This is a genomic window from Aliivibrio fischeri ATCC 7744 = JCM 18803 = DSM 507 (assembly GCF_023983475.1).
GTDB lineage: Bacteria > Pseudomonadota > Gammaproteobacteria > Enterobacterales > Vibrionaceae > Aliivibrio > Aliivibrio fischeri.
The window spans coordinates 1,209,209-1,266,879 of sequence record NZ_CP092713.1 but is presented as its reverse complement, the minus strand read 5'-3'; the positions used below and the strand labels follow the sequence as shown (position 1 = coordinate 1,266,879).

The 57,671-nt window shown below is 38.5% G+C and carries 46 protein-coding genes and 2 pseudogenes (1 of these 48 cut by a window edge); 20 read left to right on the top strand and 28 right to left on the bottom strand.

The features are described from left to right. A protein-coding gene (locus AVFI_RS19240; protein ID WP_005422562.1) for a hypothetical protein crosses the window boundary here: on the top strand, positions 1-10 show its 3' end. It extends 392 nt beyond the left edge of the window; only the last 10 of its 402 coding nucleotides appear in the window; its start codon lies beyond the left edge, outside the window; the stop codon is at positions 8-10. 74 nt (positions 11-84) lie between these two features. Here the strand turns inward: AVFI_RS19240 and nagE are convergent, their stop codons facing one another. Both nagE and AVFI_RS19230 read right to left on the bottom strand, forming a co-directional pair. Then, the gene (gene nagE, locus AVFI_RS19235) at positions 85-1,542 is read right to left on the bottom strand and encodes an N-acetylglucosamine-specific PTS transporter subunit IIBC (protein ID WP_188863709.1); all 1,458 of its coding nucleotides are present in this window, start codon (positions 1,540-1,542) and stop codon (positions 85-87) included. Positions 1,543-1,697: 155 nt separating this feature from the next. After that, positions 1,698-2,882, bottom strand: a complete 1,185-nt coding sequence (locus AVFI_RS19230) for an NnrS family protein (RefSeq protein ID WP_188863708.1) — start codon at positions 2,880-2,882, stop codon at positions 1,698-1,700. A gap of 210 nt (positions 2,883-3,092) precedes the next feature. On the opposite strand from AVFI_RS19230, the gene AVFI_RS19225 reads away from it, so the two are divergent. Further along, positions 3,093-3,938 carry an alpha/beta hydrolase gene (locus AVFI_RS19225; RefSeq protein ID WP_188863707.1) on the top strand — a complete coding sequence of 282 codons (846 nt, stop codon included), beginning with the start codon at positions 3,093-3,095 and terminating at the stop codon, positions 3,936-3,938. A 56-nt stretch (positions 3,939-3,994) separates the two neighbouring features. Here the strand turns inward: AVFI_RS19225 and AVFI_RS19220 are convergent, their stop codons facing one another. Continuing rightward, positions 3,995-5,020 carry an acyltransferase gene (locus AVFI_RS19220; protein ID WP_188863706.1) on the bottom strand — a complete coding sequence of 342 codons (1,026 nt, stop codon included), beginning with the start codon at positions 5,018-5,020 and terminating at the stop codon, positions 3,995-3,997. A 222-nt stretch (positions 5,021-5,242) separates the two neighbouring features. On the opposite strand from AVFI_RS19220, the gene AVFI_RS19215 reads away from it, so the two are divergent. From AVFI_RS19215 to copI, 5 genes are all read left to right on the top strand, one after another. Continuing rightward, entirely contained in the window at positions 5,243-5,632 is a 390-nt protein-coding gene (locus AVFI_RS19215; protein ID WP_054775839.1) for a hypothetical protein, read from the top strand. Between the two features lie 112 nt (positions 5,633-5,744). Next, positions 5,745-7,079, top strand: coding sequence for a TolC family protein (locus tag AVFI_RS19210; RefSeq protein WP_188863705.1), 1,335 nt, complete (start codon positions 5,745-5,747; stop codon positions 7,077-7,079). Positions 7,080-7,089: 10 nt separating this feature from the next. Continuing rightward, positions 7,090-8,559, top strand: coding sequence for an efflux RND transporter periplasmic adaptor subunit (locus tag AVFI_RS19205; protein ID WP_188863704.1), 1,470 nt, complete (start codon positions 7,090-7,092; stop codon positions 8,557-8,559). Beyond that, on the top strand, positions 8,556-11,675 hold the full coding sequence (locus tag AVFI_RS19200) for an efflux RND transporter permease subunit (protein ID WP_188863703.1): 3,120 nt from the start codon (positions 8,556-8,558) through the stop codon (positions 11,673-11,675). Before AVFI_RS19205 ends, AVFI_RS19200 begins: the two co-directional genes overlap by 4 nt. 97 nt (positions 11,676-11,772) lie before the next feature. Then, positions 11,773-12,294, top strand: coding sequence for a copper-resistant cuproprotein CopI (copI, locus tag AVFI_RS19195; protein WP_188863702.1), 522 nt, complete (start codon positions 11,773-11,775; stop codon positions 12,292-12,294). Between the two features lie 78 nt (positions 12,295-12,372). Here the strand turns inward: copI and AVFI_RS19190 are convergent, their stop codons facing one another. The 8 genes from AVFI_RS19190 to hutC all read right to left on the bottom strand — a co-directional run bounded on the left by AVFI_RS19190 (position 12,373) and on the right by hutC (position 22,807). Beyond that, positions 12,373-14,001: a methyl-accepting chemotaxis protein gene (locus AVFI_RS19190; RefSeq protein WP_188863701.1), complete on the bottom strand. Its 1,629-nt coding sequence runs from the start codon at positions 13,999-14,001 to the stop codon at positions 12,373-12,375. A 218-nt stretch (positions 14,002-14,219) separates the two neighbouring features. Further along, positions 14,220-15,848: a methyl-accepting chemotaxis protein gene (locus AVFI_RS19185; protein WP_188863700.1), complete on the bottom strand. Its 1,629-nt coding sequence runs from the start codon at positions 15,846-15,848 to the stop codon at positions 14,220-14,222. Between the two features lie 183 nt (positions 15,849-16,031). Then, a complete protein-coding gene (locus AVFI_RS19180) occupies positions 16,032-16,277 on the bottom strand; it encodes a DUF2164 domain-containing protein (RefSeq protein WP_054775833.1) in 246 nt (81 codons plus the stop codon). A 110-nt stretch (positions 16,278-16,387) separates the two neighbouring features. Then, positions 16,388-17,920, bottom strand: coding sequence for a histidine ammonia-lyase (gene hutH / locus AVFI_RS19175; protein ID WP_054775834.1), 1,533 nt, complete (start codon positions 17,918-17,920; stop codon positions 16,388-16,390). A 35-nt stretch (positions 17,921-17,955) separates the two neighbouring features. After that, the gene (hutU, locus tag AVFI_RS19170; protein ID WP_188863699.1) at positions 17,956-19,650 is read right to left on the bottom strand and encodes a urocanate hydratase; all 1,695 of its coding nucleotides are present in this window, start codon (positions 19,648-19,650) and stop codon (positions 17,956-17,958) included. A gap of 18 nt (positions 19,651-19,668) precedes the next feature. Beyond that, on the bottom strand, positions 19,669-20,706 hold the full coding sequence (gene hutG, locus AVFI_RS19165; RefSeq protein WP_188863698.1) for a formimidoylglutamase: 1,038 nt from the start codon (positions 20,704-20,706) through the stop codon (positions 19,669-19,671). Beyond that, positions 20,696-21,922 carry an imidazolonepropionase gene (hutI, locus tag AVFI_RS19160; protein WP_188863697.1) on the bottom strand — a complete coding sequence of 409 codons (1,227 nt, stop codon included), beginning with the start codon at positions 21,920-21,922 and terminating at the stop codon, positions 20,696-20,698. The genes hutG and hutI overlap by 11 nt, the downstream gene beginning before the upstream one ends. A gap of 183 nt (positions 21,923-22,105) precedes the next feature. Beyond that, a complete protein-coding gene (gene hutC, locus AVFI_RS19155) occupies positions 22,106-22,807 on the bottom strand; it encodes a histidine utilization repressor (RefSeq protein WP_012535523.1) in 702 nt (233 codons plus the stop codon). A gap of 160 nt (positions 22,808-22,967) precedes the next feature. On the opposite strand from hutC, the gene AVFI_RS19150 reads away from it, so the two are divergent. Further along, positions 22,968-23,588: a class I SAM-dependent methyltransferase gene (locus tag AVFI_RS19150; protein WP_017018676.1), complete on the top strand. Its 621-nt coding sequence runs from the start codon at positions 22,968-22,970 to the stop codon at positions 23,586-23,588. Positions 23,589-23,655: 67 nt separating this feature from the next. Here AVFI_RS19150 and AVFI_RS19145 read toward each other — a convergent pair whose 3' ends face one another. The 5 genes from AVFI_RS19145 to AVFI_RS19125 form a co-directional block, all read right to left on the bottom strand. After that, complete coding sequence (locus tag AVFI_RS19145; protein WP_005422589.1) at positions 23,656-24,129, bottom strand: FKBP-type peptidyl-prolyl cis-trans isomerase; 474 nt, start codon at positions 24,127-24,129, stop codon at positions 23,656-23,658. A 24-nt stretch (positions 24,130-24,153) separates the two neighbouring features. Continuing rightward, a complete protein-coding gene (locus tag AVFI_RS19140; protein ID WP_005422591.1) occupies positions 24,154-24,777 on the bottom strand; it encodes a thiol:disulfide interchange protein DsbA/DsbL in 624 nt (207 codons plus the stop codon). A gap of 118 nt (positions 24,778-24,895) precedes the next feature. Beyond that, on the bottom strand, positions 24,896-25,786 hold the full coding sequence (locus tag AVFI_RS19135; RefSeq protein WP_054775836.1) for a peptidoglycan binding protein CsiV: 891 nt from the start codon (positions 25,784-25,786) through the stop codon (positions 24,896-24,898). 89 nt (positions 25,787-25,875) lie between these two features. Continuing rightward, a complete protein-coding gene (gene mfd / locus AVFI_RS19130) occupies positions 25,876-29,331 on the bottom strand; it encodes a transcription-repair coupling factor (RefSeq protein ID WP_054775837.1) in 3,456 nt (1,151 codons plus the stop codon). Between the two features lie 15 nt (positions 29,332-29,346). Beyond that, positions 29,347-29,916, bottom strand: a complete 570-nt coding sequence (locus AVFI_RS19125; RefSeq protein WP_012535462.1) for a hypothetical protein — start codon at positions 29,914-29,916, stop codon at positions 29,347-29,349. A 167-nt stretch (positions 29,917-30,083) separates the two neighbouring features. Between AVFI_RS19125 and lolC the strand changes: the two genes are divergently transcribed. The 10 genes from lolC (at position 30,084) to gnd (ending at position 42,277) form a co-directional block, all read left to right on the top strand. After that, positions 30,084-31,292 carry a lipoprotein-releasing ABC transporter permease subunit LolC gene (lolC, locus tag AVFI_RS19120; protein WP_188863696.1) on the top strand — a complete coding sequence of 403 codons (1,209 nt, stop codon included), beginning with the start codon at positions 30,084-30,086 and terminating at the stop codon, positions 31,290-31,292. Next, positions 31,285-32,001: a lipoprotein-releasing ABC transporter ATP-binding protein LolD gene (gene lolD / locus AVFI_RS19115; RefSeq protein ID WP_017018673.1), complete on the top strand. Its 717-nt coding sequence runs from the start codon at positions 31,285-31,287 to the stop codon at positions 31,999-32,001. The genes lolC and lolD overlap by 8 nt, the downstream gene beginning before the upstream one ends. Continuing rightward, positions 32,001-33,245, top strand: a complete 1,245-nt coding sequence (gene lolE, locus AVFI_RS19110; RefSeq protein ID WP_054775838.1) for a lipoprotein-releasing ABC transporter permease subunit LolE — start codon at positions 32,001-32,003, stop codon at positions 33,243-33,245. Before lolD ends, lolE begins: the two co-directional genes overlap by 1 nt. Before the next feature lie 102 nt (positions 33,246-33,347). Beyond that, positions 33,348-34,576, top strand: a protein-coding gene (locus AVFI_RS19105) for an IS3 family transposase (RefSeq protein WP_408580437.1) whose coding sequence is annotated in 2 segments (ribosomal slippage) — positions 33,348-33,711 and positions 33,711-34,576 — 1,230 coding nt in all. Because the reading frame shifts where the segments join, the coding sequence is not laid out codon by codon here. A 146-nt stretch (positions 34,577-34,722) separates the two neighbouring features. Further along, entirely contained in the window at positions 34,723-36,072 is a 1,350-nt protein-coding gene (locus tag AVFI_RS19100) for a TackOD1 domain-containing metal-binding protein (protein ID WP_054776202.1), read from the top strand. Continuing rightward, positions 36,072-37,385 carry a glycosyltransferase family 2 protein gene (locus AVFI_RS19095; RefSeq protein WP_155658920.1) on the top strand — a complete coding sequence of 438 codons (1,314 nt, stop codon included), beginning with the start codon at positions 36,072-36,074 and terminating at the stop codon, positions 37,383-37,385. The genes AVFI_RS19100 and AVFI_RS19095 overlap by 1 nt, the downstream gene beginning before the upstream one ends. Positions 37,386-37,390: 5 nt before the next feature. Next, positions 37,391-38,437 (top strand): HlyD family secretion protein, encoded by a 1,047-nt coding sequence (locus tag AVFI_RS19090; RefSeq protein WP_188863890.1) that lies wholly within the window; start codon positions 37,391-37,393, stop codon positions 38,435-38,437. 133 nt (positions 38,438-38,570) lie between these two features. Continuing rightward, positions 38,571-40,073 carry a glucose-6-phosphate dehydrogenase gene (zwf, locus tag AVFI_RS19085; protein ID WP_155680325.1) on the top strand — a complete coding sequence of 501 codons (1,503 nt, stop codon included), beginning with the start codon at positions 38,571-38,573 and terminating at the stop codon, positions 40,071-40,073. Beyond that, entirely contained in the window at positions 40,070-40,792 is a 723-nt protein-coding gene (gene pgl, locus AVFI_RS19080) for a 6-phosphogluconolactonase (RefSeq protein ID WP_054776201.1), read from the top strand. Before zwf ends, pgl begins: the two co-directional genes overlap by 4 nt. Before the next feature lie 36 nt (positions 40,793-40,828). Further along, positions 40,829-42,277: a decarboxylating NADP(+)-dependent phosphogluconate dehydrogenase gene (gnd, locus tag AVFI_RS19075; protein ID WP_054776200.1), complete on the top strand. Its 1,449-nt coding sequence runs from the start codon at positions 40,829-40,831 to the stop codon at positions 42,275-42,277. A gap of 73 nt (positions 42,278-42,350) precedes the next feature. On the opposite strand, the gene AVFI_RS19070 is transcribed toward gnd, so the two are convergent. The 9 genes from AVFI_RS19070 to AVFI_RS19030 all read right to left on the bottom strand — a co-directional run bounded on the left by AVFI_RS19070 (position 42,351) and on the right by AVFI_RS19030 (position 52,883). After that, positions 42,351-43,016 carry a DedA family protein gene (locus AVFI_RS19070; RefSeq protein WP_011263333.1) on the bottom strand — a complete coding sequence of 222 codons (666 nt, stop codon included), beginning with the start codon at positions 43,014-43,016 and terminating at the stop codon, positions 42,351-42,353. A 171-nt stretch (positions 43,017-43,187) separates the two neighbouring features. Next, entirely contained in the window at positions 43,188-44,411 is a 1,224-nt protein-coding gene (gene gltS, locus AVFI_RS19065) for a sodium/glutamate symporter (protein ID WP_005422625.1), read from the bottom strand. 157 nt (positions 44,412-44,568) lie between these two features. Then, complete coding sequence (rodA, locus tag AVFI_RS19060) at positions 44,569-45,666, bottom strand: rod shape-determining protein RodA (protein ID WP_065604593.1); 1,098 nt, start codon at positions 45,664-45,666, stop codon at positions 44,569-44,571. 186 nt (positions 45,667-45,852) lie between these two features. Next, positions 45,853-47,559 carry an RluA family pseudouridine synthase gene (locus AVFI_RS19055; protein ID WP_188863893.1) on the bottom strand — a complete coding sequence of 569 codons (1,707 nt, stop codon included), beginning with the start codon at positions 47,557-47,559 and terminating at the stop codon, positions 45,853-45,855. Positions 47,560-47,563: 4 nt separating this feature from the next. After that, positions 47,564-49,264, bottom strand: coding sequence for an RluA family pseudouridine synthase (locus AVFI_RS19050; RefSeq protein ID WP_188863891.1), 1,701 nt, complete (start codon positions 49,262-49,264; stop codon positions 47,564-47,566). 135 nt (positions 49,265-49,399) lie between these two features. Continuing rightward, positions 49,400-49,636, bottom strand: a complete 237-nt coding sequence (locus AVFI_RS19045; protein ID WP_005422642.1) for an RNA recognition motif domain-containing protein — start codon at positions 49,634-49,636, stop codon at positions 49,400-49,402. Between the two features lie 145 nt (positions 49,637-49,781). Then, complete coding sequence (locus AVFI_RS19040; RefSeq protein ID WP_005422643.1) at positions 49,782-50,705, bottom strand: porin; 924 nt, start codon at positions 50,703-50,705, stop codon at positions 49,782-49,784. Between the two features lie 173 nt (positions 50,706-50,878). Then, positions 50,879-51,745 carry a (2Fe-2S)-binding protein gene (locus tag AVFI_RS19035; protein WP_188863892.1) on the bottom strand — a complete coding sequence of 289 codons (867 nt, stop codon included), beginning with the start codon at positions 51,743-51,745 and terminating at the stop codon, positions 50,879-50,881. 34 nt (positions 51,746-51,779) lie between these two features. After that, a complete protein-coding gene (locus AVFI_RS19030; RefSeq protein ID WP_054776199.1) occupies positions 51,780-52,883 on the bottom strand; it encodes an anhydro-N-acetylmuramic acid kinase in 1,104 nt (367 codons plus the stop codon). A 172-nt stretch (positions 52,884-53,055) separates the two neighbouring features. On the opposite strand from AVFI_RS19030, the gene nagZ reads away from it, so the two are divergent. Continuing rightward, positions 53,056-54,051, top strand: a complete 996-nt coding sequence (gene nagZ / locus AVFI_RS19025) for a beta-N-acetylhexosaminidase (protein WP_069581264.1) — start codon at positions 53,056-53,058, stop codon at positions 54,049-54,051. Positions 54,052-54,130: 79 nt separating this feature from the next. Here the strand turns inward: nagZ and pyk are convergent. Next, a pseudogene (gene pyk / locus AVFI_RS19020) lies at positions 54,131-55,120 on the bottom strand (pyruvate kinase); the annotation flags it as partial. A gap of 31 nt (positions 55,121-55,151) precedes the next feature. On the opposite strand from pyk, the gene AVFI_RS19015 reads away from it, so the two are divergent. Beyond that, positions 55,152-56,380 (top strand): IS3 family transposase gene (locus tag AVFI_RS19015; protein WP_408580437.1). Its coding sequence is split into 2 segments (ribosomal slippage): positions 55,152-55,515 and positions 55,515-56,380, totalling 1,230 coding nucleotides; the frame shifts between segments, so codons are not numbered across the junction. Between the two features lie 41 nt (positions 56,381-56,421). Here the strand turns inward: AVFI_RS19015 and AVFI_RS19010 are convergent. Together AVFI_RS19010 and queE are read right to left on the bottom strand one after the other, a co-directional pair. Next, a pseudogene (locus AVFI_RS19010) lies at positions 56,422-56,889 on the bottom strand (pyruvate kinase); the annotation flags it as partial. Between the two features lie 101 nt (positions 56,890-56,990). Continuing rightward, positions 56,991-57,671 carry a 7-carboxy-7-deazaguanine synthase QueE gene (gene queE / locus AVFI_RS19005; RefSeq protein ID WP_054775749.1) on the bottom strand — a complete coding sequence of 227 codons (681 nt, stop codon included), beginning with the start codon at positions 57,669-57,671 and terminating at the stop codon, positions 56,991-56,993.

Here is a 57,671-nt window from a genome sequence, read left to right as displayed (position 1 = left end):
TGCATTGTAAAGATAAAGAGCCTTAACGGGGGAACATTAAGGCTCTGAGTTTACAACATAATATCTGGTACGAATATTATGAAGTTAAGCGTTCAAAATTGCCTTCATTTCTGCTGCAACTTTGTCTACTTTTCCTAAGCCAATAATGACTTGTAAACCACCTTTACCCATTGGTACAACACCAGCTGCGCCAAGAGCTTTTAATTTTGCACTGTCAGCAAGACCTGAGTCTTTAACTGTTAGGCGTAAGCGAGTAATACAGTTATCTACTTCAACGATGTTATCTGCACCACCAATCGCTTCGATATACGCATTTGTTACTTCAGTGATGTTCTCTGTTTGCTCATCTTTGTTCATGTCTTCGCCACGACCTGGAGTTAGGAAGTTGAACTTCTTAATCGCAAATCTAAAGATAGTGTAGTAAAGAACAAAGAATACAAGACCTTGTGGGATCAACATGTACCATTTCACTGCTAGTGGGTTTTGGCTTGATAGAACAAAGTCAACTAAACCTGCAGAGAAACCAAAACCTGCCATCCATTCCATGCTTGCTGCAATGAATAGAGAGATACCTGTTAAAATAGCATGAATTAAGTATAACCAAGGTGCAAGGAACATGAAGCTAAACTCTAGAGGTTCAGTGATACCTGTAAAGAATGAAGCCATTGCAGCTGCAAGCATGATAGAGAATACCGCAGCTTTGTTACGTTTTTCAGCACAGTGGTAAATAGCAAGTGCAGCGCCTGGAAGACCAAACATCATGATAGGGAAGAAACCAGCTTGGTACATACCTGTTTGACCTGGAATACCAGTACCATTAGCAATAGATTGTGCGCCACCTAAGAAGTTTGGAATATCGTTAATACCAACAACATCAAACCAGAATACAGGGTAAAGCGCATGGTGCATACCAACAGTTAGCATTAGGCGGTTAAAGAAACCAAATAGGCCAGCGCCAACAGCTCCCATAGATTGAAGTTGTGTACCAAAAGCGATCAATGCATCAAAAATAGCAGGCCATACGTACAGAAGAACGAATGATAAAGCCATACCTGCAATTGAAGTAAGGATCGGAACCAGACGTTTACCACTGAAGAAAGCTAATGCTTTAGGTAGTTCAACTGTCGAGTATTTGTTGTAAATTTCAGCTGAAATAATACCAACGATAATACCAACAAATTGGTTATTGATTTTGCCAAATGCCGCAGGAACTTGATCTAATGGAATGTTTTCAAGTTGAGCTACTACAGCAGGAGAAAGAAGAGTCGTTACTACGGTGAAACAAATGAAACCAGCCAATGCTGCAGAACCGTTTTTATCTTTACTTAAACCAAATGCCACACCAATAGCAAAAAGCATTGGCATTACATCAATAATGGCACCACCTGATTTGATTAAGAAAGCAGCAAAAACACTGTTTGCACCCCAACCAGTTGGATCCATCCAGTAACCAACACCCATTAATATTGCAGCAGCAGGAAGCGTAGCGACGGGAACCATCAACGCTTTACCGACTTTTTGCATGTAACCTAATACACTCATATCGTATTCCTCAAAAATTAATCTGTTATTTTTTAAACTAAGAGAAGAATACAAAAGGGTGGATTAACAAAAGATTGTGCCAACATTAACTTTAGTTAATGTTGGCACTTTAAGAATTAAAATGTGAGTGAGATCTAATTAATTCGAGGGGGAAATTAACCTGGGTGACCATCCACGCGTTTTGAGCATAGCATAGGTGCAAAATGCCAAATGAATAACCCAAATGCAATTGTCCAAAGAACGGCAGTAATGTTGATCATATCAAGCACATATTCTGGAAATGCAATCACTCCAAATGAGCGAATAAATGCCGCTAAAATGATAGAACTATAAGCAACCCACATTGACGGACCTTTATAGATTTCACGCCCAGTATGACCCATAGTAACTCGAGCAATCATTGCGAGAATAACACCGCCTAAGGCACCAATTGCAAATAAATGAATTCCGGTATGAGATGTAAAGTAATCAGTGCTTAATCCACGTAACAATAAACTCAGTGGGATACATAAATAGCCAGCATGAAGAGACCAAACAAGCGGCTCACTTAGTGTTTTATATCCTTTCCAACGAATCATTCTGATTAATTGGGCAACACCTGCAATAATCATCAGATATGGACTTACTTGTTCTGAGGTTAGAGGGAAAAAGCTCAAAATAAAGAGCATAGCTAATGGGATATTACATAACGCATCTAACCAAAGAATTGGTTGTGCCTTTTCAAACTGAAAACGACGAGCGGTAAAAAAAGGAATAACTCGAGCGCCCATTACGGAAAGTAATAGAGTGAACCACCAAAGCATAGACTCCCAAACTGCAGCAGAAGTAAAAGGAGGCATTCCTTTGATCGTTGCATAACTAGCAAAGTTGGCTGCGATAGCGACTACAAATAATGGAATGAAAAAGAAGTTTCTCACACCTTTTGTTTTGATTACACGGAAACCTACTTCATAGGCAATAGCAAGTATAAATAGGGCCTCTATGCTTGATGTTAGCCATAGTGGAGCCGGAGTCCAAAATAGAACTCTTGGCAATAACCATAATAAGACAATGAACCCGAGACGTTTATTGGATGTACCTTTAACCCCAGTCCAGTTTTGAACCGCACTTAAAACAAAGCCGGCAACAATAGCCATAGAAAACCCAAACAACATTTCGTGAACATGCCACCACAGTGCAGGAACTTGTAGGTAAGCCGGTTGACCCGTTTGGAAAGCCCAAACCCAAATGACGACGGTGATAATGGCATAAATGCTACCTAGTAAGAAGAAAGGACGAAAGCCTAAGCGTAGGATCGGTGGGATCTTTTCTTCAATGGCTTTATCAGTAATATTTATCATAATTTGTTCTCAATTTTTAGTGACAAAACAAGTATAACGCAAAGGTAAAATAATAACATGTATTTTTTATACATGTTTAAGGTTGGGGTAGATGCGTCTATTGAGTGCTTTTATGATTGTTGTTTTATTGTTAATAAATTAGAACAATAACTCGACATTAATGAGTCATAAGTTAAGATGAATTCATAAAAACGGTAAATGGATTAATGTATGAGCCAAAAGATTTATTTTGATACAGAGAACAAGTTTAGCTTCAAGCGTAGTACTTTAAATGCAGTAACGCGTTTGCATCATTTATTGATCCCAAGTCACGCGAAGAAAATGGGTCGTAAATTACTATTAACCCCAGTAAGAACCAAACCAAAAAACTCAGAGCCTAAAGGGTTAATAAAGAGTAAGTTGAGTTCATCCGAAGGTGAGCTTAGTCTTTATCAATTTGGTTCTGGTCCTACTTGGGTATTGGCCCACGGTTGGTCGGGAAATTCGAGTCAATTCTATCCATTAATGGAACACATCGCTTCTCAAGGTTTTACCGCCGTTGCTTTTGATCATCCAGCACATGGTGAGAGTGAGGGAAAGCATGCTCACTTACCTGCATTCATTGAAGGTTTAAATACTGTTTTGGATTTTTGTGATGAGGTTGTTGGTGTGGTGGCTCATAGTATGGGAACGGCAGCAGTGCTAGAGTGTCACCATCATAAATTAGACAAAACGCCTTTGCTTTTGATTGCCCCCGTTTTGAACTATACAGAGAATTTGTTTAATAGCATTGAGCGTTCAGGTTACTCAATGAAATTGTTTACAGCCATTGTTGGAGATATTGAGGCTCAATATCAGAGAACCATCGATAGTTTTAATCCGTATCAACGATTACAACAAAGAGAAACTCAAACAATTATCGTACATGATAAAGAAGATCGCTTTACCAGCTTTGAGCTTTCAAAAGCGGCATCGGATCAAATTGAACAAGTCACTTTATATCCAACAACAGGTTTGGGTCATGGGCGTGTAATGGCAAGTGATGAGGCTAAAAAAGCCTTTGATGCGTTAAGGTGATAATAAAGAGATGTGAAGCCGATGCATAGAATTAAAGTTATGCATCGGCTTTTTTATTATCTGAATAAAATTCGTTTAAACGGTGTTTTATCCATGATTAAAACAAATAATGTAGATACGGTTGCTGTACCAAATACAATAACAAAATCTCGCATTGCCAATGTTATTCCCATCATTGCGGTAATATTTAAGAACACAACCACAAATAGCAAATGGCAGACGTAAATGCCAAGAACATGTTTACTTAACGTGAAAGTGATAGGGTGATGGCCAAGTCGTGGTTTAGATAACAAAAGAAAAAACACGCCAATTCCCATTAATGGAGTGCCAATTAAAAAGTCATGCAAGTTAAAAGGCACATCAAACTGAGTTAACGAATACGCCTCACTAAAATGAATAGCAAAACCAACCAGTAATAAAATCAAAGCGTTAGTTGATGAAAGCGTAATCTCTCTTCTTCGTAATTCAAATCCGATGACCACCATTAAGGTACTAAAGAAAGGGCCATTTCGAGTAAAAAATGGAGTCCAAACTTCAGTGAGTGTTTGATAGCTACCGCCTGCGAGGCCGTATACATATAAGATCACAGCGACAGGAACAAGCCATGTCGTTTTTTTAAAGTGAATTAATAATCCAATAATTGAAACGGCGATAATGAGTGCAGGGATAAACCATAAATGCACCATGCCACCTTCAAATAAAGCGTTTAATGGGTTCTGTGTTAACCAATTCCAGTACCCCGTGCGCTCTGCTAGATACCCATTTTCAGCGACTTTTCTCCAATGAAAAGGCAAAGCTAAACTTAACACGCTCCATACTATCCATATTTTAAATAAAGGAGCACAGTAAGATTGGATCGTTTTTAAAGGAGTATGCGTTAATTTAGGTTGAATAAAATAACCAGATAAAATGAAAAAGAAAGGAACCGCAAAACGGGTTAGCTGGTTAAATATATTGCCGAAAACTGGGAAATCATCCATTAGCAGATAAGTCATGAAAACTTGTGAGTGTAAAGCGATGATCGCGAACATAGCAAGAAGGCGTCCTAACTCTAAGCTAGCGATTTTATTTGTATTTTCCATTATGAATACCATTAAATTTTTCGACAATCTACCAATCTGTTTTTTAATAAAATATGAGATAGATTAATTTTGTAGAGGTTGAGCAGAAGATGTTTACGAAATTGAGATTGCTTTCACATATAAGGTTTACTTTTAAAAATGAAATTATTTGATAAACGCATTGACCTTCCCCTAAGTGGAGGCTTTAGTATGGGTTCAATTCTTTAATGTAGAGTGTTATTTGTGATTACTTCTTTTTCTAAATGGTTAGTGACAAGCGTTACGCTGATGGCATTAGTGCTATCAAGTGTTGCTTACAGCTACCCGATGAAAATGGAAGTGATGAAGATGAATATGACACAACATCAAGAGATGATGGCGTCAGATTGTCATTCAACACAAAGTGACACTACAGAGTGTAATATGAACACGATGACAATGAATTCTGATCATCATTGTTCAGATAAAGGGGAAACTTGTTGTAAAACGGTTTGTATTGCTTCCGTTTTCGCTTTACCTTCAAATTTATATGCTTATATAAACTCAACATCATCAGCAGTTCACTATCCTCAATACAATGAGCAACCTCGTTCATTTATTTCTTCTTCTTTATTTCGACCTCCAATTCTTTAATTCCAGTAAAAACTTATTAAATCAATTAGCTAAATAGTTTTTTATCTCTATTTATCGGTTTAATTATGGCGGTGATCTGCTTATTAGATCGCGTCATTATTGGAATAAACTCATGAAAAAATTACGACTTATACGTTTTAAAAAAGCGTGGTTGGTTTCTGCTATTTCAGTGGTGTTATCTCATCAAGTGATGGCGGAAAACCAGTTAACACAACTAATTGAGCAAGCGTTATCCTCTGATGCGAGCAGAGAGCAAATATATGAACAATCTCAAGCGATGCGAGCGACAGGTATTGCGAGCTCAACATTGGCTGATCCAACATTAAAAGTAGGATTTGGCGGTTTACCTGTTGATAGCTTCAAGTTCGATGAAGATCCAATGACGAATATATCTGTTGGATTAATGCAGAAATTTGGTCGTGGCTCAAGTTTGGACTTACAACAAAAGCAAATGGGGCAACAAGCAGATGTATTAGCGATGCAAGTTCAAGTTCGTGAATTAGAGGTTGCCAATGCAATTAGTCAGTTGTGGATTGAACTTGGATTTTTACAAAAAGCAGAAGCGATCTTACATGAAAATCGTCGTTTACTGACTGAAATGGAATCGTATATCAATACTAATTACTCTATTGGTAAAAGTGAAAGCCAAGACTTATTGCAAGCGCAATTACAACTCACTCGTTTAGATGAAAAAGTGCAGACCAATAAGCAATCACAAGAGCGAATTTATGCACAGCTATCAGAGTGGTTACCGAATTTACCTCAGCAGCAATTAGATAAAATCAGGCCACTTAACTGGGATTATTTAGATCAAATTTTGGAGAGAAATGCTCATAGTTCTACTGATTTTTATGAGTTATTAAAAAACAACCCAACAATAAAAATGAGTGAATTGGCCATTGTTGCGACAAAAACAAAAGTTGATATTGCTGATGAATCTTATTCGCCCCAATTTGGTGTAGAAGTGATGTATGCCTATCGTCAAGCTAATGGTATGGGAGGTCAACCTGCATCAGATTTAGTTAGCGCTTATGTCACTATGGACATTCCCTTATTTACAGATAAACGACAAGACCAAAATTATGCAGCTGCTCAATATCAAGTGGGATCAGCGAAATCACAGCGTGATGTGTTATTGCGTCAAATGAATGCGAAAGTGAATGCATTATTAGTGGATAAAAGCAATCTAGAGCAGCGTCTTACTCGCTATGACGAAACGTTACTGCCTCAATCAAAGGAGAGAACAAAAGCGGTTGAGCGTGGCTATGAAAATAATACCGCACAATTTAATGATGTCATTTTAGCCTCTAATGATGAGCTGAGCTTAGAGTTAGAAAAACAACGGTTAATGAGTGATTTAGATAAAACAAACAGTAATTTAGCTTTTTATCTAAACGGTTTTAATTATCACGTATCTGCCCCGCAATTGTCGCCGTCTAAGTATTAAGGAATAAAACATGAAGTCATTAAAAATTGCCGTACTATCAGTGGTTATTGGCGGTGCTATTGGTGCTGGAAGTATGAACTTATATTCAGCACATTCAATGAACATGGTGTCGATGAATTCCGATAGTGCCTCAGTCAATTCGAATAACGAACCTTTGTATTGGGTAGCTCCGATGGATGCAAACTACCGTCGTGATCAACCAGGTAAATCACCAATGGGTATGGATTTGGTTCCTGTATATGCTGATGATGCTAAAGGTGAGAAAGCACCTGTAGGGACAGTGACGATTGACCCAAGTGTGGTTAACAATCTTGGAGTGAAAAGTGCATTTGTAGAAAAAACGATTCTCTCACCAAATATCGATACCGTAGGTTACATTGCTTTCGATGAAAGTAAATTATGGCAAGTGAACGTACGAGTTGCTGGTTGGGTTGAAACACTCAACATAAACGCGATAGGCGAGAGAGTAAATAAAGGCGATGTGCTATTTACAATTTATTCTCCAGAGTTAGTCAAAGCTCAAGAGGAGTTATTGAATGCCTATCGAACAGGGCGTAAAGGTTTGGTAAAAGGTGCGCGAGAACGTTTGTATTCATTAGGTGTTGATAAACCCCAAATTAACTCTATTGTTAGAACAGGTAAAGCTAATAAAAACATAGAGATAAAAGCAACTTCAAATGGTGTAATTGCGAGCCTTAATATTCGTGAAGGAGGGTATTTATCACCTTCACAAATCGTGATAACCGCTGGTCCATTAGAGGACGTATGGGTTGATGCCGAAGTATTTGAACGTCAAGCTCATTGGTTATCTTCGGGTAATAAAGCAGTAATGACACTGGATGCGGTTCCTGGAAAAACATGGGAAGGTGAAGTGGATTATGTTTATCCCATTCTAGATCCAAAAACACGTACTATGCGTATGCGCTTGAAGTTTGATAATCAAGATGGTGCCTTAAAACCAAATATGTTTGCCAATATAACCATACAGCCTAAAACCAAAGAGGAAGTATTAACTATTCCGCGTCAGTCTGTTATTCGTTCTGGCGGTATGACTCGCGTAGTATTAGATGAGGGAAATGGTAAATATCGTTCTGCTCGAATTGTTGTAGGACGAGAAGCAGGGAATAAGACAGAAGTTGTTAAGGGGTTGAAAGAAAACGATAAAGTAGTTAAATCTGCTCAATTCTTATTGGATTCTGAGTCAAGCAAAACCGCAGAATTAAGCCGTATCAATGGCCCTGAAAACAGTATTTGGATATCGGGTGATATCACTATGTTAATGGCTGATTTTGGGATGGTGACTTTTGAACATAAAGCCGTTTCACAATGGGATTGGAAAGCGGGGGAAATGAATTTTTCGGTTGAAAATAACATTGACCTTTCTGCTTTTCATGAAGGTGAAGCCGTTCAGTTTTTAGTGCGAAAAGACAATGATGAATTCAAATTACTAGAAATTGAAAAAGAAGGGGAAGCATTATGATCCCCGCAATTATACGTTGGTCTATTAAAAATCGATTTTTAGTTTTAGTTGCTACTTTTGCTCTTGTTGTTGCAGGAATTTACAGTGTAAAGAATACGCCTGTTGATGCTTTGCCGGATCTTTCAGATGTTCAAGTGATCATCAAAACAAGTTATCCAGGACAAGCACCACAAGTGGTGGAAGATCAGGTTACTTATCCTTTAACGACAGCCATGTTAGCCGTACCTGGAGCTGAGACGGTTCGAGGTTATTCATTTTTTGGCGATTCTTATGTATATATCATTTTTAACGATGATACTGACATGTACTGGGCACGTTCGCGTGTTTTAGAGTATTTAAGTCAAGTTGCGCCTAAGTTACCAGCAGAAGCAAAACCCACATTAGGTCCAGATGCTACTGGTGTTGGTTGGGTGTATAGCTATGTATTACAAGATAAAACCGGTCAGCATGATCTTGCTGAACTACGCAGTTTGCAAGATTGGTTTTTAAAATATGAATTACAAACGGTTGATGGTGTATCGGAAGTTGCTACGGTAGGCGGAATGGTAAAGCAATATCAGGTTGAAATTGACCCTGATAAGTTAAGAGCTTACAACTTAACCTTACAACAGGTTAATAAAGCCATCAAAGAGGGAAATCAAGAAGCTGGCGCGTCTGTTGTTGAGATTGCAGAAGCTGAACATATGGTACGTACATCAGGTTACTTAAGCAGTATTGAAGATATTCAATCCTTACCACTAAAAGTAACAGATAAAGGTACGCCACTGTTATTAGGTGATATTGCTGATATTAATTTGGGCCCACAAATGCGCCGAGGGATCTCTGAGTTTAATGGAGAGGGGGAAGCTGTTGGTGGTGTGATTGTGATGCGATTTGGTGAGAACGCCAGCGAAGTTATTGCTAACGTGAAAGAAAAGTTAACTCAACTTCAAAAAGGGTTGCCAGATGGCGTTGAAATAAAAGCTACTTACGATCGCTCAACATTAATCGATCACGCAGTGAAGAACCTTTGGGAGAAATTAGCTGAAGAGTTCATTGTTGTTGCAATTGTTTGTGCTCTGTTCTTATTCCACATACGGTCTTCATTGGTCATCGCATTAAGTTTACCCGTTGGGATCTTGAGTGCTTTTATCGTAATGCATTGGCAAGGTATTAACGCCAATATTATGTCCTTAGGTGGTATTGCGATAGCCATAGGCGCAATGGTGGATGGCGCGATCGTAATGATCGAAAACGTTCATAAGCATATAGAGAAAACCCCATTAACCGATAAAAACCGTTGGCAAGTGATTGGTAAAGCGGCAGAAGAAGTCGGTCCACCGCTATTTTTCTCATTACTTATCATAACCTTAAGTTTTGTGCCTGTTTTTGCTCTTGAAGGGCAAGAAGGAAAAATGTTTTCTCCATTAGCCTTTACTAAAACCTTTGCGATGGCGGCATCTGCTGGCTTAGCTATTACGTTGGTACCCGTATTAATGGGCTATTTTGTACGAGGAAAGATCTTACCTGAGCATAAGAACCCAATTAATAAAACACTGGTTTCATTATATCGACCGTTACTTAATGTGAGCTTGCGTTTCCCTAAAACGATGTTACTTGTTGCTATGGTGCTAATGGGCTCCGCTTATTATCCAATATCTAAGATGGGGAGTGAGTTTATTCCTCCATTAGATGAAGGAGATTTAATGTATATGCCTACTACATATCCTGGCATATCCATTGGTAAAGCACGAGAACTATTGCAGCAAACCAATAAGCTAATAAAAACAGTACCTGAAGTAGATACGGTATGGGGAAAAATAGGTCGAGCAGAGACGGCGACTGATCCAGCACCATTAACGATGATCGAAACGGTTATTCAGTTCAAACCTAAAGATGAGTGGCGTGACGGCGTCACAACTGAATCAATTAAAAACGAGCTAGACCAACTGATTCAATTTCCCGGAATTACAAACGCATGGGTAATGCCGATTAAAACTCGTATCGATATGCTGGCGACAGGGATTAAAACACCAATCGGAATAAAAGTAGCAGGACCAGATCTTAACGTCATTGAAAAGATAGGTGCTGAGTTAGAACCGATTTTAAACAATATCAAAGGAACGACTTCTGTTTACGCAGAGCGTGTTGCTGGTGGTCGCTATGTCACGATTGATATTAAACGTCGTCAAGCTGCCCGATATGGATTGAATATTAAGGATATTCAGCAGGTTATATCAACAGCCGTTGGTGGAATGAATGTTGGTGAAACCATTGAGGGTCTAGAGCGTTATCCAATTAACGTTCGGTACCCGCAATCGTATCGAGACTCAGTCGTTAAATTACAAAACTTGCCTCTTATCACATCGAGTGGTGCTCGAATTGCTTTGGGTGATGTAGCGGAGATCCGTTATGAAGATGGGCCACCTATGATCAAAACTGAAAATGCACGCCCAAATGGCTGGGTATTTGTTGATATTGATGGAAGGGATCTTGGTTCATATGTTCATGAAGCACAGCAAGCAGTACATGACCAACTGGATCTTCCTGCTGGTTATTCGTTGGGGTGGTCAGGGCAATATGAGTATATGGAACGTGCTAAAGAACGTCTAACCACAGTTGTCCCAATTACGATTGGCATCATTATGTTGCTTTTATATTTGAGCTTTAGACGATTTGGTGAAGTGTTAATTATCATGGGGACATTACCGTTAGCTATGGTTGGTGGCCTCTGGTTAATGCACTTACTTAATTTTAACTTTTCAATAGCAGTCGGTGTTGGGTTTATTGCATTAGCTGGTGTTGCTGTAGAAATTGGTGTGATCATGTTGGTTTATTTAAATCAGGCATGGCATGAAAAACAGCTCATAGCACAAGAGAAAAACAATGTATTAACTCAACAAGATTTAACTCATGCGATTGAAGATGGTGCCGGTTTACGTGTTCGTCCTGTGATGATGACGGTACTAACCGTGATTATAGGTTTAATCCCAATTATGTATGGCTCAGGCACAGGTTCTGAAGTGATGCAACGAATAGCTGCTCCTATGATTGGTGGAATGGCATCAGCTTTATTATTAACGCTACTTGTATTGCCCGCTGTATTTAAATTATGGAAACAATCGCAGTGTAAATAAGGTTTATACCATTTTTATTGGTGTTTAAACCCATTATTAATGGCTTACGAAATAGGTAGTAAGCCATATATCAATTAAGAAATGAAAGGAAAATCAAATGAAAAAAACAGTATTAGCAATTGCATTAACACTTGTTGCAAGTTCAGCAATGGCAGAGATGGACCACAGTAAAATGGATCATGGTTCAATGGATATGGAAGGGATGGACATGAGTAAAATGGACGGCATGTCGATGAAAGATATGAACGCAGTAGGTATGCCTGCAACAGGTATGAAACCAGATAAAGTTGTGCATGTGATTTTGTCAGATGATATGAAAATTACATTTAAAAAAGAAGTCGATATACAACCTAATGATATTGTCCAATTTGTTATTATGAATACAGGGAAAATTGATCATGAATTTGCAATTGGTAATGAAAAAGAGCAATTAGAACATCGTGAAATGATGAAGAAAATGCCTTCTGGTCATCAGCATGACAGTGGCAGTGCAGTAACTGTAAAACCGGGTAAAGCAAAACAAATTATTTGGCATTTTCATGGTGATAAGAATGTGGAGTTTGCCTGTAATATTCCAGGACACGCAGAAGCGGGCATGGTAAAGAAAATTACATTGTAATACCAACGTAACTAATTAGATGATATGAAAAAGCGGTAAGGAGGGTGGCCTTACCGCTTTCTTTCATTAAGATAACAACTATAACTTAAAGAATGACAGTTGTTGTTTCTGCTCTTCAGCTAATCGAGACAGTTCTGAACTTGCAATGGCACTTTGACTGATGCCTGTTACGTTTTGGTTCACTAATTCAGACATATTAACGACGTTACGGTTAATGTCTTGAGTTACTTGCGATTGTTCTTCTGCAGCCGTAGCAACTTGAGTGTTCATGTCGTTAATGGCATTGATTGATTCAGTAATACCAATTAATGCATCGCCTGCTTTTGCCGTTAGCTCTTTATTTAACTCCAGCATATCAAGGCTAGTTTGCATACTTTCATTAGCCAAACCTGATTGTTCTTGAAGGGCTTCAATAATGGTTTGGATCTCTTGAGTTGAAGATTGCGTACGTGCAGCAAGTAAACGAACTTCATCCGCTACCACAGCAAAACCACGACCAGATTCACCAGCACGTGCCGCTTCGATGGCCGCGTTTAAAGCAAGTAGGTTAGTTTGCTCTGAGACGCTACGGATCACTTCAATAACGTTATTAATTTGTTCAGATTGCTCTTTTAGACGATTAACAACTACCGCAGCATCCGTTAGTGCAACGGCCATTTTTTCGCTTGCATCCGTACTTTGAGTAAATACATCTAAACCAGCTTTAGCTAAATCACTGGTGTTTTGAGCGGTTTTATCTGCCGCTAATGCATTATCACTTACGTTGTTAGCGGTACTAGATAGCTCGTTTACCGCAGAAGCCACTTGTTCAATTTCACACAGCTCTTTTTGAGAGTTAAGCTCAGCTTCATTCATTACGGCTGCAAGTTCAGTCGATGCTGAAGCCACGCTTTGGTTGATGTTGTGAAGTTCTTCAATGGTCGCTTGAAGTTGAATAGCGGTGGTGTTGATGTCTTGGCTTAATTGAGCAATTTCGTTTTCGCCATCAATATCAGTACGAACCGTTAAGTTACCTTCTGCTAATTTACGGATAACCAATTGAAGTTTTTGGATAGGGTGAACGATCAAGCCTGATAACCACCAAGATGTTACTAATGAAATAACAAAAACAATAAGAACAGTGATAATTGCATTATGCTGAACTTGCGTGTTTCTTTCTGTGCTTTTGTTTATTTCATTGGTAGAGGTATCATTAATTTTTGCGGATAGCGTATTAATTGATTCCGCCATAATATTCCCTAACTTGCTATATTGAGCAATTAGAGAATTATAATTATCGTTTGTTGTAATGCCTTGTTCTTTTTGCTCTTGAAAGTTAAGGATCTTTTTAGAAAAATCTAAATAGTCATGAACGGCTTTTTTAACTATTGCAGCGTCTGAACTGAAGGTTTTATGAGCAGAGATTTCAACAAGAAGTTCGTTTAGGATCTTCTCATTTTGGCTTAAATTCTTTAAGAAATCGATTCTACGCTCGTGATCATAGATAGCATAAACAGCGCTAATACGCATTGGGTACATATGATCATCAATTTTTGCTAATTGATCTTTGTAGAAAATAAATGAAGTCGTATTACTATTTAGAATATCTTGCTCTTTATCAAGGCTTACTGACGTATACCAAAGAGAAAAGAATAGGGCTAACGCTGTAAATAAAACAGGCAGTAAAACTTGGACGCGAATAGACGTATTTTTAAGTGAAAATTGCATTTTCAGCCTCTGTAATTCGAAAAAATATCGTTAGATATGTCTCATTGTTAGAATTTTCTCGAAATATAGACCTTTGTCACATTATTGTCGATTGAATTTGTAACTAAATGTGTATTTTTAATTGATCTAGATTAATTGAATGCAAATTCACTTTCTATAGATACAAAAAAGCAGCAAGAGATTAACCTTGCTGCTTTAATTCATTATGGATGCTTACATTACAACTTAAAGAATGATAACTGTTCTTTTTGTTGTTCTGCTAGCTTTGATAGCTCATTACTTGCACTAGCGCTTTGGCTGATGCCCGTAACATTTTGATTGACTAATTCAGACATGTTTACCACGTTGCGGTTAATATCTTGAGTTACTTGAGATTGCTCTTCAGCAGCCGTTGCCACTTGCGTATTCATATCATTGATCGATGCTATCGAATTGGTAATTTGAAGTAGGGCATCACTAGCTTTTGCTGTCAGCTCTTTATTTAATTCTAGCTTGTCTAAGCTCGATTCCATGCTTGCATTCGCAAGGGTAGATTGCTCTTGAAGTGATTCAATAATCGTTTGAATCTCTTGAGTTGAATCTTGCGTGCGAGCTGCAAGCATACGAACTTCATCAGCAACAACCGCAAAACCACGACCAGATTCACCTGCACGTGCCGCTTCAATTGCCGCATTCAAAGCGAGTAGGTTCGTTTGATCAGATACGCCACGAATAACTTCAACGACATTGTTGATCTGCTCAGATTGTTCTTTTAATCGATTAACAACCACTGCCGCGTCTGTTAGTGCTGAACCCATTTCTTCACTTGCTTTGTTACTTTGAGTAAAGATATCTAATCCATTATGAGCTAATTCATTTGTATCACGTGCTGTTTTATCTGCCGCTAATGCATTGTCACTCACGTTATTTGCTGTGCTTGATAGCTCATTAACAGCAGAAGCGACTTGTTCGATTTCACTTAGCTCTTTCTGTGAGTTGTTTTCCGCTTCAGTCATCACAGCCGCTAGTTCTGTTGATGCTGCCGCAACGTCTTCACTGATGCGTGATAATGCTTCTACTGTGGTTTGCAGTTGAGATGCTGTGGTATTGATGTCATTGCTTAATGTTGCAATCTCATTATCACCATCGGCATTAGCTCGTACCGTTAAATCACCTTCAGCTAAGCGGCGGATAATTAATTGAATTTGTTGAATTGGATTAACAATTAAGCCTGAAAGCCACCATGCTGTGATCATCGAAATAATAAACACCGCTAAAATAGTTAGACCTGCTGTGGTTTTCACTTGAGTGTTTTTCTCATAGCTTTCTTTCATTGCGATATCAGAAAACTCATTTACACGTTGAGAAAGAGCATTGATAGAAGAAACCATGCTATTACCAATATTACGGTATTGCGAGATAAGCGCATCGTAACTTTGAGAAACGGCCTGACCACTTTCTTTTTTATTTAGGTATTCAATAACCTTATGAGAAAACTGAACGTAGTTATTGATATTTGTGCGAACGAGGTTAACTTCTTTAGCGAAAGTTTTTCTTGCTTCTAGTTCATCCAGTAATACATTGATGTCATCTACTTTATTTCGTAATTCAGCCGTGAAGTTTGCACGACGATCCGTATCATAAATGGCATAAACAGCACTGATACGTAGGGGATAGACTTCATCATCAACTTTTGCAAGTTGGTCTTTATAGAAGACGAAAGAATCAGTATTGCTAGCAATAATATCTTGTTCTTCCTCAAGTGTAGAGGCGGTGAAACCTAAAGAAATGAACAGAGCTAGTGCGGTGAGTACAACGGGTAGTAAAACTTGAATACGTATAGACGTATTTTTTAATGAAAATCGCATTAAAGCCTCTTAAATTTGAGAAAATGATTGTAAATTTACATTTATTTTGCATTTTCTCGAATTTTAGACTTTTGTCACACTTTTGTCGATGGAAAATGTAACAATTTATGGGTTTTTTTGTCTTTAGGTTAGCTTTTACTGGTTAACCTGCTGTTTAAATAAGAGTTCTTTATTTATATTTATTTAGTTTTCCGCCATTTCAATTTCATATATTTCATCAGCAATATCTTGAGTTTTACGTTCAATAATAGCTTGAGCATCGGCTAATCCCTGATTATAAAAGACAGGTCCTGTTTGCTTAATAATGAAATCTAATAAGAACTCCCCATCAAATTGACCTAATTCATGATCAAGTTCTTGTTCAAAATAGCGCTGAAATTGTTGGATTAATTCGTCACGTTTGTTCTTAGGAATATCAATCGTTGGCATTGTACTTCCTTGATTTATTGAATGTATTGATATTGTACTGATAAAAAGTGAAGACTCAAATTGGGAAAGAATACCTTTAGAGATAGTATTATCTCCAAGGGTATGAGTTTTTATATACTCGGAAGTAAGGTTTCGGGCATTAAATGATTATATACGGCTTCTTTTAATAACGAGTTGGCTTTTGCGATATCTGGTGCGAAGTAACGATCTTTATCATAAAAATCAACACGTTCACGTAGCAGTTCTTTTGCTTTTTCTATTCTATTTGAGCTTTTGTTTGGCGCTCTAAAATCGAGACCTTGAGCTGAGGCTAATAGTTCAACGGCCAAAATACCACGTGTGTTTTCTGCCATATCGCCTAATCGACGTCCTGCAAATGTCGCCATAGAGACATGATCTTCTTGGTTTGCGGAAGTTGGTAAACTATCAATTGAGGCGGGGTGTGCTAGCGTCTTGTTTTCACTAGCTAATGCTGCAGCGGTTACTTGTGCAATCATAAAGCCAGAGTTTACACCACCATTATCCACCAAAAATGGAGGTAATTTGCTTAATCCACTGTCAATTAAAAGCGCCATTCTACGCTCTGATAAACTGCCTATTTCTGAAATGGCTAAAGCAAGATTATCTGCGGCCATGGCGACTGGCTCTGCATGAAAATTACCACCAGAAATAATGTCTCCATCATCCGCAAAGACAAGCGGATTGTCAGAGACTGAATTGGCTTCAATCTCTAATATATCAGCAGAGTTTCGGATCTGCTGTAAACAAGCTCCCATTACCTGTGGTTGGCATCGAAGTGAATAGGGGTCTTGTACTCGTTCACAACATTGGTGAGACAGGCCTATGTCACTGCTTTGACCTAAAAGGTGTCGATAAGCAAGTGCGGCATCCATTTGGCTGCGATGACCACGTACACGATGAATTCGTGGATCAAATGGTTTACGACTACCAAGAGCGGCTTCTACAGACATGGCACCACAGACAGTGGCTGAACCGTAAAGGTCTTCAGCCGCAAATAAACCTTCAAGTGCAAATGCTGTAGAGGCTTGGGTGCCATTAAGTAGGGCTAGTCCTTCTTTTGGTGCCAGTGTTATTGGAGTTAATCCAGCTATTTTTAATGCTGTTTTTCCTGAGATTACTTCACCTCGATAGCGAGCCTCACCTTCTCCTAATAGAACGGTACTCATGTGAGCTAATGGGGCAAGATCCCCAGAAGCCCCAACAGACCCTTTTTTGGGTATGCACGGATAGACTTCTGAATTGACTAATTGTATTAAAGCGTCAATAACTAAAGGACGAATACCTGAATAACCTCTAGCAAGACTATTTATTTTGAGTACCATCATCAAGCGAACAGTCGCATCATCCATAAACTCACCAATACCAGCTGCATGAGAAAGTACGATACTTCGCTGTAGTGTTTCTAAATCTTTTTCAGCAATACGCGTATTAGCGAGTAAACCAAATCCTGTATTAATACCGTAAACGGTTTTACCTTCTTCTATGACTTGAGCGACAACATCTGCACTGATGAGCATATCTGGCAGAGCGTTAGGGTCTAACGACAATTTTGTAGGGTGACGGCTAACTTCACGTAATTGTTTTAGTGATAATTTACCTGGAATAATGTCTAATGAATACATAGTTTTCTTCTCATTATAGTTTTATTAGTATTAATTTATTTGTTAGGTATGGATAACATAGGTAAATCTAGGTTTTGTTCTTTTGCACAATTGATCGCTATATCATAACCCGCATCAGCATGTCGCATTACGCCCGTTGCTGGGTCATTATGTAATACTCGACTGACACGTTCAGTTGCCTCATCAGTTCCATCACATACGATGACCATTCCTGAATGTTGTGAGAAACCCATGCCGACGCCTCCACCATGGTGTAAGGATACCCACGTTGCTCCAGAGGCTGTATTGAGTAGGGCGTTTAATAGCGGCCAGTCAGACACGGCATCTGAACCATCCATCATGTCTTCGGTCTCACGGTTTGGGCTGGCGACAGAGCCGGAGTCAAGATGATCACGACCAATGACGATAGGAGCTTTTAACTCTCCATTTTTTACCATCTCATTGAATGCTTTACCGAGACGAGCACGATCTTTTAGTCCAACCCAGCAGATACGTGCAGGTAACCCTTGAAATTGAATGCGTTCACGTGCCATGTCTAACCAATTGTGAAGGTGTGGATTATCAGGGATCAGTTCTTTTACTTTTTGGTCGGTTTTGTAAATATCTTCAGGATCACCAGATAGAGCTGCCCAGCGAAATGGCCCTATACCTTCACAAAATAGAGGACGAATATAAGCTGGGACGAATCCAGGGAAATCAAAGGCATTAGTGATGCCTTCTTCAAAAGCCATTTGTCGAATATTGTTGCCATAATCTACCGTTGCTGAGCCTGATTTTTGAAGAGATAGCATTGCCTCTACTTGAACAGCCATTGATTGTTTTGCTGCATTCACTACATTGATTTCATCTTTTAAGCGCATTTTTGCTGCGTGATCCATTGACCATCCTTGAGGTAAATAACCATTAAGAGGGTCGTGAGCAGATGTTTGGTCAGTGGTAATGTCAGGAACAATTCCACGTTTTACAATTTCAGCATAGACATCAGCAGCATTACCTAATAAACCAACAGAAATAGGAGAGCCAGAACGTTTTGCTTCTTCAATGATAGAGAGGGCTTCATTGAGTGTTGTCGCTTTACGGTCTACATAGCCTGTACGGAGACGGTAATCGATACGAGATTCATCACACTCAACTGCTAGCATTGAGAAGCCAGCCATGGTTGCAGCAAGAGGTTGAGCGCCTCCCATACCGCCAAGCCCACCAGTTAGGATCCAGCGACCTTGTGTATCACCATTAAAATGCTGCTTTGCCATTGCAACAAAGGTTTCGTAAGTTCCTTGAACAATACCTTGTGAACCAATGTAGATCCAACTGCCAGCCGTCATTTGACCGTACATCATTAAACCTTGTTTATCGAGTTCATTAAAATGCGCCCAGTTAGCCCAATGTGGAACTAAATTTGAGTTCGCAATTAATACTCGTGGTGCATTAGCATGAGTTTTAAAAACTCCGACGGGTTTTCCTGATTGCACCATTAAGGTTTCATCATCTTCTAGACGAGTTAATACTTCGATGATTTTATCGTAGCATTGCCAGTTTCGTGCAGCACGGCCAATCCCCCCATATACCACCAAAGCGTGGGGGTGCTCTGCAACGTCAGGGTGTAAATTATTCATTAGCATTCGAAGTGGGGCTTCTGTTAACCATGATTTAGCCGTTAACTCGACTCCTGTCGGTGCAATGATAGTACGAGATTCATCCAGTCTAGGGTTAGATGATGTTTGTGTCATTATTGCTTCTCCTTGCTATTACATATTTGATTTCATGCCGTGAGCGATGGTCGAAACGAGCCGAGCAACTAAACGTGCCGTTTGATTATCAATATCAAAGGTAGGATTAAACTCAGCGAGATCCGCCAGTAGTAATTTGGATTCGCCGTGTTGGTTTTTAGCTTTTAAAATATCAGGTAACAGTGATTCTATAATCTCTAATGAAACACCACGCACTGCAGGAGCGCTAACCCCCGGTGCGCATGACGCTGGAAATACGTCGATATCGATAGTGAGATAAAGAAAATCGTTTTGTTCAATGAATTCGGAAAGAGCTTGTTTAATTTGAGGTAAATTTAATAGGTTCATTTCAATATCATCAAAATGAAGCACACCTAACTGTTTTGCTTTGTGATAAAGAGCTTGAGTATTACTGCCTTTATTTAGACCTAAACAGGCATAGTTGAAAGGCCAATGTTGAACATGACAAAATTCTGATATTTGATGGAATGGGGTTCCAGAACTACCGTATTGTTTACTTGATTGAGACGCTGAACTTGATGGTGATTGCGGTAAGTTCCTCAAATCAAAATGTGCATCGAAATTAATGATACCAATACGTGGTGGAGTAATAGGTGATGTTAAAAAAGCTCTGTTTTGTAAATAACGAGCAATGCCTTGAAATGATCCCCATGCCATTTCATGACCACCCCCGAGAACAATAACTTGATGCTTATTGGCTAAGGCTGATTTTATTTTGATCCCGAGTTGCTTTTGAGCTAATTCAAGGTCGCCATCATTACACTGAATATCTCCTCCATCATAAACATCGCTTTGATGGTGCCAAGCTAAATTAGCTAATGCACGGCGAATGACCTGAGGAGCGGCATAAGCTCCTTTACGTCCTTTATTACGAATAACGCCTTCATCACAGGCAAAGCCCAATAGCATTATGCCATCTTGATTTGTACTTTTTGCCTCTTTTACTTTTTGATGCCATCGTAAACCAAGTTCCCCATCTTCATGATCCACTCTTCCGATCCAGTTTGTCATGTTGCTCGATGTATTATTTTTCATGAAAAATCTCTCCATCGACAACTCTAGCTATTAGGTCAGGTACCCCTAATCGATAGGAAAGTTCAGCCGGTGACTCCAACTGCCAAATGGCAAAATCTGCTTCCATACCAACCGCTATTTTTCCTCTGAAATTTTGTAACCCAAGCGCTTGTGCTGCATGACAAGTGACGCCACGTAGTGACTCTTCTGGCGTTAATTTAAATAAGGTACAGGCCATGTTCATTATTGTTCGCAATGATGCAATAGGAGAGGTTCCGGGGTTAAAATCTGTCGCAATGGCCATTGGGACCTCGTATTGCCTTAATAAAGCGATAGGAGGAAGTTTGGTTTCTTTTAGAAAATAGAAGGCTCCGGGAAGTAGCGTTGCTACGGTATTATTCTTTGCTAACGCTTTAACACCATTTTCATCAAGGTATTCGATGTGATCAACAGAGTCTGCTCCCATGGAGGCGGCTAAAGCACTCCCTCCAAGGTTGGAGAGTTGTTCTGTATGCCCCTTAATTCTTAATCCATGCTTGAGTGCCGTACGAAAAACGCGTTCACATTGTTTGGTTGAAAATCCAATACCTTCGCAAAATACATCGACATGATTGGCAAGATTCAATTTAACCACTTGAGGAATGATGCTATCGCAAATTAAATCAATATATTCATCGGAGCGGTTTTTGTATTCAGGAGGGACTGCATGTGCAGCAAGAAGTGTAGAGGATACTTTCATGTCAGGTAGTTCAGATATACGTTTCACTACCTTAAGCATTTTGATTTCATCATCAAGAGTTAGACCATAGCCAGATTTAATCTCAATTGTAGTTACGCCGTCACGTTTGAGTCCTTCTAAGCGATGAACCGCTAGGTGATAAAGTTCGTCTTCACTTGCTTCACGTGTTGCTTGTACGGTAGATAAAATGCCGCCACCTTGTTTTGCTATCTCTTCATAAGGTATGCCTTGCAAACGTTGTTCGAATTCGTTTGCACGATTTCCTGCAAAAATAAGATGTGTATGGCAGTCAATAAAACCGGGAGTGACTAATGCGTGCGCACAATCAATAATATCAGGATGGCCATGTAAAATAGAGGGACAGGGCTCACCAACGTATTCAACTTTCCCGTTTCTTACTCCAATCATGACATCTTTCACCACTTGGTAGCCATCAGAACCCGTCTGCTGTTTATTCACCATAGAAACAAGATGTAAATTAATAAAAACTCTGTCCATACGTCATGTCCATTTTTATCTGGTTATCGTGATAAAAAACTATATGTATATACAAATAAATAGTCTGTTTTTGATGAAAAGACAAGATGGGATGTAACGAAGTTGTGATCAAAAGTACAATTATTAATCATTGCACTTTTATAATTGTGAAGAGGGGAAGCGATGAAGTACGAGCTGGGAAAATTAAACTTTACTGCGAGACGTTAACTTATATCTATCACCGGGATGATACAAAAGTGCAATGCTAACTAATTTGTCTTCACTCCAAGTTCGACGGTTCAGTAATAAGCAGGGCGTTTTATTATCCATATGCAAAAGTTCGGAGACGTGTTCATTTGGAATGATTGCTTCCACAGAATGTTCTATATCACTTAAAGGGCAAATCTGAACCAAATATTCATTCGGTGTTTGCAATGTAAAATCTTGTTTTAGATAATCTTTTACAAATGAAGGATTAACCCATCGGTCTTCTAACTGAATGGGAATATCATTTTCGTAATGAACAATTTGAGTAAAATAAATCGAAGTATCATTACGAACCCCAATCTTTAAAGCAATATCATCTTTAGCTATTACTTCTTCTTTTTTAATTACTTTGCTACTGTAATGGTGGCCACGTTGGTGTACTTCTGTTGCTATATTACGAATTTCCATCAGAGGTGATTCAGCTTTTTTATGACAAACAAAGGTGCCTAAGCGTGGTGTTCGCTCTAATAAGCCTTCATTTACAAGCTCTTTAATGGCTTTGTTTGCTGTCATACGACTGACAGAAAATTCATTAGCAAGGTCTATCTCTGTTGGTATTTTATAGCCAATAGGCCAAGTTCTTGTTTGAATTTTTTCATTAAGATATTGCTTTATCAGTAAGTAACGAGGTTGGCTCATAGTGTTCTACTTTTAAATTGACTATACAAATAAAAGCAATTTTTTGAATAACTTTCAAGTTAAATTGTTATTTATTAGATCAGAGTAAGTTAGATGAAATCATTTCATACTCAGAGTAAACTGTGCCTGAAACCAATTCAAAATGATTAGAGCATTATCAATGCATTTATTAGACAGATTAACCATTCGTCTTTTTCATGATGAAAGACAGAAGCAGTTTTCAGGTGATCATGCGAGAAGTTTGGGATGGAGTTCTACTGAATCTCAATTTTTGCGTTTTAAAACGATGACGCAAGCAATTAACTTTGAGCAAAAAACGGTGTTGGATTTGGGCTGTGGTTACGGTGATTTTAAAACATTTTTAGATATGAGTTGTTGTATTAAGAGCTATACCGGTGTTGATCAACAGAGCAGTTTTATCAAGCAGGCGAAATCACTATTTAAACACCATACAAATTGTGAGTTTATTAAAGCCGATTTTTCTGCAACGACATTACCAAAAGCCGATATCGTTATTGCAAGTGGGTCTTTAAATTATCGAGCTAGAAATAAAACCTATCATGCAAAAGTGATTAAAGACATGTATGAGAGAGCGGAAGAGGCCGTTATTTTTAACTTATTGAATAGTGAACATTTTACATCGTCGAGTCTATTAGAAGCGCATGACCCACAGCAGGTGTTGAAATACTGTTTAAGCTTTTGTCCAGACAGTGAATTAATAACTGGTTATGCAGATGAAGATTTCACAATCGTAATGCGTCATACCAATAGCAGTAAATAACCAATACAAAAATGGCTAATCGAAGTGATTAGCCATTTTATTTTTATCTTATTGAGATGAGTTTGGATTATTTAAAATCAAGTAACTCAACATCGAAAATAAGTACTGAACCCGGTTGGATAGAGCCAGCTGAACGGTTACCGTAAGCTAAGTCGCTAGGGATAAAGAAACGCATCTTTTGGCCTACAACCATTAATTGAACACCTTCAGTCCAACCTTTGATCACTTGATTTAAACCGAATTCAATTGGCTCGCCACGCTCAACAGAGCTATCAAACACTTTTCCGTCGATGGTTGTACCATGGTAATGCACTTTCACTTTGCTTTTTGCTGTAGGGTGCTCAGTACCTGTCCCTTCTTCAAGAACAAGATATTGAAGGCCAGAAGCCGTAGTTTGAACACCTTCTTTTGTTGCGTTTTCAGCAAGAAAAGCATTACCAAGCTCAATATTTGCTTTCGCTGCTTTTGGATTATTCACAAAGTGTTGAAATAGCATATAACCCAATACGATTACTGCTAGTGTGATAATGATTTTAGACACATTATTTCCTTATATTTAAATCAATTATTTTTCTAATAGGTAACGGATTGTATCAGCGATTTTCTTAGGATCATCATGACCACCGATTAATACGTTGTATTTTCCGTTAACAACAAATGTTGGTACAGAGCTGATACCTGATTTTTCAGATAACATTTTCGCGTTATCTACTTTTTTGATCAGAATATCGCGTTGCTCTTCATTGAAATCGTATGGACTTACTAGGCCACGTGAAGTAAAGGCTTTAGAGTAAGCTTCTTGTTGTTCTGTTAATGTTGTACCTTCGCCCATTTGGGTTGCTGCGAATAAATCTTCCATGAATGCGTGATCTGGTGCGCCATCTACTTGCATTTCAGCAGCATAGTAAAACATTGATGCGATGTGTGCTGATTGGTTAAAAGTAATGTGCATTTTACCAATATCGGTTCCAGCTTCTTGGCTGATTACTGGTAAAAAGTTTTCCATATTACGGCAATGACCACAAGAAAGAGCGAATACTTCAGTAACTGGAGCCATACCATCATTTTCTAATGATGTTGATAAAACTTCGTATTGTACGCCTTCTTTTGGATCGTTATTGTCGCTACACGCTGTTAAGAAAAGAGCAGAAGAAAGGATCAGTAACAGTGGTTTGATAAAGGATTTCATAAGAATTCTCATAGTTTATGATTTCGAATGAAAATAGCATGAAATGAAGAAAGTAGAAATGAAATAGGACAACAAATGTTGTCCTATTTTGGTAAATATGTGTAAAGATTTTATATAATTAGACTTTACGCACTTGGATAATCATGCCCATAAGAGGGTGGTCGATATAGTGAGTTTCTCCACTACGCATCTGACGCTTCTCTTTCATACGGTAAGATTTAAGAAATTCTTTAATCTCTGTATCTGGGGTTACATCTTCAAGATGACCAAGTTGAATGTTCTCATTCATTGGTTGAGCTGGTTCTAATTCTGCTGCAGTAACTTCAACGGCTTCTTCGTTGTTTTTTTCATTTGCAACAACATCAGTCGATTCTTCAACTAGTGCCTCTTTTTCTTCAGGCGTATTTACAATAAATTCATGCTTACCTGGAACTTTAAGATCTAGCTCTGTTTTTACGTATAAATAATGTTGTACGTAAACTTGCATTGTTCCATCAAGCTCTAGAATTGGACCAGATTGAACCGTTGGTGTTTCTGGTGCTAGATTTTCATCACCCTCAACAAGAGCTGGTGTCGGTGCTGGAGCATCTAAAGGCACTAAAGATAAGTCTGCTTTAGCATCAGCAATGGTTCGGCCATCCGCAACAAAACGATCTGAGAAATCTTGACCTGCTTGGATATGGAAAATAGGAGAACGAGAAGAGCCTGAATCGCCTTGACGCCAAGCTACATGCACTAATGGTTTGAAGCCAGCATGGTTTTGAAGTTTTTGATAAACGTCATTTAGCTTGTATTGCGAAATTAAAAAAGCACCATTTTTGCTCATCATAGCTTTGTCGCGATATGAGAAAGCACGATCCAAATTAATTGGATCCAAAACATCAGGCCAAGCCTCTTGATAAGATGATGGTTCTACGTTGCGTTTAAAAATAATAACTTCAATATCAAATTGGCGAGCAAAAGAAGGCCAACTTGCTAGTAAAATCAACGCGTAAATTATTTTTTTCATTCATACTCCGGTGAAAAAGGGCTCTAAAGCTTCAATCATCCATAAGTGAAGCTATAAATTTGGTTTTTCTTATAATTTAAACCTAATAACTAGATTCTATTTTCGTTGAACAGTTTGAGCAAGTCCATTACGTATTTAATTCGTGTTTGTCTCTCTGTTAAGTCTTTTATAAATTTGACTTTGGTTGGGCCATCTAGAGCAAAACCCGTAGGATCTTTCTGTAATAATGACACAAGGAACATAGGGTTTATGTCAGCAGTAGGTTCAAATTCAATGTAACCACCGTTACCGTGTGCTTCTAATTTCTTCACTTTTAATGAAGCGGCTAACATTTTCACTTCTGAGCTGATCAACAATGTTTGCGTTGCTTCTGGTAGAGTGCCGAATCGGTCAATGATTTCTACTTTCAGTTCATCTAATTCACCGTTGCTTGATACACTTGCAATACGTTTATATAAAGATAGGCGAGTATTAACATCTGGTATGTAATCTTCTGGAATTAACGATGGTAAACGCAGTTCAACTTCGGTTTGTTCACGCAGTAGATCATCTAAAGAGGGTTCTTTACCTTCTTTTAATGCTTCAACGGCTTGCTCTAACATTTCCATATAAAGCGTAAAGCCAACAGATTGAATTTGACCACTTTGACCATCACCCAACAATTCACCTGCACCACGAATTTCTAAATCGTGTGTTGCTAAGGTAAAGCCTGCACCTAGATCTTCAAGTGAAGCAATCGCGTCTAAACGCTTTCTTGCATCTTTGCTTAACGCTTTAGGATGCGGTGTTAATAAATACGCATACGCTTGGTGATGCGAACGCCCAACACGGCCTCGTAACTGGTGTAGTTGTGCTAAACCTAGCTTGTCAGCTCTATCCATAATAATGGTGTTGGCTGTTGGTACATCAATACCGGTTTCAATAATGGTGGTACAAACAAGCACATTAAAGCGTTGGTGGTAAAAATCCCCCATGATTTTTTCTAGCTCGCGCTCTCGCATTTGACCATGAGCCAAAGTAACACGAGCTTCAGGGATTAGTTTTTCAATCTCTTCTGCTGCATTTTGAATCGTATCAACGTTGTTGTGCAGTACATAAACTTGGCCACCACGCTTAATTTCACGCAGGATGGCTTCTTTAATCACATCATCTGCTTTTTCACGAACAAAAGTCTTGATAGCTAAGCGTCGAGCTGGTGGTGTAGCAATGATAGAGAGATCACGCATACCACTCATTGCCATATTCAATGTACGTGGGATAGGTGTTGCTGTTAGCGTTAAAATATCAACGTCGGCACGCATGGCTTTTACTTTCTCTTTTTGACGCACACCAAAGCGGTGTTCTTCATCAACAATAAGTAAGCCTAAATCATCAAATTTGATGCTATCTTGCAGTAATTTGTGTGTGCCGATCAGAATATCTACTTTACCTTCAGCGGTTGCTGCTAGGATTTCTTTTTGCTCTTTGGCCGATTTAAAGCGAGAAAGTACTTCAACACGAATAGGGAAGTTTGCAAAACGGTCTCGGAAGTTTTCAAAGTGTTGTTGAGCAAGTAAGGTTGTAGGAACCAATACCGCCACTTGTTTTTCATTGTGTGTAGCTAAGAAAGCAGCACGCATGGCAACTTCTGTTTTACCAAAACCAACATCACCACATACAAGGCGATCCATGGCTTTGGCTTGGCACATATCAGATAACACCGCATTAATAGCCATGTCTTGATCGTGCGTCTCTTCAAATGGGAAACTCGCTTTAAAATCAGCATAGGCTTCGCGATCTTGTTTGAAGGCAAAACCGGGTTTAATGGCGCGTTTTGCGTATACATCTAACAGCTCAGCAGCGACATCACGCACTTTTTCTGCGGCTTTACGACGCGCTTTAGTCCACGCTTCACCACCTAATTTATGAATAGGAGCGGTTTCATCAGCACCGGCTGAATAGCGACTGATGAGGTTTAACGAAGACACAGGAACGTACAATTTGGCTTGATCTTGGTACTCAAGCATCATGTATTCTGCTGGCATATCACCAACATCTAAGGTTTGAAGCCCCATGTATCGACCAATACCGTGGTCTAAGTGAACAACAGGTTGCCCAATTTTTAGCTCAGCTAGGTTGCGAATAATTGTATCACTACTTGCTGACTGCTTATCACCACGGCGGCGACGCTGTATGACACGCTCACCCAATAAATCACTTTCACAGATGAAAGCAACGCACGGGTCTTGAAGAATAAAACCACGTTCGGCAGAGCCGATAACCAAGGTCGCTTTGTTTTTATGCGACATGGCTTCTTTCATGGTTTCACAAATAGCGGGTTTGAGCTTAATGCGAGCTAAAAGTTCCAATAACGCTTCACGGCGACCTTCTGATTCAACAGAGAAGATAACTTGTCCACTGAATTTCTCGTAAAATTGACGAAATTGAGCAAAAGGTTCTTTGTTTTGATGCTGAATTGCAATTTCAGGTAACTCAAGCAGATCAGGATTAAAACGACCTGCTTTTTCTTTTTCTGGCTCTTTAGAGAGTTTTACGCGCGGATACTGCTTAAATAAAGCAAACATATCGGCGGTATTTAGCCAAAGTTCATTAACAGGAAGAAGAGGGCGAAGCGGGTCAACTCGACGCTGCTCGTATCGATACTCTGCATCGGCTAAGAAATCGTCTGCTGCCTTCTCAATATCACCAATAGTAACCAATAATGTGTTGTCAGGTAGGTAATCAAACAAGGTCTCTGTTTCATCAAAAAACAGTGGTTGCCAATATTCGACACCAGCAGGCCATGTACCTTTACTGATCTGCTGATATACAGATTCTGGTTCACGTCGAGCATCAAAGCGTTGACGCCAGCGAATACGAAAATCTTCAATTGCCTCATCATCGGTTGGAAATTCATGAGCTGGCAATAGGTTGATTGATTTAACTTCTTCAATCGTACGTTGATTTTCAGGATCAAATTGACGAATTGAATCAATTTCATCATCAAAAAAATCGATTCTAAATGGGTGACCATTGCCCATAGGGAAAAGATCAATAATGGAACCACGGCTTGCATATTCACCATGACTCATTACTTGATCAACATGTAGGTACCCAGATTTTTCTAATTGCAGCTTTAATTTGTCAAACGACAGTCGATCACCCACATTCACCACTAATGCGTGTTTGTGAAGAAACGATTGAGGAGACTGACGTTGTAATAATGTACTTATTGGAACGATCAGAGTCCCATTCTTCTGTTGTGGAAGATGGTACAGGCGCGATAGACGATCTGAAATGATATCCTGATGCGGTGAAAAACTGTCATAAGGTAAGGTTTCCCAATCAGGAAAAACATCTACTGCATTTTGAGAAAACTGGTTAATTTCATTTTGTAGACGAAATGCCAATTGAGGCTCAGTAACAGCAACGATGATAGGTCCTTGGTGCTGCTGCTCGATCTCAGCAATCGCGAGAGCAAGAGAAGAACCAGTAAGATTACCAACAGAGCGAGTATCATTCGCTTTAGTTGGTAACGAGAGAGACAGTAAATTTTTAATAGGCATCAGGATATTCAATTATTAAGTTAAGTTTCTTTCTTGTGCGCGAAGTTTTAATATTTTTTGTTGCTGGAAAAGAGCCGCTTTGATCAATAAGTCTTGATCGATATCACGGAGCAATTCATAAGCCATTTCGATGTTAAAACCGTTGTCAGTTTCAGTGCACTGCGTCACCGTAGCGTAACAATAAATAGCTGAAGGCGGATGTTCTAAAAACAACTTAACTTTGGCTTTTTGACCAATAGTTAATGCAGAGTCTGTTTGGTAAGTAAACTTACTTGCGCCAAAGCTTAACGTTTTATGACGATAATCTGCGTCATCTTGTTGAATTAATAAGTAAGAAAGAAGTAGGTTAAGTTTTTGATTTTGATTGTTTAAATAGTTAGCTAGACGCTTTCCATCATCTTGTTTTAAAAAAGATAATTCGCTTTCAGACACATCGTCTAAGGCGCTGCACTCTTGCGCAACACGAAATGGAGCGGGGATTTCTCGCTCAAACGTTTCCATGTTTGGTAGTGAAGTATCAACAGCAAGTGGCTCTACATTGATAGTTAAATCATAGTGAACCGAAAAATATTCATCGTGCGACATAAGCGTCCCTCTATTTATTATTCATTAATTATGGCGAAGTCACTGAGTATCAGCAAGTGTTTAATCTTTTTGAATGAGAGGAAGAAGTGTAAAAAAGGAATAAATACCAGTATTTTACGTGATAGACTATAGGATTATAGCTTGTATATGCGCGATTGAGAGAATTTATGTTTCATCCAGTATCAGTATTTATAGGATTACGATATTTAAGAGGTCGTTCTGGCGATAGATTTAGTCGCTTTATCTCTTATATGTCCACAGCCGGTATCACCATAGGCGTGCTTTCTTTGGTGACAGTATTGTCTGTGATGAATGGCTTTGAAGGTCAATTAAAAGACCGTATTTTGGGGGTGTTACCTCAAGCGGTTATCTCTAGTACCGATAATCAAATTACACCATTAGATAATGAGCGTGACTATGTAGCAAGTTTGCCTCATGTGACCCAAGTTACGCCTGTTGTACGTGGTGAAGCCATCATTCAAAGTGCTCGTGGGTTAAGCGCGGGAATGCTGGTTGGTATTGATCCGAATGAATACGATCCTATTGCTTATGAATTAATTTCAGGAAATGTTCGTCAACTTGCAACCGGTGAATACGGTATTTTCTTAGGGTCGAAATTAGCACGAGAATTAAGCGTTCGATATGGTGATACGGTTCGTATTATGGTGACCAATGCGAGTCAATATACACCGTTAGGGCGTATTCCTAGCCAACGCAATTTTAAAGTTGTTGGGGTATTTAATACTGGTTCTGATGTTGATGGTCAGTTAATGGTTGCTAATATTCAAGATACCGCTCGTTTAATGAAGCTGAAAAAAGGCAATATAACGGGTTGGCGTTTGTTTTTTGAAGACCCATTTCAAGTGACCGAATTAGCGAAAATGCCATTAGAACACGATATGACATGGAGCGATTGGCGTGATCAACGTGGTGAATTATTCCAAGCGGTAAAAATGGAAAAAAACATGATGGGATTGATGCTAGGGTTAATCGTCGCTATCGCGGCCTTTAATATTATCTCAGCACTGATTATGGTCGTGATGGAGAAACAAGCGGAAGTCGCTATTTTAAAAACTCAAGGCATGACGAGTAATCAGGTGTTGGCTATCTTTATGGTTCAAGGCGCAAGCAGTGGTGTTATTGGAGCGATTGTTGGCGGTACCTTAGGGGCTCTTTTTGCCAGCAATATTAACGTGATTCTCTCTACTTTAGGTTTGTCATTATTTACCGTAGGTGGCTCATTACCAGCAGAGGTTGAACCATTACAGGTCTGTGTAGTCATTATCCTAGCAATTTTATTAAGTTTATTAGCGACCGTATTCCCATCTTATCGAGCAGCAGTCGTACAACCAGCAGAGGCATTAAGATATGAGTAATCCATTATTAGTTTGTCAGGGTATCCGTAAGGTTTATCAAGAAGGCACAATGGAAACTGAAGTGCTTAAAGGCGTGGACTTCCAAATTAATGAAAGTGAGTTAGTGGCGATTGTTGGGTCATCAGGCTCTGGTAAAAGTACATTGTTGCATATATTAGGAGCTCTGGATGAGCCAACGGCAGGTACTGTACATTTCCAAGAGAATGAACTGACTAAGTTGAGTGCAAATAAGCAGGCAAAAATTCGTAATCAGCATATTGGCTTTGTGTATCAATTTCATCATCTATTGGCTGATTTCAGTGCGTTAGAAAATGTAGCAATGCCATTGTTAATCGGTGGTGTAAATAAGAAAGAAGCAACGAAGCGTGCCACTGAATTACTGGAAAAAGTAGGGTTAGCGCACCGTATTGAACACCGCCCGTCAGAACTTTCAGGTGGTGAGCGTCAACGTGTTGCGATTGCTAGAGCCTTGGTGAATAAACCGGCTTTAGTATTAGCGGATGAACCAACAGGTAACTTAGATCACAAAACGGCATTAGATATTTATAATTTAATGCGCGAGCTTAACCAAGAATCAGGCACGGCGTTTTTAGTTGTCACTCACGATAATGAATTAGCCGCAAAATTGGATAAGCAACTAAGTATGCAAGATGGTCGCTTTATCACAGAAACGGTACGTTCAAGTTTAGCTCAAGAGATGGAGGCGTAATGTTTTCACCGCTTTCTCTTTTTATCGGTAGTCGTTTTGCACGGGCGAAGCAACGAAACAAAATGGTGTCGTTCATTTCTATCTCGTCTACTTTAGGTATTGCGATTGGCGTAGCTGTAATTATCATTGGTTTATCTGCCATGAATGGCTTTGAGCGTGAGTTGCAAAATCGTGTCTTGTCAGTTATTCCACACGCAGAGCTTGAGGGCGTAAAAAAACCGGTGACTGATTGGCAATCTATGATGATCCAAGCTAAAAAACACCCAAAAGTCACAGGCGCGGCACCTTATGTTCGTTTTACCGCTTTATTAGAAAGAGGCAGTAAATTAAAAGCGGTGGAAGTTAGAGGTGTTGAACCTTTACTTGAAAATTCTGTATCTAAATTACCTGAGTATATTGATAAAGCCGCTTGGAATGCGTTTGAGGCCAATAAACAAAGCGTGATTTTAGGTAAAGGCGTGGCGGATACACTTAATGTGAAAGTTGGGGATTGGATAACAGCGATGATCCCTGATGAGAATGCAGATAGGCAATTGCGTTCTCCAAAACGCCAGCGTTTACAGGTGGTGGGTTTACTTTCTCTTGGGGGACAAGTTGATCATGGCTTAGCTATTGTTCCTCTTAAGGATGCACAGCAATACATTAATTTAGGTGACAGTGTCACTGGTGTATCATTACAAGTAGGCAGTGTACTTAATGCTCAAGATATTGTACGTGAAGTGGGTGGTACATTAAGTGAATACGTGTATTTACGCAGTTGGATTCAAAAATACGGTTATCTGTATCGTGATATTCAATTAGTACGCTCCATTATGTATTTAGTCATGGTGCTCGTTATTGGGGTGGCGTGTTTTAATATTGTATCTACTCTCATGATGGCGGTAAAAGATCGCGCTGGAGATATCGCGATTCTTCGTACCATGGGGGCTAACGATGGCCTGATTAAACGGATATTTGTTTGCCAAGGGATTTTCTCTGGCGTAACAGGGAGTATCGCAGGTTCTGTTTTAGGATCGGTAGTGGCATTGAATTTGACTCCAATGATTAAAGCGCTTGAATCTCTTATTGGTCATCAGTTTTTATCTGGGGATATTTATTTTGTTGATTTTCTGCCGTCGCAATTGGTGTGGAGTGACGTGGCGATTGTCACATGTACTGCGATTTTATTAAGCAGTATTGCCACTTGGTATCCAGCTCGTAGAGCGAGTCGATTGCAACCAGCTGCAGTATTAAGCTCAAAATAAAATATAAGTTTTTAGTAAGATAAAGCCCTTAGATATATTCTGAGGGCTTTTTTTATGTGATTGTCTCGTCCTGAAATGTGTTTACACATTTAGGACTTTTATATGACAAATCAAGAAAAAACAAAGAATAAGCGAACTCAACGCGATTATTCATTAGGCTTTAAATTGCAGCTTGTTGCCGCTATAGAAAAAGGCGATATGACCTATAAGCAAGCTCAAAACATTTATGGCATTCAAGGTCGATCTACCGTACTTACTTGGTTAAGAAAACACGGTAAGATGGACTGGTCTCAATCACCTAAGATTATTATGCCTAAATCCCCGAAAGCGAAAGAATCGCCTGCACAAAAAATTAAACGTTTAGAGCGAGAGCTTGATGATGAAAGAATGCGTAATTTATTACTTAATGAAGTAGTGAATATCATGGACGCAGAACATGGTGCAGGCCTTAGAAAAAAGTATATTGCCAAGGAGCAAGAAGTCTTCAAAAGCAGAAAATGATCAGCTTAGAGCGAGCTAGTCAGCTACTTGGCATTACAAGACAATGTATATACCAACAAGAACGTAGAGCTCTGAAACGTGCCGTTGAACTTTCACCGGTTAAAAATATGGTGCAAGAAATTCGTCGATATATGCCTCGTATTGGAGGTAAAAAATTATATTTTTTACTTAAGCCCAAATTCATCACTCATGGCATAAAGTTAGGCAGAGATAACTTTTTTTCCTATTTAAGAAATGAGTGCTTATTAGTAAAACCTAAACGAAGTTATACAAAAACTACCTATAGTAAGCATTGGATGAAAAAACATCCTAATTTACTTAAAGAAGTAACACCTCAAGCATCTGAAGAGGTTTTTGTTAGTGATATCACTTACGTTCAATCACAAAAAGGTATTCATTATTTATCTTTAGTAACAGATGCTTATAGTCGAAAGATAATGGGATATGAATTAAGTGATGAAATGAAAGCTACTGATGTAGTCAAAGCTCTTGATATGGCGATAGATAGCCGTCAATATCAAAGGAGTACGATTCATCATTCAGACCGAGGATTACAGTATTGTTCAAAGGTTTATCAGGAAAAATTGAATAAAAATGATATTAAGCCATCAATGACGGATGGTTATGATTGCTATCAAAATGCATTAGCAGAGCGAATAAATGGGATACTTAAACAAGAGTTTCTTTTGTATGACTGTAAAGATTTAGAGGAGTTAAGGCATTTAGTTGAAGAATCTATTTTTATTTATAATGAAATGCGGCCACATTTAAGCTTGGGAATGAGTACACCAAATCAAGTACACAAAAAAGCCAAGTGCGTACGCACTTAGCTTTCAATTAAAAATCGTCAACGTATTTTAGGACGAGACAGATTTAAAAATTCCTAACTATACTTATAGGATATTAAAACTAGGTATATAAGCAATAAGGAAAGGCATTATAGAATTTAGTTAATTCATATTGATAGAGGTTAGATATGGATATACATGATAATAATCGTATTTCAATGTATGTTATTGGAAATGATATTCCAATTAATTGTCAGGACCTTGATTTTATATATGTTAATAATTTAGATGAATTAACATTAGACTCCCCAGCAATAATAATTTTAGCTTTAGAACCTAAAAAACAGAATCAAGCATTACTCTCTTTACATCAAGATTTCCCACTCTGGAATAGCCAAGTCTATGTTTTACAAGAGAGTACATTGACTGAATACCTATCTGATGGCATTTTTGATCCCTTCAAAATTACAGATCAATGGAAACAGCATCAAAGTAAATTATCTTTAATTGAAGAAGAACCAACAGACAAACTACTGGCATGGTTATGGCTTGGGTTGGATCGACGTTTATTGCCTTTATGCCAAAGTGAGAAAAGAGAACTATATTATTATCCTTTATTACATTGTTATTTTGGTGAGGATTATGAGCCTTATCATTATTTTCAATTAGAGGAAAAAAGAGGGTATTTAGAAAAGCTTAATACCGTAGATAAAATAAGATTATGTTCATCTTGTCATAGCGGACATTTAAATTACATCGAGACTTGCCCCGATTGTAAGAGTACAAACATCGAGGAGATATTATCACTGCATTGTTTCACTTGTGGTCATGTGGGTAAAGAACAACGTTTTGTTAAACAAGATAAACTTCAGTGCCCAAATTGTTTTACTAAGTTACGTCATATTGGTGTTGATTATGATAGACCGTTGGAGCGCTATCAATGTCGAGATTGTCAGTTATCATTTTCCGAATCGGTAGTGAGAGTTCGATGTCTTTCTTGTTTCCATATGAATGAAACCAGTGAGTTAATAGCAAGGCCAATTAATCAATTTAAAGTGGGTGAGCAGGTTAAAGGTCTTATGATGTATGGTCGTCGACCGATAGAGCAAGCGCTCTCACTTAACGGTTTAATTGACCAAAATTCATTTCATAATTTGTTGGTATGGATAAATAAGTTAGCAATAAGACATGAACAGCACCATTTATTATTAGGGGTTCAATTATCCGGAATTGATAGCTACTCAAAAGAGTTTGGTGAGATAAAGCGGATACAGTTAATCGATGAAATATCATCTCATTTTAATGGGTTGCTAAGAGATACAGACATTTGTTGTCAATACAATTCAGAGTTGATGTTACTTCTTATGCCAATGACACCAAGAAGCTCACATAAAATTATTGAAGATAAAGTCGCCAATATTGCCAGTGATATTGAGTCTGAACTGGTGACTCTTCATTTGTACATTTGGGAATTGCCTGATCCTTCATTGAGTCATAGTGCTTCAGTATGGTTAGCTGATTTGCTTAAGGATATATGATGGCTGAATTTCAATATATTCTTTATTTAATAACCGGTACGTTGACGACATATTGGGAGTTAATGCTAACTTTTTTGCCTATATTATTGCTTGTTGAAGTCCCGCTTTTATTGCTCATTTTTATTGGTATTTTGCATTGGTCATGGGGAGCGAATGAAGTCAGGAAACATGAACATCCATCAATCAGTTTTATTGTTACCTGTTATGCAGAAGGTAAAGAGATAGAAAAAACCATTGCTACTTTGGTTGAGCAAATCTACCCAAACCACATTGAAATCTTAGTTGTGATTGATGGTGCTAAAGAGAATAAAGAGACATATAGAACAGCTATATCTTTGATTAAAAAATACAAAAATATACCAAATAAAACCATCAAAATTCTTCCTAAATGGCAGCGTGGTGGACGTGTATCGACTCTTAATGCTGGGCTATCAGAAGCAAAACATGAATTGGTTATCAATGTGGATGGAGATACCTCTTTTGATAACAACATGGCTCTTAAAATGGCGCGAACATTTGCAAACCCTAATGTTATTGCTTGTGGAGGTGCGTTAAGGGTAAGAAATCGAGAGAGCAGTTTTTGGACAAAAATGCAGTCACTCGAATATATGATGTCGATGCAGAGCAGTAAAACAGGAATGGCAACATGGGGCTTATTGAATAATATTTCTGGGGCATTTGGTGGTTTTAGGCGTTCAGTATTGAAACAGGTCGGTGGCTGGAATACACATACAGCAGAAGATCTTGATTTAACGATTCGTTTAAAACAATACAAAAAACGATACCCAGGAACTCGGCTTAACTTTTCTCCTAGAGCGATTGGACATACTGATGTACCAGATACATTTAAAGGTTTAATGAGTCAAAGATTACGTTGGGATGGTGATCTTCTGTTTGTGTATTTACGAAAACATAAACATGGGTTACGCCCAAAATTGTATGGATGGGGAAGTTTTGGTTACACCTTAGTTTATGGTGTTTTACAAGCGGTATTATTACCGGTATTAATGACACTGTTTAATTTTTATATATTTATATTTTATCCAACAACAGTGGTTCTCGCAGTCCTAAGCTGTTTATACGTCATTTATTTGGTATTCATTGCCATGACCTTTCTTATCTATCTCAGCTTGATTTCCGAACGGATCCAAGAAGACCGTGAAATGCTTTTATGGCTATTGATATATCCATTCTATGCTTTGTTTATGCGGTTTGTTACTGCATTTGCCATGATAAATGAAATTGTTAGACGAAGTCATGAGGAATCTAGCATGGCTCCATGGTGGGTACTTAAACGTGGTAAGAGGTTTTAACTATTATGGATGTTAAATTTCATTTAGAAAAAAAGAATAAACCAACCTCAGACAACGGCATGAAAGTGCTGTATGGAATGGAAAAACGTGGGGCGTATCGTTTTAGATGGTATTTGATACTAGCAATTATTCTTAGTCCTATATTTTTTATGATTTATACCTTTGCAAAACAACATTTATTTACCGTAGCTCCTGGAATAATCACCACAGGGCCTGTGATCATCACAGCATCCCAAAATGGTTCAGTAAAGTTAATTGATGTGAAAGACAGTGAATTTGTTCTGGAAGATCAATTGCTAATGGAATTAGATGCGCCCATTTTAGAGCAAGAAATTGAATTTATAGGAAATGAATTAGAGCAATTATACCAAGAGCAAACGCAAAAAATTACAGAAGATTTTGGTCCGTATATTAGTGCTATTGGAGCTGCAAAGCTTAATTTAAAAAAGATAACGAAAATCAAAGTCAATTATGATCAATACGCAAAAGAGGGGAAAGTATCTCAAGTGGATTATGCCGCAATTGTTGGTATTTATAACACCGCACAAAATAATCTTACCAATGCTTATATCGCATTAAATCAAGCTGAAATCGCACAAAAGCAACGCTTACTAGCTGGAGGTGTTGCTCAAGTTACTCGTGAATTAAACCAAGCATTAACAACGAAAAAAAATCAACTTGATGCATTGTCAATTAGAGCTCCGTATATGGGATTGGTGATTGATATTAATGCCTTGAAAGGACAACAAATTAGCATTGGGGATCCACTGGTCACTGTATCACCAGATGTTGCTCCTTATGTTATTAGTTATTTAGACCCTAAGCACATTGAAAAAGCAAAATTAGGTGCATTAGTAACGGTTAAACTTCCTAATGGTAAAAAAGTAGAGGCGAGAGTGTCATCTGCCATAGGTTTAACCTCAAAACTTCCTATTCAGTTAGCAAAACCTTTTGAAGGAGCTAAAGCTTTACTCAAGGTTAAAATTACGTTTTTAGGTGGTTTATTAGAAAAAGAGTGGGTAGAAGGCATGCCTGTAGAGGTGTATTTTTAGTATTTTCCTTAAGTTTAATTAATGAACAACGTTAGTTTTTACCTATCAATACAATAACTAAAACTGATTAGTAATAAAGAGAAGTTGTTCTTATTATACAGAGATACTTTGCTGTGTATCGGATAGAAAAATAATGACAATTTCGGACAACAATACCATCGTAATTTTTGGCGCTTCGGGCGATCTTACTTATCGAAAGTTGATCCCGGCTTTATATCATTTGTATGCCAGTAATCAACTTCCTTCTACGTTTTCCATTTTAGGTGTAAGCCGAACTCAATATGATGACGAGTCATATAGAGAAAAAATGAAACAATCATTAAGAGAGTTAGAGAAAACGGATCCTGAAATTTTAGATGCGTTTTGTCATCACTTGCACTACCAAGCACTGAACACATCAGACGTTGATGAATATTCAAAATTGGTGTGTAAATTAGACCAACTTGCTGATAAATATCAATTAGAACAACAAAATACACTTTTTTACTTAGCAACACCCCCAAGTCTTTATGGGGTGATCCCATCGTGTTTAGCCGCTCATGGATTAAATGATGAATCTAATGGCTGGAAACGTTTAATCATCGAAAAACCATTTGGTTATGATTTGGCATCAGCGCTAGAACTTGGTAAACAAATTCATCAATATTTTGAAGAGCATCAGATATATCGTATTGACCATTATCTTGGTAAAGAAACCGTTCAAAACTTATTAGTACTGCGTTTTTCAAATGTGATGTTTGAACCTCTGTGGAATCGTAATTTTATTGATTATGTCGAGATCACAGGCTCTGAGTTTCTTGGAGTAGAAGAGCGTGGTGGTTACTATGATGGTTCTGGTGCAATGCGTGATATGTTCCAAAATCATTTGCTACAAGTATTAGCAATGGTTGGAATGGAATCGCCTTCAGCAATTAATGCGGATTCAATGCGTGATGAGATTGCTAAAGTACTACAAAGTCTTCAACCACTGACAGAGCAAGATCTACGTAATAACCTTGTATTAGGTCAATATACTGAATCTGAAGTAAGAGGACAGTTTTTACCAAGTTATCGTGATGAACATGGTGTTGCTGATGATTCTCGTACTGAAACGTATGTTGGCTTAAAAATGTTTATCAATAACTGGCGATGGAATGGTGTGCCATTTTATGTCCGTACTGGTAAACGCCTTCCAACTCGAGTGACAGAAGTTGTTGTCCATTTTAAAAAGACGCCACATCCAGCGTTTGCAGAAAATGCTCCTGAAAATAAATTAGTGATCCGCATTCAACCTGACGAAGGTATTCAAATGCGTTTCGGCTTGAAAGAGCCAGGTTCAGGCTTTAATGTGAAAGATGTATCAATGGACTTCCATTATCAATCACTGGCAGAAACACAAATGCTGACAGCCTATGAACGTTTGCTATTAGATGCGTTAAATGGTGATGCTACGTTATTTGCACGAAGTGATGCGGTAAATGCATGTTGGAAATTTGTTCAACCGATACTCGATTTTAAACAAGATCCACAAGCCTTATTTGGCTATGCATGTGGCACTTGGGGACCAAAAGAAGCCGATCAATTATTGGAACGTGATAATAGAAAATGGCGTTTTCCTTGTAAGAACTTAACAGATACGGATTACTGTGAATTATGATTAACCATAAAATATTTGAAACACCACAAGATGTAGTGACAACGCTAGCTGATGAGCTAAAGCAATTAGGTGAGCAAGGAAAAGCTGTTCACATTTCATTATCGGGTGGTAGCACACCAAAGATGCTTTTTTCACTTTTAGCATCAGAGGCTTATGCTAAAAATATTCAATGGAATAATCTTCATTTTTGGTGGGGGGATGAGCGTTGTGTTGCTCCTACTGATCCTGAGAGTAATTATGGAGAAGCAAATGAATTATTGTTCTCTCGTATCGATATTCCATTAGAAAATATTCACCGTATTGAAGGCGAAAATGAACCTTCAGAAGAAGTGAATCGCTTCTCTAATGAGATGAGAGAATTGATTCCGTTAGAAAATGGGATCCCAGTTTTTGATTGGATTTTATTAGGCGTAGGAGCAGATGGTCATACGGCATCATTATTTCCTAATAAGACAGATTATAACGATACAAACTTAGCCGTTATTGCGACTCACCCAGAGTCAGGACAACAAAGAGTATCGAAGACAGCAAGAGTATTAGAAGCAGCTAAACGTATTAGCTATCTAGTGTTAGGTAGTGGTAAAGCTGAAATTGTTCAAGAAATTCATACTAAACCAGCAAATGAGTTGCCATACCCGGCAGCAAAAATTCACTCAGCATTGGGTGAAACTGAATGGTTTTTAGATATAGATGCAGCGGCTCGCATTATTAATAAATAGAAGTTCGAGCATAACGCAAATTTTTGGAGTAAAGATATGAAAGGCGATATTGGCGTAATTGGTCTTGCAGTAATGGGCCAGAACCTAATTCTAAATATGAACGATCACGGTTATAAAGTGGTTGCACATAACCGAACTGCTGAAAAAGTAGATGACTTCTTACAAGGTCCGGCAAAAGGGACAAATATTGTTGGTGCATATTCGCTTCAAGAGTTAGTCGACAAATTAGAATCACCGCGCAAAATTATGCTAATGGTACGAGCTGGCGATGTGGTTGATTCATTTATCGATAAGTTGGTTCCTTTATTAGATAAAGGCGACATTATCATTGATGGTGGTAATACAAATTTCCCAGATACTAACCGCCGTGTTGCTGCACTAAAAGAGAAAGGTATCCACTTTATCGGTTCTGGTGTTTCTGGTGGTGAAGAAGGCGCTCGTTTTGGTCCTTCGATTATGCCTGGCGGTTCACCAGAAGCATGGCCATTTGTTAAACCAATCTTCCAAGCAATCTCAGCAAAAACTGAAAATGATGAGCCTTGTTGTGATTGGGTTGGTAACGATGGCGCTGGTCACTTTGTAAAAATGGTTCATAACGGCATTGAATATGGTGATATGCAGCTCATCACAGAGGCATACCAGTTCATGAAAGATGGTCTTGGTATGACACACGATGAAATGCAATCTGTTTTTATTGAGTGGAATAAAACCGAACTAAATAGCTACTTAGTAGAAATTACTTCGGATATATTAGGTTATAAAGATACAGACGGTGAACCATTAGTAGAGAAAATCCTCGATACTGCCGGCCAAAAAGGCACAGGTAAGTGGACAGGTATTAATGCATTAGATATGGGTATCCCATTAACGCTAATTACTGAATCTGTATTTGCACGCTGTTTATCATCATTAAAAGATCAACGTGTAGAAGCTGAAGAGTTATTTGGTAAGAAAGAATCAATTGTTGAAGGTGATAAACAAGTTTGGATAGAAGCATTACGCCAAGCACTTTTAGCATCGAAAATCATCTCATATGCACAAGGCTTTATGTTGATGCGTGAAGCGTCAAACGAAAACGGTTGGGATCTAAATTACGGTAACGTAGCATTGATGTGGCGTGGTGGTTGTATCATCCGTTCTGCATTCCTAAGTAATATTCGTGATGCATATGATATCGATTCTGAACTTTCCTTTTTAGGTTCAGATAGCTACTTCAAAGGTATTCTAGAAAATAGTATGTCCGCATGGAGAAAAGTAGCAGCAAAATCAATGGAAGTAGGTATTCCAATGCCATCAATGACATCAGCATTGACTTTCCTTGATGGTTATACAACAGCTCGTCTTCCTGCAAACTTGTTGCAAGCACAACGTGATTATTTTGGTGCTCATACTTATGAACGTGTAGATAAACCAAAAGGCGAGTTTTTCCATACGAATTGGACTGGTAAGGGCGGTGATGTATCGTCGACAACGTATAATTCGTAGCTGTTATCTTTCATCAATAAAATAAAAAAGCCCCTAACTTGTATGAGTTAGGGGCTTTTTATATTGAATTAATTTAACAGATTTTTTTACGACGGTATTTTTTTAAACAGTAACCACTGATAAAGCTACATACTGCAATCGCCAGTGTGATGACTGGTGCTGCCATTAGTGCCATGGTGATGTATTTCGACAGTTTTTCCGGTAAAAATGATAATGAATAACCGAAACCAGTTAGTAATAAAATCCAAATAATAGCGCTCATCCAAGCAAAATAATGGAAGCGAGCAGCTTGTTGCATTCGTAGTCCCATCATTAACGGTAGAAGAGGGCGAACAACAGGAATAAAACGAGCTACAAAAAGAGCAATTAGCCCATGTTTAGTCAACAAAGAGTCAACTGTCTGTAATCTGTGTGGTGGAACTGCATTAATCCATTTCTGAATTGTTGGAAACTTATGCAACCAACGACCTTGTATAAAAGCTAATTGACTACCAATTGCCGCGGCCATGATAAGACCAGCAACAATTACAGGGTAGCTAATTACATTAGCAGCAGCTAGAGAACCTGCAAGAATAACAACACTATCACAAGGTAGTGGTGCTGCTGGAATAAAAGCACTTTCTAACCAAATAAATAGAATCAAACAAAAGTAGATCATCGTCATACTTGCTGGGTTTTGTAGAATTGTGAAATCTTGTTGCCATAAAGCCGTTAGAATCGAAATAAATGAATCAAACATCGCCATTCTCCAGACGAAAATTAAGCCGAAACTTGTTGTGACAGATAGGTCGAGAGTAAGTTAACTGATTGATAAAGTCACTAAAAATTTTTACTGTCATAAAAAGTTCATATGTTATTTTTAGTAAAAAAAAGATCGAATTTAATGTATTCGATCTTTTTGTTACATTACTTATCCAATAAAACTAATATAAGCTTGTAAGATAATTAAGTTCGTAATATCAATGAAGAATGCACCTACAATTGGAACTACCATGAAAGCTTGAGGTGAAGGCCCAAAGCGAGATACTAAAGAACCCATGTTCATTACCGCTGTTGGTGTAGCTCCAAGTCCAAACCCACAATGTCCGCCAACCATGACTGCAGCATCATAATTTGAACCCATGACTCTAAAAGTAATGAAATAAGAGAACAGGGCTAAAACAATCGTTTGAATCGTTAAGATAATTAAAAATGGAATCGCAAGATCAAAGATGTTCCACAGTTTTAAACTCATTAACGCCATTGCTAAAAACAGCGACAGTGAAACGGTTCCAAGGATATCAACGGTTTCATTATCTATCTTTTTAACTTTCGTTACTTCACAAATATTAGTAATGAAAACGCCAATAAATAACGCATAAACAAAATCTGGGATCTTAAGCCAAGCAATATCGAAGCTGTTTACAAAATTACTTAAGTGCTTAGAACCAGTAACACAGATAAGTAGAATGAATAAGATTTCAATGACCTTTTTAGCGGTCACTTTGTCTTCTTCACGTTCGTTATAAGTAATTAGCTCAGGAAAACGGTCGTGTGTATTTGTACCTGCGCCATATTCAGATTCTAACTTATGCTTTTGAATAAGTCGCTGCGCGATAGGGCTACCAATTAAACCACCCATAATTAGCCCAAACGTTGCCGATGCCATCGCAAGTTCAAGTGTGTTTAATTGATAAGCGTCAGCAAAGGTTTGTGACCAAGCTGCACCCGTACCGTGTCCGCCAGATAAGGTAATAGAACCTGCGATTAAACCTAGCAATGGATCTAACCCCATTGCTGAGGCAAGGCCAACACCAACGGCATTTTGTATGATGATATAAAACGAAGCGACAGCTAAAAATAGGAAAACTTTAGTGCCACCTTTAAGCAATTGAGTGTAATTTGCTGCAAGACCAACGGTACTAAAAAACATTAGCATGAAGGTATTTTGAAGAGGCAGAGAAAACTCAAGGCTAATTCCTTGGAAGTGCAAAGCCGTAATCGCAAAAGCAACAATTAATCCACCGACAATAGGTTCAGGGATATTATATTTTTTGAATAGGTCAATTTTTGAGTTGATGAAATGACCCAGAAAAAGCACAGCGATAGCTATTAGAAATGATTCTAATGCGCCGATTGATAGTGAGTTTGTCATAATAGCTCGAAATAAATATATCAAACCAAGAGGTGTGACGGGAAAGATCGAGATTATGCCAAGTTATTGATAATGTCACTATAAACATTCACTGTCATAAAAAGTTCATAATTCAAGTGGATGAATAATGAACGATTTATGACAAAGAAAAATAGCCTTAGATTCTATCTGGGCGGTTTGGTTTGTATGGTTTGTATAAACACAATGACATGACAATACCAAAGCAAATACCTTGGGTTATCATTGCTGTACCACCATAACTGAAAAATGGAAGTGGACTACCCATTACAGGAAGTAAACCACTTACCATGCCCATATTAATGAAAGCATATAAGAAGAAGCTTAATGCAAAGGTACTACTCACCAAACGAGTAAAGGTACTTTCGCTTTGATAAGCTAACCAAATTACGCGTCCAGTGATGAATAAATACAGTGATAACAGTAGAGCACAGCCGAAAAATCCCCATTCTTCTGCATAAGTAGAAAAAATGAAGTCAGTGTGACTTTCAGGAATAAACCCCAGATGTCCTTGTGTCGCATTCATCCAACCTTTACCACGTAGCCCGCCAGAGCCAATAGCAATTAAAGATTGAATAATTTGGTAGCCTGCACCAAGCGGATCCGACTCAGGGTCAAGAAACTGAGTAACACGCTTTTTCTGATACGCTTCCATAACGAATATCCATAAAAGCGGGACGGCAGTCGCTACGGTTGCTAGAAAAGAACCTATGATTTTCCAACTCATACCGGCGAAATACAGGACAAAGAGAGCGTATATAACAGTAAAAATGGCACCATCAAGATCGGGTTGAATAAAAATTAAACCAGCAGGCACAGCAGTAACGAGCAAACAAATCCCTATTTTTTTTAAATCAGGACGTGTTGCTTCTGCTGCTAGTATCCAGGCAACCATGAGAGGAATTGCAACTTTAACTAATTCGGAAGGTTGAAATCGGATTGGTCCTATTACCAGCCAACGTTGTGAGCCGTTAGTACTATCTCCAGCAATAATTACACCAATGAGAAGAACAACAGCTAGCCCATATAGAAAAGGTGCTGAGCGTTGATAATGCATAGGGGATATGCCTGACATTACGACAATACAACCAATGGCGATCATTGCTCGTACTAAGTGACGCTCTAACATAGGTTCACTAAAACCACTTGCGCTCCAAACGGTTAAAGAGCCAAGCACAATTAATACTAAAATTGCAGCAAGTAAAGCGTAGTCTATTCGTGGTTTGTAGTCATACATAATGTTAATTCATCAGACAAAGTGAAAAGGCACTGTGTTTGCGGTGTTGATAAGGAGGACTAAATTAACCTCTTTATAAATAAATGCAATATATTAATGCAGTAATGAAAGGGATAACCCAACATTTCTCTTTATGGTGGGTTATTTTATGCAGTTAGAAGACAAAAATAGGTAAAGCATTATCGGTTAGAAATCTTCAGGGCACGAGAATTCAACCGTCTCATTGGTTGTCGGGTGTTTGAATTTTAAATATCCAGCATGTAAATGCAGCCTATCTGCTTTAAAACCATACAAATCATCACCCACAATAGGGGTATTTAATCCCGCTTGATGAGCGCAATGAACACGCAATTGATGCGTTCGCCCCGTATGTGGGTAAAGATGCACTTTGGTTCGTTTGCCTTCTTGAGCTATGAGTTGGTAGTGTGTTTTTGCTTTACGGCCACTTTTATGGCTGACCATTTGGCGAGGACGATCTTCCATATCACCTGTTAATGGTAAATTAATCGTCCCATTATCGGTTTCAATATTACCTTCAAGTAATGCGGTATAACGCTTTTCAACCGTACGTTCGATAAATTGTTTTTGAACCTGTTTATTCGATTCAGCAGTTAATGTAAGAACCAATAAACCAGAGGTCGACATATCTAAACGATGAACAATCAATGGTCCTGTTGCGTTAGGGTAACGAGCTTGAATACGAGCATGAACAGAATCTGAAATGTATTTTCCAGATACGGATAAAAACTCGGCGGGCTTATTGACGACAACAAGCACATCGTCTTCATATACGATCTCTAATTCTTTATCATAAGACGGAGTTTGCTCTAATGGGCTGTCGTCTGTGCTTATTCCTTCAAGCATGTGCTCTAGAATTTCAAAGCATTTACTTTGGCATACCGGATAAAGGTTTTTATGTTGGCGAATTTGATCATAAGGAGACGCTCCCCACCAAAATTCTCCTAAGGCTAAAGGCGTATAACCCAATGTAAACGCAGCTTGTAAAAGTTTAGGGCAGTTTTGTTCACTGGAATTGGCAATAGACTCTTGTTTCAGTTGGTCTGAATCACTGTGCTTAAATAAGTCAAACAGGCTTTTAGTTACGCCATTAGAATTAAGAAATTGCGTTGCTTTTAGTGCATCAATATGAAGTTGTTGTACTAAATTATCATACGCTAATTTCGCTTGTGAAATGCGATACTCATTTTCGTTGTATTGAGTAGAGAGCGTCAAAAGCGTGTTTTGCCAATCTTGCTTTAATTGTTTAAATGCTCTTTTTTCTCGACTACTTTGGTTTCCTAGCTCAGAGATAAGAGCACTTAAATCATCAGGAGTTAGAGGTGATAGGGGTTTTGACTCTGCCTCTGCACGTTGTCGCTTACGTTGCTTTTTAGCGTCAGCCATAGCCTGTTGAAACTGGGTGATTTCATGTTCAGCTTGCTGTTGATTAACGGACAGCTTTTCTTTTAGGTCAATAAACGCTGGGTCATTTTTTAATTGATGAATATGACTTTTTAGATGTTGTAACTCTGTTCTTTGCTGAGAACAAAGAGAATCGTGATTCGTTTTATCAAAAATAGCATCAACAAAAAAATTAGGAGTGTGCTCTAATTCTGGTCGTTTATCTGCATCTTGAGTGGCAAAAGAAGCAAGATAACCAATCTCGTCATGTTGGTTTTTAACTACCAATACACCAAACATTTTTCCGTTAGCAGTAAAGTCGTGTTGCCACTCACTTTGAGTATCTAAATAGAGTTGCAGATCATCCATTGCTAATCTTGCTAATGGGTGAGGTGAATAATAATACGGGAACGTAAAATGTTGAGGCAGAGCAATACCATCAATATTATCGGATAAACGAATAAATTTGTGGGCTAATGTATTGTTACACATGACATTAAAATTCCGCTTCGACATTAAATTCCATCGATTCTTTAGTGATAGGATGAATTAACGACAAATAACCTGCATGTAAATGTAAGCGATTTGCTTTTTTTCCATATAAACCATCACCTGTAATTGGCATATTTAAACCAAGATAATGAGCACAATGTACTCTAAGTTGATGAGTTCGACCTGTTTTAGGATAAAGATAAACTTTGGTTTTATTCTCTTTACGCTCAATCACTTGGTAGGTGGTTTCTGCAGGTTTACCATGCTCAAAACACACCAGTTGGCGAGGACGATCATATAAATCACCACGCATAGGCAAAGTAATCAGCCCTTCATCTTGTTCTAAAATTCCATCAAGCAGAGCTGTGTAGCGCTTTTCTACCGTACGATTAATAAATTGTTGTTGTAAGCGTTTGTGCGCTTTTGGGGTCAGGCCTAAAACCAGTAATCCAGATGTTGCCATATCTAAGCGATGAATGATTAACCCACCTGTCGCATCAGGGTAACGCTGTTGTATACGTGCATAAACCGAATCTTGGATGTTTTTACCTGGAACAGATAAAAAATCGGCTGGTTTATTTACTACAACCATAAATTCATCTTCATAGACGATTTCAAGATCTTTCCCTTCTGCTGGGTTAATAAGCAATGGGTTATCGTCCATTTCTATTCCATCAAGCATATGGCCTAAAATTGGCTGGCATTTACTCTGACATGATGCATAGAATTTTTTATGTTGGCGGATTTCAGATTTTGGAGCAATGCCCCACCAAAACTCCGCCAGTGCAAGTGGTGTGAAACTATGTGCAAAGGCATATTGAAGTAATTTAGGTGCAGCACATTCGCCAGAACCGGCTGGTGGGATCTGGTTTGGTGTATCTTTGAAAATATCGTTAAGATCTTTCTCAATACCATGGGTATTTAAAAACTTGTATTGTTGAAACAGTTTCTTTTGTAATCCGTTAGATAAATTTTTTCGCTTGGTTTTTAATTCATTAAGTGCATCTTCTAATTCATTAAGTTGGCATTGAAGGGCGCTTATTTTTTCATCCCACATGAATTTAATATCGCGTAAGGTATTTTTTTCTTTAACACTTTCTTTGCCAAGTGCCACTTTGAGTTGTTCTAATTCATCTGCGCTTTTTTGCGTACCATCTTGAGCTGTGATTTCAGCCGCAGCTCGTTGTGCTTTACGAGATTTTCGCCCTTCAATCATTACTTGGCGTTGAATTTCTATCTGTTGTAGTGACGCATTAGTTTCGGATTGGATAGAGGTCGTTAAGTGAGATAATTGTGGATTAGCTTCGAGCTGTTTAATTGTTGCATTGATCTCTGTGATTTCTGCAAGTTCAGTTTTGAAAAAACCGTCTTCTTCCAGCATATCAAATACAGGTGGTACAAAATGAGGGAGATGATTACTGTCAGCTACTTTGCCTGAGAATGCGGATAAATAGCCAATTTCACCCGTTGGTGCTTTCACTAATAATACGCCAAACATTTTACCAATCGCATTGCTTTTATCACCAGATAGGCCGAAATTATGATGCCATTCTTGTTGTGTTTCTAAGTGACGTTGTAACTCTTCTGCTGCAAGTTCACATAAAGGATGTGGTTCATAACAAAAAGGGAAAGTGAATTTTTCAGGAAGTGTATAACCGTCGATAGATTGAGTAAATGAAGTAAAACAAGGATTGGAGATAGGCATAATAGTTTTATATTTGAAAGCAAATGAATAGGGGGTAAAGAAGAGTGCGTGGTTCGATATTATATCAAACCACAGCAATACCAATGACCATTAATGGATGAATAGCGATTGATGGTCATTGACAAAAGCAAATGATTATTCAGCTGCTTTTACGCGGATTTTAAGTTTACCAAACTTTTTGCCATCTTCAGCGGCGATTGCTGCTAATGCTTCTTCTTCGTCAAGCATTTCAACAAAACCAAATCCTTTTGATTCACCTGTAATTTCGTCTAATACTATTTTGCAGTATTTAAATTCTCCGTGTTTTTTAAACATTTCACGTAGTTCAAATTCAGACATAGTACGAGGAAGATTGCGAACAAGTAATTTCATGATTAACCATATAATAGTGATTTAAGAGTACGTTATAGCAGAAATTCGGTTCTGGGTATATGCAAAATAGAAAATCCGAAACAGCGATTAAGCCATTTCGGATTTGATTTTAGCCCTCCACCCAGAGTGCTAAAATTCATAAAACTTAGAAATCGTAACGTAGACCAAATTGAATTTGATCATCTAAATCATCAATTTGTTCAAATTTGTATCCTGCATATGTGCGGAAACTTTTGTTTAGTTTGTAGATAGCTTCAATAGCAACGTTGTTTTCAGTGTCTTTGCTATCAACTTCTTGGTAGTTATAAACGCCTTGGAACACCCATTTATCCATTTTATAAGCGGCGGCGAGTTCGTAACCGGTAGCATCGATCTTGTCGATTTCACCTGTTGTGAATAAACCTGAAACCATGAACGCATCAAGTGTGTAGCGAAGGGCAAGGTTAATTTGGTCGGCATCTAGCCCTGCTTGTTCACCAGAGGTATAACCTAACCCCAAATCTAAGCCAATTGGTAGGGCATACATGCCAGATAGGCCAAAGCTATCACTTTTCTTGGTATTACTCGCAATGTAGTTTGCTTGCACGGTTAAAGCATCAAATTCACCAGAGTATACAAAGTTATTTTCACGTTTATCTTTGTTACCATCCGTTAAGTCTGCAGCATCACCACCAAATGTAGCTAAAATATCGGTGTAATCAGTAAGCATTACTTGTGCAGAATCTTGCTGTCCGTATGAGAAATTGCCAAAGGCAGTACTTAGACCAGCAAATAGATAACGGGTATTCACTAGATTGTTTTTCCCATCAGCAATTTCGACTTCATAAGTACCAAACGCACCTAAATCTTCATTGATCTTGGTTTTACCTTTTAAATTGATGCGTGCACGGCTCTTATCTTGAAACGAGCTCTCGGTTGCTGATTCATTATTATCAGAAATATTTGCTCGTGCTTCGGCTCTGCCACCAACTTTTAATTGAGTGTCATCTTGATCGTAAACCGTTGCTGCTAAAAGAGGAGTTGATACAAAAGATGAAACGATAGCCGTTGATAGTAGTAATTTTTTCATTAGATTCCATACCTTTAAATTAACCAAAACACCCCGTTTTGGCCTAGTTATTTGCTTGGGATCTAAGATAGAAAACTCATATTAAGGATTAATGTAAGTTTTATTTAATATTTATAAAACTAATGTGTCATCTGTGTGACAGAGTTGAGATGACACATTGGTAGGAGAAAGGATTATGAAGGGATACGTTTACTGATTTTCTTGATTCGTTCTTCATCAGATAATAGGTGACAGGTCGCGCATTTTTTCTTGCCGTCGATTTTATATTTTAAACAACAAGTTTCACGCTGAATGTACAAAATGGCTCGTTCTTTTTTTTCTGCTACATGAATATGCGCAAGATCTTTCCCTATATCAGGCATGATATTAGATAACCATTGCTGTGCGTTAGGGAGTATTTGTTTAGCAAGATCCGCAGAAAGTCCTTTTTCGGTTAAACGCATGAAGAAGACACTGACAGCTAGTGAAATACTTCCCCAAAATGGACGGTGTTTTAATCGTTCTTTTTCAAATAATACACTTAAACCACCTCCAATTTGCTGGATGAGGTGAGTAAAAGCGTCATCCAGTTGTTCATGGCTTGCTACTACCGTTGATTGTGAACTTGTTGCTAACGGATCATCATCTAAGCAAACAAAATGACAATTATTATTGATTTGTAAGGACTTTATTTTTTCTCCGTTAGGAGTGGAAATGAAAATATCATTAAATTGAATAACAGGAACTCGATTAAACTTTAAACGAAGCGCCACCAAACTGGTGAAGAATTGGTTGTTAAACGATTTTAGCCACATAGAGGCCGCAACATTATGATTAACTTCTGTTTTCTTTGAAAATAACTCAATAGCCTGAGTTAAGTTAGCGGATAACCAAGTATTAAGAGGCTGGTGCTTATCATCCAGTTTGTCTTGATTTATTGCTTTAAATTTAAAGTTATCGTCAGCATCATGCAGCCACGCCAATTGGTCTTTTAAAGAATGGCATGATTCTGATGATTTTGTGCTGCGCCAAAGTGGCTGTAGTTGAGCTGAAATATGCATAATATAAGCAAGTTCTTAATTGTTTTTATTGGTTTTAATTAGCCGGGTAGATTACACCTAAACTCGCATAACGAGAAGCACCTGTCACATCAGGTTCATTACTTGGCAAGTCATGAATTCTTTGATGAGCAAGCCATGCAAAGGCCATTGCTTCCATATTGTCACTATCTACATTGTAGTCGTTAGTGGTGGAAACTGCCCAATTAGGTAAATGATGTTGCAGACGCTCCATTAAAAACTGGTTATGAGCTCCGCCACCACAGACTAATAGCTTAGTGTCATTGCCAACTTGGAATCGGATCACTTGATCAACAATAGTTGTCACGGTGAATTCTAATAGTGTTGCTTGGACATCTTGTGGTTGATACGGTTTATTTTCGATGTATTGTGCAAACCAATCTAAATTAAATAGCTCTCGTCCAGTGCTTTTCGGGTATGGGCGTGCAAAATAATCGTGTGTTTTTAGTTGGTTGAGCAGTTCATCAATAATTTGACCAGAACGAGCCCATGCGCCATCTTTATCGTAACTTTCCCCTTTATGTTCAGTAATCCATGAGTCCATCAACATATTGCCAGGACCCGTGTCATAACCAATAACAGGAGAGTTTTTTTGTAAAATAGAGATATTAGAGATACCGCCAATATTTAGAATTACATTGGTGCTGTCTGGCTTTCCAAATAAGGTGTTATGAAAAGCAGGAACTAAAGGAGCACCTTGGCCTCCTAATGCCATGTCTTTTCTACGAAAATCGGCAACCGTATCAATCCCTGTTTTTGCAGCAATAATATTGCTATCACCAAGTTGCATAGTGAAAGGGTATTCTGCGTCAGGTGAGTGAAACACCGTTTGACCATGGCTGCCAATCGCTGTGATGTCAGAAGGGGCAATATGTAAAGTACTCAGTAAATGAAGAGTTGCATCGGCAAAAAGATGACCAAGACGATGATCTATTTCACCAACCACTTTTAAATTGGTTTGTTGTCCCGTGCATACAGCAAGTAAATCCGCTTTTAGTTGTGGATCCATAGGATAATCAGCATGACCAAGTAGATTGATTGTTGTACCGTTAGTCTCAACGATGACGGCATCCACACCATCCAAACTGGTTCCAGACATTAAACCAATGTATTTTTCCATGTATATACTCCATAACTACGGATTTATTAACGGTTTTATTGTGCCATAAAGTCATAAGATTATATCTATATTACTCACACTATTGACATAAAATTGCCATATATGAGATTTCAAAATGATAACGAGCATGATACTTTAAGCCTATAAAAATTAAGATGATTTGGAGAATGCTATGGGCCCATTATGGCTAGATGTTGAAGGATATGAGATTGATGCAGAAGAGCGTGAGTTACTTCAGCACCCAACCGTTGGGGGATTGATTTTATTTGCTCGAAATTATCATGATCCAAAACAGTTAGCGGCATTGACTGCATCCATTCGTAAAGCAGCAGGTCGACCAATTCTTATCGGTGTCGATCAAGAAGGTGGACGTGTTCAGCGCTTTAGAGATGAGTTTACGCTTATTCCACCAGCACAAGCCTATGCTGAAATGGATAACGGACTTGAACTGGCTAAAACGGCGGGTTGGTTATTATGTGCAGAGCTAGTCGCTCATGATATTGACCTTACTTTTGCCCCAGTTTTAGATAATGGATTTGATTGTAAAGCCATTGGTAATCGTGCTTTTGGCGATGACATTAATACGATTGTTAAGTACAGCACAGCATTCATGCAAGGTATGAAATCGGCAGGAACCTCAACAACGGGTAAACATTTCCCTGGTCATGGTGGTGTTATTGCTGATTCGCATCTAGAAACGCCTTACGATAACCGTAACAATATTTTTGAACTTGATATGGCAATCTTTAAAGCTCAAATTGAAGCGGGTATTTTAGATGCAATGATGCCTGCTCATGTTATTTATCCTGAATACGATTCATCACCAGCAAGTGGCTCATCTTATTGGTTAAAAGAAGTGCTTCGTAAGCAACTTAACTTCAATGGTTTAGTCTTTTCAGATGATCTAAGCATGGAAGGGGCAACCATTATGGGTGGTCCAGCAGAGCGCTCTCAACAAGCGTTAGATGCCGGCTGTGATATGCTCTTGATGTGTAATAACCGTAAATCAGCGGTAGAAGTATTGGATAATCTTACTATTCAGTCAGTAGCTAAAGCGGATGCATTATTAAAAACACAGCATTTTGATAGAAAAACATTGCTAGGTACAAGAGAGTGGAAAGAAGCGAGTGAGCTTATCACTCGTGCTTATGATGGTTGGAAATCATAGCCAAATATCGTTTTTGGATTAAATAAAAAAGCCCCGATGTTGATTTAACAGCGGGGCTTTTATTTTATGCGATGTTTAATTACTCAACAGTAATAATACGCATACAGTTTGTCGAACCAACGATATCCATAACGTCACCTTGAGTGATGATTACTTGGTCGCCAGTTGATAGTAAACCTTTAGATTTTAGTGTGTTGATTGCAGCATAAGTTGATGGAAGACCTGAATCTGCTTTCTCATCAAAGAATACTGGAGTCACACCACGGTAAAGCGCTGCACGGTTTAGCGTACCTTCGTTGCGAGATAGAGCAAAGATAGGTAGACCAGAGCTTAGACGAGACATCATAAGTGGAGTACGACCAGACTCAGTAAGTGTGATCATCGCTGTGATGCCTTCCATGTGGTTTGCTGCATACATAGTAGACATTGCGATTGTTTCTTCTGGTGTCGTGAAGCGACGGTCTAAACGGTGGTTAGATACGTTAACTGTTGGTACTTTTTCAGCACCCATACAAACACCAGCCATTGATGTTACAGTCTCAACAGGGAAGTCACCAGCCGCTGTTTCAGCAGAAAGCATTACCGCATCTGTACCATCAAGAACGGCGTTAGCAACGTCCATTACTTCAGCACGAGTAGGCATTGGGCTAGAAATCATTGATTCCATCATTTGTGTTGCAGTAATAACCGTACGGTTAAGGCTACGAGCACGACGGATCAGTTGTTTCTGAACACCAACTAGCTCCGGGTCGCCAATTTCAACACCTAGGTCACCACGAGCAACCATAACAACATCAGATGCAAGGATGATGTCATCCAGTGCTTCTTCAGACGCTACCGTTTCAGCACGTTCAACTTTAGCAACTAATTGTGCTTCAAGACCTGCATCACGAGCTAGACGACGAGCGTAGTTCATGTCTTCGCCGTTACGTGGGAAAGAAACCGCTAGGTAATCAACTTTCATTGCAGCAGCTGTAATGATGTCAGCTTTGTCTTTTTCTGTTAGTGCGTCAGCAGAAAGGCCACCGCCTTGCTTGTTGATGCCTTTATTGTTTGATATGTCTCGTCCTGAAATGTGTTTACACATTTAGGACTTTTATATGACAAATCAAGAAAAAACAAAGAATAAGCGAACTCAACGCGATTATTCATTAGGCTTTAAATTGCAGCTTGTTGCCGCTATAGAAAAAGGCGATATGACCTATAAGCAAGCTCAAAACATTTATGGCATTCAAGGTCGATCTACCGTACTTACTTGGTTAAGAAAACACGGTAAGATGGACTGGTCTCAATCACCTAAGATTATTATGCCTAAATCCCCGAAAGCGAAAGAATCGCCTGCACAAAAAATTAAACGTTTAGAGCGAGAGCTTGATGATGAAAGAATGCGTAATTTATTACTTAATGAAGTAGTGAATATCATGGACGCAGAACATGGTGCAGGCCTTAGAAAAAAGTATATTGCCAAGGAGCAAGAAGTCTTCAAAAGCAGAAAATGATCAGCTTAGAGCGAGCTAGTCAGCTACTTGGCATTACAAGACAATGTATATACCAACAAGAACGTAGAGCTCTGAAACGTGCCGTTGAACTTTCACCGGTTAAAAATATGGTGCAAGAAATTCGTCGATATATGCCTCGTATTGGAGGTAAAAAATTATATTTTTTACTTAAGCCCAAATTCATCACTCATGGCATAAAGTTAGGCAGAGATAACTTTTTTTCCTATTTAAGAAATGAGTGCTTATTAGTAAAACCTAAACGAAGTTATACAAAAACTACCTATAGTAAGCATTGGATGAAAAAACATCCTAATTTACTTAAAGAAGTAACACCTCAAGCATCTGAAGAGGTTTTTGTTAGTGATATCACTTACGTTCAATCACAAAAAGGTATTCATTATTTATCTTTAGTAACAGATGCTTATAGTCGAAAGATAATGGGATATGAATTAAGTGATGAAATGAAAGCTACTGATGTAGTCAAAGCTCTTGATATGGCGATAGATAGCCGTCAATATCAAAGGAGTACGATTCATCATTCAGACCGAGGATTACAGTATTGTTCAAAGGTTTATCAGGAAAAATTGAATAAAAATGATATTAAGCCATCAATGACGGATGGTTATGATTGCTATCAAAATGCATTAGCAGAGCGAATAAATGGGATACTTAAACAAGAGTTTCTTTTGTATGACTGTAAAGATTTAGAGGAGTTAAGGCATTTAGTTGAAGAATCTATTTTTATTTATAATGAAATGCGGCCACATTTAAGCTTGGGAATGAGTACACCAAATCAAGTACACAAAAAAGCCAAGTGCGTACGCACTTAGCTTTCAATTAAAAATCGTCAACGTATTTTAGGACGAGACAATAGAGGTCCAGCAACAGTTACTTCTGTGTGTACTTTGTTGCCTTCAACAGCAGTTACACGAAGTTGTACACGACCGTCATCAAGAAGAAGAACGTCGCCAGTAGTTACATCTTGAGGCAGTTCTTTGTAATCAAGGCCAACAGAGTCTTGGTTACCTTCACCTTTAGGTAAATCGCTATCTAGTGTGAATTTATCACCAATAGCTAATTGGATTTTACCTTCTTTAAACGTAGAAACACGGATCTTAGGGCCTTGTAAGTCACCTAGAATAGCAACGTGAGTACCAAGTTTTGCTGCGATTTCACGAACTTTTCGTGTACGCTCAATGTGATCTTCTGGGCTACCGTGAGAGAAGTTCATACGAACAACGTTTGCGCCAGCGGCAATGATTTTTTCTAGGTTATTATCACGATCTGTTGCAGGGCCAAGAGTGGTAACGATTTTTGTTCTACGTAGTCTGTTAGACATATAATCTCCAAAGTGGATGTTGTTTTATTTTTCCTATGCTTAAACATATATCGGCAATAGTGACAATACCATGACTCAAACAGGGTAAATGTAAAAAATTCTCACGCAATCGCTAAATATTTGTGCGTTTGAATAGAAAGTCGCCAATTTCTTTTGATACACGTTTCAATACAAAGTTCGGTAGCTCTTGGTTTTTGGCTAATTGGCTGAAGAGCGATAGTGACATTATCGAGTAACTCAACACCTTCTAATAATGCATCAAGTTGTTCAATATCTTTTGTTGTACCAACTGGGTGTTTAATCTCATTTGCACGAGATAGGGCGACTGGCAGAACAGGTAATTTGCCTTTCATGTTGATTTTTGGTGACACTGTCACCCAAGTGTTCTCTGAAGCAAGAATAGGGTAAGTACCACTGGTTTCTATTTGGCAGCGATAACCGTGCAGCTCTAGTTCTTGAGTTAATGAAGTAAGATCATACATACATGGTTCACCACCAGTAATCACCATGTGCTTTGCGGTATAACCTTGATTTTCCAACATTTCAATTATTTGAGTGCTCGACAGTTCTGTCCAACTAGGGGTATCTTCCGTTTTTGCTAAAATGGTTTGTAAATCCGTTTGATCACTTAATTCAACATCCCAAGTTTGCTTTGTATCACACCAAGAACAACCAACAGGGCAACCTTGTAAACGTAAAAATATAGATGGAACACCGGTAAATGTTCCTTCGCCTTGAATGGTCTCGAATAACTCGTTAATTTTAAATAATGGTGCTGACAT

Bases quoted from the DNA above. Each gene is read 5' to 3' on its own strand.
- nagE (WP_188863709.1), bottom strand. From the start codon at position 1,542: ATGAGTGTATTAGGTTACATGCAAAAAGTCGGTAAAGCGTTGATGGTT.
- AVFI_RS19230 (WP_188863708.1), bottom strand. From the start codon at position 2,882: ATGATAAATATTACTGATAAAGCCATTGAAGAAAAGATCCCACCGATC.
- AVFI_RS19225 (WP_188863707.1), top strand. From the start codon at position 3,093: ATGAGCCAAAAGATTTATTTTGATACAGAGAACAAGTTTAGCTTCAAG.
- AVFI_RS19220 (WP_188863706.1), bottom strand. From the start codon at position 5,020: ATGGAAAATACAAATAAAATCGCTAGCTTAGAGTTAGGACGCCTTCTT.
- AVFI_RS19210 (WP_188863705.1), top strand. From the start codon at position 5,745: ATGAAAAAATTACGACTTATACGTTTTAAAAAAGCGTGGTTGGTTTCT.
- AVFI_RS19205 (WP_188863704.1), top strand. From the start codon at position 7,090: ATGAAGTCATTAAAAATTGCCGTACTATCAGTGGTTATTGGCGGTGCT.
- AVFI_RS19200 (WP_188863703.1), top strand. From the start codon at position 8,556: ATGATCCCCGCAATTATACGTTGGTCTATTAAAAATCGATTTTTAGTT.
- copI (WP_188863702.1), top strand. From the start codon at position 11,773: ATGAAAAAAACAGTATTAGCAATTGCATTAACACTTGTTGCAAGTTCA.
- AVFI_RS19190 (WP_188863701.1), bottom strand. From the start codon at position 14,001: ATGCAATTTTCACTTAAAAATACGTCTATTCGCGTCCAAGTTTTACTG.
- AVFI_RS19185 (WP_188863700.1), bottom strand. From the start codon at position 15,848: ATGCGATTTTCATTAAAAAATACGTCTATACGTATTCAAGTTTTACTA.
- AVFI_RS19180 (WP_054775833.1), bottom strand. From the start codon at position 16,277: ATGCCAACGATTGATATTCCTAAGAACAAACGTGACGAATTAATCCAA.
- hutH (WP_054775834.1), bottom strand. From the start codon at position 17,920: ATGTATTCATTAGACATTATTCCAGGTAAATTATCACTAAAACAATTA.
- hutU (WP_188863699.1), bottom strand. From the start codon at position 19,650: ATGACACAAACATCATCTAACCCTAGACTGGATGAATCTCGTACTATC.
- hutG (WP_188863698.1), bottom strand. From the start codon at position 20,706: ATGAAAAATAATACATCGAGCAACATGACAAACTGGATCGGAAGAGTG.
- hutI (WP_188863697.1), bottom strand. From the start codon at position 21,922: ATGGACAGAGTTTTTATTAATTTACATCTTGTTTCTATGGTGAATAAA.
- hutC (WP_012535523.1), bottom strand. From the start codon at position 22,807: ATGAGCCAACCTCGTTACTTACTGATAAAGCAATATCTTAATGAAAAA.
- AVFI_RS19150 (WP_017018676.1), top strand. From the start codon at position 22,968: ATGCATTTATTAGACAGATTAACCATTCGTCTTTTTCATGATGAAAGA.
- AVFI_RS19140 (WP_005422591.1), bottom strand. From the start codon at position 24,777: ATGAAATCCTTTATCAAACCACTGTTACTGATCCTTTCTTCTGCTCTT.
- AVFI_RS19135 (WP_054775836.1), bottom strand. From the start codon at position 25,786: ATGAAAAAAATAATTTACGCGTTGATTTTACTAGCAAGTTGGCCTTCT.
- mfd (WP_054775837.1), bottom strand. From the start codon at position 29,331: ATGCCTATTAAAAATTTACTGTCTCTCTCGTTACCAACTAAAGCGAAT.
- AVFI_RS19125 (WP_012535462.1), bottom strand. From the start codon at position 29,916: ATGTCGCACGATGAATATTTTTCGGTTCACTATGATTTAACTATCAAT.
- lolC (WP_188863696.1), top strand. From the start codon at position 30,084: ATGTTTCATCCAGTATCAGTATTTATAGGATTACGATATTTAAGAGGT.
- lolD (WP_017018673.1), top strand. From the start codon at position 31,285: ATGAGTAATCCATTATTAGTTTGTCAGGGTATCCGTAAGGTTTATCAA.
- lolE (WP_054775838.1), top strand. From the start codon at position 32,001: ATGTTTTCACCGCTTTCTCTTTTTATCGGTAGTCGTTTTGCACGGGCG.
- AVFI_RS19100 (WP_054776202.1), top strand. From the start codon at position 34,723: ATGGATATACATGATAATAATCGTATTTCAATGTATGTTATTGGAAAT.
- AVFI_RS19095 (WP_155658920.1), top strand. From the start codon at position 36,072: ATGGCTGAATTTCAATATATTCTTTATTTAATAACCGGTACGTTGACG.
- AVFI_RS19090 (WP_188863890.1), top strand. From the start codon at position 37,391: ATGGATGTTAAATTTCATTTAGAAAAAAAGAATAAACCAACCTCAGAC.
- zwf (WP_155680325.1), top strand. From the start codon at position 38,571: ATGACAATTTCGGACAACAATACCATCGTAATTTTTGGCGCTTCGGGC.
- pgl (WP_054776201.1), top strand. From the start codon at position 40,070: ATGATTAACCATAAAATATTTGAAACACCACAAGATGTAGTGACAACG.
- gnd (WP_054776200.1), top strand. From the start codon at position 40,829: ATGAAAGGCGATATTGGCGTAATTGGTCTTGCAGTAATGGGCCAGAAC.
- AVFI_RS19070 (WP_011263333.1), bottom strand. From the start codon at position 43,016: ATGTTTGATTCATTTATTTCGATTCTAACGGCTTTATGGCAACAAGAT.
- gltS (WP_005422625.1), bottom strand. From the start codon at position 44,411: ATGACAAACTCACTATCAATCGGCGCATTAGAATCATTTCTAATAGCT.
- rodA (WP_065604593.1), bottom strand. From the start codon at position 45,666: ATGTATGACTACAAACCACGAATAGACTACGCTTTACTTGCTGCAATT.
- AVFI_RS19055 (WP_188863893.1), bottom strand. From the start codon at position 47,559: ATGTGTAACAATACATTAGCCCACAAATTTATTCGTTTATCCGATAAT.
- AVFI_RS19050 (WP_188863891.1), bottom strand. From the start codon at position 49,264: ATGCCTATCTCCAATCCTTGTTTTACTTCATTTACTCAATCTATCGAC.
- AVFI_RS19045 (WP_005422642.1), bottom strand. From the start codon at position 49,636: ATGAAATTACTTGTTCGCAATCTTCCTCGTACTATGTCTGAATTTGAA.
- AVFI_RS19040 (WP_005422643.1), bottom strand. From the start codon at position 50,705: ATGAAAAAATTACTACTATCAACGGCTATCGTTTCATCTTTTGTATCA.
- AVFI_RS19035 (WP_188863892.1), bottom strand. From the start codon at position 51,745: ATGCATATTTCAGCTCAACTACAGCCACTTTGGCGCAGCACAAAATCA.
- AVFI_RS19030 (WP_054776199.1), bottom strand. From the start codon at position 52,883: ATGGAAAAATACATTGGTTTAATGTCTGGAACCAGTTTGGATGGTGTG.
- nagZ (WP_069581264.1), top strand. From the start codon at position 53,056: ATGGGCCCATTATGGCTAGATGTTGAAGGATATGAGATTGATGCAGAA.
- queE (WP_054775749.1), bottom strand. From the start codon at position 57,671: ATGTCAGCACCATTATTTAAAATTAACGAGTTATTCGAGACCATTCAA.